Raw genomic sequence first — 57,015 nt, forward strand, 5'->3', positions numbered from 1 at the left:
TGTCGTAGATCGAGAAGCCGCCGTAGTTGCCGACGTAGGCGTAATCGCCCTGGAAGGCGAGGTCGGTGTTGATGGTGCCGGCGATCGGGGCGGGCTTGGGGACGTTCAGCACGTGAGTCACGTTCGGGCTGGTGACCACGGTGTCAGCCGGCGGGATGTCGGCGGAGAGCGCGGGGGTCGAGGTCAGGGCCAACGCGATGGCCGCCCCCAGTACGGCGAGGGTACGGCTCGGTTTCAACACTGAAAGGCCTCCTTGATCACGCATGTCCCAGATAAGGAAGACATAAGTGATCAAGTTTCAGCTGAAAAACACCTTTCTTACCAGATGTCATGTTGTCAAGAAATATCGTGACCTGACGGCTTGTAAGGAAGGTGTCAGGAAACGTACGATCCGGCGTCACGCCGATGCGGCGGGGATCGGAACCCCCGCCGCACGGCTCACATCACTGACCGCCGGGAGTGCCCTCGCCGTGCTCGGCGTAGGAACCCTGGGTCTGCGCGTTCAACAGGTCCATCTTGACGCTGTTGGCCTGGTTGGTACGCGGGTCGTTGATCTTCAGCACATCGAGGCCCAGGTTGAAGTCCGAGCCGTAGATGTAGCCGTTGTAGTAGTACGCGGACCAGAAGCCACCGCTGAGCGCGGGGGCGGTGTTGTCCGGACCACGCTCGAAGTAGGCGATCTCCTGCGGGTTGGCCGAGTCGGTGAAGTCCACCACCGAGATGCCACCCTGGTACCACGCCTGGACCATGATGTCCTTGTTCTTGACCGGGATCAGCGAGCCGTTGTGGGCCACGCAGTTCTCGGTGTCGGCCTGGTGCCGCGCGATCTTGAAGTAGCTCTTGAACGCGAGCTGACCGTCGACGATGTCGTAGTAGGCGTTGGCGCCCCTGTTGGGACCGATCGCCGCATTGCAGGTGGCGCGGGTGCCGCCGCCGAGCTCGTCGGTGAAGATGACCTTGGTGCCCTGGTTGTTGAACGTGGCGGAGTGCCAGAAGGCGAAGTTCACCTCGTCGCGCACGGTGGCCGTGACCTTCGGCTGCTCGGGGTCGGAGATGTCCATCAGGATGCCCTCACCCATGCAGGCGCCGGCCGCGATGTCCTTCTCCGGGTAGGCGGTGATGTCGTGGCAGCCGGTGGTGGCGGACTTGCCGTTCGGGTAGGAGCCCGGCACGCCGGGGAAACCACCGTCGGGGAACAGGTTGGGCGTCGCGATGACCTCGGCCGCCGTCGGGTTCTTCAGCGGCACCTTGATGATCGAGATCAGGTCGTGCGGCGGCTGGCAGTCGGGGAAGCTGGCGCTCGGCGAGTAGGACGAGACGTAGATGTAGACGTTCTCGCCCTTCTTGTCGGGCACGAGCGTGTTGGTGTGTGAGCCGCAGTTCGTCTCGACGGACTTGATGTAGGTCGGGTTGCTCTTGTCCGAGATGTCGAAGATGCGCATGCCCTCCCACGACGCCTCGTTCGTAGCCGACTGACCGGTGCTGTTGCACGAGTCGTCGTTACGGGAGGAGTCGACCGACCCGAACAGCAGGTTGCCGTAGACGGACATGTCCATCTGGCCGCCGGGGCAGACCACGGAGCTCACCAGCGACGTCTGCTTGGGGTGCTTGATGTCGTAGATGGAGAAGCCCGCGTAGTTGCCGACATAGGCGTAGTCGCCCTGGAAGGCCATGTCGGTGTGGATGTCGTTCAGCGCGTCGGGCTTGGGGACGTTGGTCACGTGCTGGATGTTGGAGCTCATGACGATCTCGCCGGGAGCTGGGATCTCCGACGCCTGGGCGGGCAACGCGCCGCCCACGAGAGCGACGGCAGCCCCGACCAGGACGAGGGTCCTGCGGAGAGTTAACACTAGGAAACCTCCTATAAACTACATAAAACAACCAAATCGTCACGGGTGGGCAGCGCTCCATACCAGAGTGCAATCTGTCAAATCTTGTACTTCATTGCAGTCTTTCGCCCGTGGTCGTTTTCGCCTAGAGTGCGCACTCTGGACCGACTTCACCCAGAGGAGACCTGGTGCGCACCGCGCTCATCGTCATCACGGGCACGGTGATTGCCCTCACGAGCTGCTCCAGCACACCGCCGCCCGTTCCCCGCGCCGACTCGACCGCCCCCGTGATCGCGCCCGGCCGGCCCGGCGAGGAGGCCAAGACCCTCTCTCCCGGCGAGGCCGTCACCGCCGTGCCCTCGGCCACCGCGAACGCCGCCGACATCACCTACGTCCAGGACATGATCATCCATCACCGCCAGGCGCTCGACATGGCGATCCTGGCGCCCAACAGGGCCGAGTCGACCAAGCTCAAGGGCCTGGCCTCCCGCATCAAGGACGCCCAGGGCCCGGAGATCCAATACATGACCACCTGGCTGCAGGAGCTCGGCCAGAAGGTCCCCGACCACCACGCGGGGCACGACGGAATGCCCGGCATGGCCACCCCCGAGCAGATGGAGGCTCTCAAGGCGGCCCAGGGCAAGGCGTTCGACGCCCTGTTCCTGCAGCTCATGATCACCCACCACGAGGGCGCCATCACGATGTCGGAGAAGGTGCTGACCAACGGCTCGCACATCCGGATCGAGGAGCTGGCCAACGACGTCAACGTCACCCAGACGGCCGAGATCCGCCGCATGCGGGAGATGCAGGCGGCGGCCTGACCCCCGGTCATCGGCTCCTGAACCGGCCCGATTCCGATCGGAAGCCGTCGCACCAGATGGCAGCCGGCGCGCCGCGCCCGATCAGGAGCCGACCCGCCAGGAGTGCAGGTAGTCCTCCTGGTCGCCGGTGAGCGTGTCGATGCCGATGCCCGCGGCGGCCAGCTTGAGCCGGGCCACCTCGTGGTCGATCTCCTCCGGCACGTCGTAGACGCCCGGCGCCAACCGGGCACGCTCTCCGGCCAGCCAGGCGACGGCGAGCGCGTGGGCGGAGAACGACATGTCCATGACCGCGGCCGGATGCCCCTCGGCGGCGGTCAGGTTCACCAGGCGGCCCTCGGCCAGCAGGAGCAGCCGCCGGCCGTCGGCCAGGACGTACTCGTCGGTGCTGGGCCGGACGCCGCGGTGCACCTCCACGGCCAGCTCGTCCAGCGCCCGCACGTCGATCTCCACGTCGAAATGCCCGGCGTTGGCCAGGATCGCGCCGTCCTTCATGGCGGCCAGGTGCTCGCCCCGGACCACGTCGCGGTTGCCCGTCACGGTGATGAACAGGTCGCCCAGCCCGGCCGCCTGCGCCATCGGCCGCACCTCGTAGCCCTGCAGGGTGGCGTCGAGCGCCTTGACCGCGTCGATCTCCGTCACCACCACCCGCGCGCCGAGCCCCTTCGCCCGCTCGGCCACACCCCTCCCGCAGTAGCCGAACCCGGCCACCACCACGGTCCGCCCCGCCAGCATGGTGTTGGTGGCCCGCATGATGCCGTCGAGCGTCGACTGTCCCGTGCCGTAGCGGTTGTCGAACATCCGCTTGGTCCGCGTGTCGTTCACCGCGACGACGGGAAAGCGCAGGGCGTTCTCGGCGGCCATCTGCCGCAGCCGGATGATCCCGGTCGTGGTCTCCTCGCACCCTCCGGACACGCCGTCCAGCAGGTCGGTCCGCTCGGTGTGCAGGATGTTGACCAGGTCGCACCCGTCGTCGAGCACGAGATCGGGCCCGAGGTCGAGCGCCTGGTGGATGTGCCGGTAGTAGGTGGCCCGATCGACCCCCGCCCGCGCGTGCACCGCGATCCCGTAGCCGCGCAGCGCCTCGGCCACGTCGTCCTGCGTGGACAGCGGATTGGACGCGGCCAGCGCGATCTCGGCGCCTCCGGCCCTGAGCGCCCCCATCAGCACCGCCGTCTCGGCCGTCACGTGCAGACACGCGGCGATCTTCAGCCCGGCGAGCGGCCGCTCGGCCGCGAACCGCTCGCCGATCGCGGTCAACACCGGCATCGACCGGGCGGCCCAGCTGATCTGCCGCTCGCCGCTCTCCGAAAGCTCCAACGCCCTTCCCCCCACGATCACCGAAGGCCACGGCCCACCGGGGATCCGTGACGGCGCTCAGCCCCGCTCACTGGAACCCGACGATCCGCGGGACCCGGCCACGCACGGCGGGCGGCGCCTGCCGTGCCTGGCCGTAAGAACTGATCGTCCGGCGGCTCCGCGGGAGCCGCCACGCACCCGACGTGCGCGCCCTCTGCCGAGCCCGGCCTCCGGAAAAGCCCCGCGGCACTCAGTAGCGATAGTGGTCGGACTTGTACGGGCCCTCGATGTGGACGCCGATGTATTCGGCCTGCTCCTTGGACAGCTCGGTGAGCTTGACGCCGAGGGCGTCGAGGTGCAGCCGGGCGACCTTCTCGTCGAGGTGCTTGGGCAGAGTGTAGACGCCGATCGGGTACTCGTCGGTCTTGGTGAACAGCTCGATCTGCGCGATCACCTGGTTGGTGAACGAGTTGGACATCACGAAGCTCGGGTGACCGGTCGCGCAGCCGAGGTTCATCAGGCGGCCCTCGGCGAGCACCAGGATCGAGTGGCCGTCGGCGAAGACCCACTCGTCGACCTGCGGCTTGATGTTGCGCTTCTCGATGCCGGGCAGCTTGGCCAGGCCGGCCATGTCGATCTCGTTGTCGAAGTGACCGATGTTGGAGACGATCGCCTGGTGCTTCATCCTCGCCATGTGCTCGGCGGTGATGATGTTGAAGTTGCCGGTCGCCGTGACGAAGATGTCGGCGATGCCGACCACCTCGTCGAGCGTGGTGACCTGGAAGCCGTCCATGGCCGCCTGGAGCGCGCAGATCGGGTCGATCTCGGTCACGATGACGCGGGCGCCCTGGCCGCGCAGCGCGTCGGCGCAGCCCTTGCCGACGTCGCCGTAGCCGCACACCACGGCCACCTTGCCGCCGATCAGCACGTCGGTGGCGCGGTTGAGGCCGTCGATGACGGAGTGGCGGCAGCCGTACTTGTTGTCGAACTTGGACTTGGTGACCGAGTCGTTGACGTTGATCGCCGGGAACAGCAGCTGGCCGTTCTTGTGCATCTCGTAGAGGCGGTGCACGCCGGTGGTCGTCTCCTCGGTGACGCCCTTGATGGCCTCGGCGATGCGGCTCCACCGCTTCTCGCCGGTGACCGTGCGGCTGAGCAGGTCGATGATGACGTGCCACTCCTCCGGGTCGTCGGCGGTGGCGGCGGGCACGGCCCCGGCCTTCTCGTATTCGGCGCCCTTGTGGACGAGCAGCGTGGCGTCGCCGCCGTCGTCGAGGATCATGTTGGGGGCGTCGCCGCCGGGCCAGGTGAGCGCCTGCTCGGTGCACCACCAGTATTCCTCGAGCGTCTCGCCCTTCCAGGCGAAGACCGGCACGCCGCGCGGGTCGTCGACGGTGCCGTCGGGGCCTACGACGACCGCCGCGGCGGCGTGGTCCTGGGTGGAGAAGATGTTGCAGCTGACCCAGCGCACCTCGGCGCCGAGCGCGACCAGCGTCTCGATGAGGACGGCGGTCTGGATCGTCATGTGCAGGGAGCCCATGATCTTCGCGCCGCGAAGGGGCTGCGCGGCCGCGTACTCCTTGCGAATCGCCATGAGGCCGGGCATCTCGTGCTCGGCGAGCCGGATCTCCTTGCGGCCGAAGTCGGCAAGTGAAAGGTCGGCGACCTTGAAGTCCATCTGTTACCCCTCGCGTGACGATGTGTGTCGCGGACGAGTTTAGGCGTCACCCGAACACACTCGCATCTCGCAGGGCCGGAATCTGACGTAAGAATGTAAGGATGCGCATCACCGAAGCCGCCCGGCGGCTGGGCATGTCCCCTCGAATGCTCCGATACCGCGAAGCCCTCGGCCTGCTGCCCCCCGTGCGTGAGCAGGGAGCGCACCGCCGCTTCGGCCCCGAGGAGCTGTCCGCGGTGGCGCAGGGAGTGGAGCTGGAGAAGCGGTTCGACGTGTCCCCCGCCGAGCTGGCCTTCGCCGTGCGGGTGCTGAGCGACCCCGTCGTGGCCGCCGCCGTGCGCGATCTCGGCGTACGGATCGGCCGCATCCAGGCGCCCCGCCGGGCCCTCGACTTCGAGAAGGAGAAAGCGCTGCGCCTGCTGCGAACCTCCGCTCCCCGCCAGGCGTCCAAACGGTCGTGAAAGAGCTGCTGATCGCCACCGTGCTCGCCGTCTCTCCGCCGCCCGCGGCCGAGGTGAAGGTCTATTTCTCCAAGGGGTTCGACATCCCCGGCAAGGTGGTCGCGGTGACCAGGAAGGCGCCCGACCGGGGCGTCGCCAGATTCGCCGTCGAGCAACTGATCGCCGGGCCGACCAGGGCCGAGCGGCGCAGGGGGCTGCACTCGGAGCTGACCGGCCGGCTGCGCGGCAGGTCCGACTGCGGCGGGGCCGACTTCACCGTCAAGATCAAGAGAGGCGTGGCCACGCTGCGCTTCTGCCGCACGGTCTGGGGCAACGGAGTGGGCTCCGACGCGCGGGTGCTGCACATGATCGACACCACGCTGAAGCAGTTCGGGACCGTACGGAAGGTCGTCACGCTGGACAAGGACGGCCGCTGCCTGTTCGACCAGACCGATGCCGGCACGTCCTGCCTGACCGGGCACGAATGACACGCGGCTCCGCACCGCGAACATGACACGCGGCTCCGCACCGCGGAACATGACACGCGGCTCTTTCGCCGCGACCGAGCCCGGCCGTCGTCAGGCGGCCGCGACCGTCAGGTCTTGGCGCGTGAACGGTCGAGGTCGGGCTCCAGGTAGATGACCCGGGCGATCGGCACGGCCTCGCGGATGCGGCGCTCGGCCTCGTCGATGCCCCGGGCGACCTCGGCCGCGGTGTCGTCGTGAGACACCGCGATCTTGGCGGCCACCAGCAGCTCCTCGGGCCCCAGGTGCAGCGTGCGCATGTGGATCACGCGCTCGACCTCGTCGGCCGCCTCGAGAGCGGCGCGGATGTCGGTCTCCATCTGCGGGGTGGCGCCCTCGCCCACCAGCAGCGACTTGGTCTCGATGGCCAGCACGACCGCGATCACCGCGAGCAGCACGCCGATCATCAGGGTGCCGATGCCGTCCCAGACGCCGTCGCCGGTCACGACCGCCATCGTCACGCCGAACAGCGCGAAGAACAGACCCAGCAGGGCTCCGAGGTCCTCCAGCAGGATGACCGGCAGCTCCGGCGACTTGGACCGGCGGATGAAGGAGGTCCACGACTGCGTGCCGCGCACCGCGTTGGACTCCTTGATCGCCGTGCGGAACGAGAACGACTCCGCGATGATCGCGAAGATCAGCACCGCGAAGGCCCAGATCGGCGCCTCCACCTGGTGCGGGTCGGCGATCTTGTGCACACCCTCGTAGAGCGAGAAGGCCGCGCCGATCGTGAACAGCACGACGGCCACCACGAAGGCGTAGAAGTAGCGCTCACGGCCGTAGCCGAACGGGTGCTCCCTGGTGCGCGCCCGCTGGGCCCGCTTGCCACCGATCAGCAGCAGCAACTGGTTGCCCGAGTCGGCGACGGAGTGGATGCCCTCGGCCAGCATCGACGATGACCCGGTGAAGAACGCCGCCACGAACTTCGCCACCGCGATGGACATGTTCGCGACCAGGGCCGCGATGATCGCTTTGGTACCGCCGCTCGCACTCACCGGCGCTCCCCACTCATCAGCATTAAAGGCATGAAAACGGATCCTATTGCGAAATCCTGGCCTTCAGTTCTGTGATCGTCGCCACCGGGGTCGGGTCGATCCCATAGCCGAGCGCCAGGTAGGTGCTCGCGTAGTCGCCGAGCCCGATCAACGTCGCCACGCGCCGCAACGGATGGGCGCCCTCGCCCGCGAGCTCGGTGACCGGCACGTCTCGGTCGCGCGCGAGGCGTACGGACACCTCGCGGCGCCGGGTCACCTGCGGGTGCTCGTCGACGTCGCGCAGCATCACCAGCCTGAGCGACTGGGCCGGAGTGTCGGCGAAGAGGTCGCGCTGGGCGAGCGGCCCGTCGAAGGCGACCACCTGGTTGTGGTTGGCCTCGGGCAGCTCGCCGAAGATCGCGGGATACTTGGCGTTCTCGCCGAGCTGGCAGGCCAGCCGGTAGCCGGCGGCCGAGGCGAGCGGCGAGCTGCCCCAGATCATCGGCACGCTTCCGGCCAGCTCCATGGCCAGCGTCTTGCCGGGGTTGACGAACGACTCGCTGGACGGTCGGCACTGGTGGGCGATGTCCTCGAGCGCCTTGGCGACGTCCTCGAACAGCGCGGCGTCGGCCTGCACCAGGCCGAGCGAGGCGGCGGCCACGATCAGCGGAACCGTCGCCAGCCAGAGGTTGGCCCTCGGCTGACCGCTGACGGGCAGGGGAACGTAGAGGGCCGAGGACTGCGTGGCCACCGCCTCCAGCGGCGAGCCCGCGCCGCCCACGGCCAGCAGCGAACAGCCGCGCCGCACCGCCTCGGCGGCCACGGAGAGCGTCTCCTCGGTGCGGCCCGAGCAGGAGACCGCGATGACCAGGTCGGTGGCGCCGACCCAGCCGGGCAGCTGGTAGGAGCGCAGGGTCACGATCGGCATCGGGGCGCCCCTGCCGCAGACCGCGGCCAGGATGTCGCCGCCGATCGCCGAACCGCCCATGCCGGCGACCACGATCGCCCGCGGGCGGCCCTGCGCCGCCAGGCGGTCGACGCCCGCCTCGAGCGCGATCCGGTGGCCGGTGCGTACCTGGGCCGCCGAGGTGGCGACCGCGAGCAGCATGCCGCCGGGGTCACCGTCGGCCAGGTGCTGCTGGTCGTCGAGCCGCTCGGGCTCCCAGATCACGGCTTCCTGGCCTCGTCGACCAGCAGGACGGGAATGTCATCCCTGACGGGATAGATCAGGCCGCACCCCGTGCAGGCCAGCTCGTCGGCCTCGCCCTCCGCACGCAGCGGCGACTTGCACGCCGGACAGGCCAGGATCTCCAGCAGCCAGTCGTCGATCTTCACACTGACACCTTTCTGACGATGGCGAGGACTTCGTCCCTGATCGCCGTCATCGTGGTCTGGTCGGCCGCCTCGGCGTTCAGCCGGAGCAGCGGCTCGGTGTTGGACGCGCGCAGGTTGAACCACCAGCCGGACCCGGTCACGGTCAGCCCGTCGAGCTCGTCGAGCCGGCCCCGGGACTCGAACGCCTCCCACACCTGCCGCAGCGCCTTGTCCTGGTCGTCGACCGTGCTGTTGATCTCGCCCGAGGCGTGGTAGCGGGAGTAGGCGCCCACCACCCGCGACAGCGGCAGGTCCTGCTCGCCGAGCGCGGCCAGCACGTGCATCGCGGCCAGCAGGCCCGAGTCGGCGAACCAGAAGTCACGGAAGTAGTAGTGGGCGGAGTGCTCGCCGCCGAAGACCGCGCCCGTGCGGGCCATCTCGGCCTTGATGAACGAGTGGCCGACCCGGGTGCGCACCGGCTCGCCGCCGTGCTCGCGGACGATCTCCGGGACCCCGAGCGAGGTGATGAGATTGTGGATGATCGTCGAACCCGGGTGTTTGGCCAGCTCGCGGACCGCCACCAGCGCGGTGACGGTCGACGGGGAGACCGACTGGCCGCGCTCGTCGACCACCCAGCAGCGGTCGGCGTCGCCGTCGAAGGCGAGGCCGAGGTCGGCGCGGGTCTCGAGGACGGCGCGCTGCAGGTCGCGCAGGTTGTCGGGCTCGATCGGGTTGGCCTCGTGGTTGGGGAAGGAGCCGTCGAGCTCGAAGTAGAGCGGGACCAGCTCGATCGGCAGCCCGTCGAAGACGGCGGGCACGGTGTGGCCGCCCATCCCGTTGCCCGCGTCGACGACCACCTTGAGCGGCCGGATGGCGGACAGGTCGACCAGAGTGCGCAGGTGATCGGCATAGCCCTGGAGCAGGTCTCGCTCGACCAGCGTGCCGGTGGGAGGCGCCGTGACGCCGATCAGCTCGGCGGCCCGGTCGCGGATCTCGATGAGGCCCGAGTCGCCGCCGATCGGCACCGCGCCCGCGCGGCACATCTTCATGCCGTTGTAGCGGGCGGGATTGTGGCTGGCCGTGAACATCACGCCGGGCAGGCCGAGGCTGCCGCTGGCGTAGTAGAGCAGGTCGGTGGAGCCGAGCCCGGCGTGCACGACGTCGGCTCCGCGCGAGCGGGCGCCGCGGATGAACGCGGCGGCCAGCGGCCCCGAGGACTCCCGCATGTCATGCGCGACCACGACCGCCTCGGCCCCGGTCACCTCCACGAAGGCCGCCCCCACGGCCTCGGCGGCCGGCTCGTCGAACTCGTCGGGCACCACACCGCGAACGTCGTAGGCCTTGAAGATCTTGGCGAGGTCGCCCACTCTCCAGCTCCGCCCCTAGGTCGGCTACGTCAGGACGAGCCTACCGGTCGCGATGTTGCTGGGCGGACCGAAGAACGCGCAGGTGACCCCGGCGGCCGACCTCGACCCCCTGCCCGACCGGCTCCGTGCCGCCTGCGGGGGTCGGCCTGGCGGCCTCTCTGACGGCGTTGGCCAGCGCCTCCAGGTCGTCGGAGCTCGGCGAGCCGCCGTCGGTGGGGAGGCGGACCACCTCCCAGCCGCGGGGAGCGGTCAGCCGCTCGGCGTGTTCGGCGCACAGGTCGTAGCAGTGTGGCTCGGCGTACGTCGCGAGAGGGCCTAGGACAGCGGTCGAGTCGGCGTATACGTACGTGAGCGTGAAGACGGCAGGCTGGCTGCAAGCGGTGCGGGAACAGCGGCGGACGGGGCTCACGGAGGGACCGTATCTGGTAAGAGTGCGGGACGCCACTACCTGAGCGCTCTTAACGAGCGTGTCGCCACAATTCGGACACCTGTCGCAGCCTTTCCACCCACATGCACCGATGCGGTCTCCCCTTAGACTTGGCAGGTGACTGAGAAGCGGGGGCCGAGGCGGCGTGACCGGCACGGCCGCGGCCTGCGGGGCCCGCTCGCGCCCTCCCATGTTCCGCTCGCCCGGTCGCGCAGCGAGCGGTTCGACGACCTGGTGCTCGACGCCGTCGACCGGCTCCGGCCCCAGTGGGGCAGGCAGTTGTCCGTGGTGGAGTTCGCGGTCGAGGAGGTGCCGCCGCTGAGCGAGTTGGGCGACGGGCCGCGGATCGGCGCCGACCCCATCCCGTTCGGCCGCGCCGTCGCGGCCCAGGGGGCCGAGCCCGCCTCGGTCGTGATCTACCGCCGCCCGCTCGAAGCCCGCGCCCGCGACCGTGACGCGTTGGGGGCCCTGGTCCACGACACCGTGGTCGAGCAGGTGGCCTCGCTGCTGGGCCTGTCACCCGAGACGGTCGACCCCGGCTACGACGACCGCCGCTAGGGCAGCACCAGCGCCGCCTGGGTCCACAGCCACGGCCCGTGCAGGGGGTCCTCGGGCTGGGCGGGCACCCGCCTGGGCGGCTCGGTCAGCCGCCACAGGCCGCCGGCGGCCGACAGGCTCATCCGCCGCGGCGACGGCTGTGAGTCCAGGGCCGCCGCCCGGCGCGCGACTCCAGGCTGATGATCAGGCGCGCCCACCGTACATGCGAAAAAGGGTCACGCGGCAGCCCGCGTGACCCTTTCGCAGATATCCCTAAACGGCCTGGCGCTTGATCCGTCTGCGCTCCCGTTCGGACAGCCCACCCCAGATGCCGAACCGCTCGTCGTGCTCGAGTGCGTATTCGAGACACTCTGCACGCACCTCGCACGATCGGCAGACCTTCTTGGCTTCTCGGGTAGAGCCGCCCTTCTCCGGGAAGAACGCTTCCGGATCAGTCTGCGCGCACAGGGCGCGCTCCTGCCATCCGAGTTCTTCAGCGTCAAGCTGATCTTGTGCGATGACCAGATCGGTCACTGCACACCTCCCTGCCGCCCGCCCGCAATGGAGCCCCCCATGGACGCCTTCCTTACTACCCACCCACAGGAAGGCGTAACAACATGGTTGTAATTACACGCGCGTGCCGTGCGCGGCGTCAAGCGGCATGCCGGTATCCGGGGAAAGGCCAACCCTCGCCCCGGTGTGCTTGGCATGTGATGTTCGCACCCGGCCTCAGCCCTGAATCTGGCATCGGCCTGGCGTGTTCATTCGCTGTCAGCGGTCGGAACCGTACCAGGGCGGTATAGACGCCCGCCCGTGGCCCACCTTCTCTCTAGCCGTGCTTTGCCGGTCTGTTACCTGCGTGGCTCGTTGGGGGTGTATATGGCTGTGGGGTCGATCGGGTCGTCTCCGTGCCTGGCCCGCTCGCCCAGCGCGTCGCCCAGCGGCTGGTCCAACCTGACCGTGGAGTCCGGAGCGGGGTCCCAGCCGCCCGACTGGTGCTGCGGCTTGTAGGCCGGCGGCTCGTACTGACTCGGCTGCGGCTCGTACTGTCCCTGCTGGGGATGGTGCTGCTGGGGCTGCTGCGGGTGTCCGAACGGATCGTCGTACGGCCTGGCCGGCTGGCCCGAGTAGTCCGGCACGCGCAGGTCGGGCGACGCGCCCGCCAGCGAGTGCTGGTACGTCTCGGCCTGCTGGTAGGCGTCCAGGAGCTGCTGGGAGCGCGGGTCCACCGGCGGGTCCGGCTCCTGGTAGGCCGGCGTCGCGTACTCCTGTCCCGAGTAGCCGGTGAAGGGCTGGCCGCCCTGCACGGGCCGGGACTCGAACTCGCCCGGCGGGTACGGCACGCTGGGGGCCGTCTCGGCGGCGGGATAGGCGGGGTCGGCTTGGGCGTTGAAGGCGTTCGGGTGGCCACCCGGCGTCCCGAACCCGCCGTTGTCCTGGGGCGACGCGTAGAGACCGCGGCCGTCGGCCGGCGCGTAGGAGTTCGGCTGGGAGTTCGGCTGGGGGTTCGGCTGGGGGTTCGCCTGTCCGTAGACACCGGGCTGCGAGTCCGTCGCGGGCGCGTAGGAGTGTGCCTGGGAGTCGGGCGCCGGGGCGTAGGAGTTCGCCTGGCCGTAGGCGTTGGGCTGGCTGTCCGCGGGGACATAGGGGGCCGGCTGGTAGCCGCTGTTGGGAAGGGTCTCCGACGGGGTGTACGCGTGGGCGGGATTGGTCTGCCCGGAGCCCTGCTGGTCACCCTGGCGCTGGTCACCCTGGCCGAACGAGGACGCCTGCGGGTCGCTCTGGCCGTAGGACGCCCCCTGCGGGCCGTAACCCTGACCCGGCGACGGGCCGGTCTGACCGTAGCCACGCTGATCCACCTGGCCGAACGAGGAATCCGGCTGGCCCGACGACGAGCCATGCTGACCGAACGAAGAGTCCGCCTGCCCCAACGACGAACCGGACTGACCGAGCGGGGATCCGGACTGGCCGTAACCCGGCTGATCCTGCTGACCCGACGAGGAGCCGTACTGACCCGAATCGGACTGGCCGTAGCCCTGCGCCGGATCCGACTGGCCGTAGCCCTGCGGCGCGGGCTGGCCCGAGGTCGTCCCCTGCGAGCCGTAACCCTGACCCAGCGACGGGTCGGTCTGACCGTAGCCACGCTGGTCGCCCTGGCCGGACGAGGAATCCGGCTGGCCCGACGACGAACCATGCTGACCGAACGAAGAGTCCACCTGCCCCAACGACGAACCAGGCTGACCGAGCGGGGATCCGGACTGGCCGTAACCCGGCTGATCCTGCTGACCCGACGAGGAGCCGTACTGGCCCGAATCGGACTGGCCGTAGCCCTGCGGCGTGGGGCCCGAGGTCGGGCCTTGCTGGCCGTAACCCTGACCCGGTGCCGGGTCGGTCTGACCGTGGCCCTGGGAGTCCGGCTGGTTGAAGGGGAGGTCCTGCGGGGGGTTGTGCCGGTCGGCGGGAGCGGCGGGCAACGCCGCCCTGGGCTGGGCGACGGGCGGAGACTGCTGGTAGGGCTCCTGCTGCCCGTAGGCGGCCGGGCCGGGCTGGGGGTAGGGCTGCTGGTCGGGCAGGGGGCCGTCGGGGTGGCCACCGAAGCTCGGCGGCTGCCGGCCGTAGCCGGGCTGCTGAGCGTACGGGACGGGACCCTGACCGGGAGGCTGCTGCTCGTAACCCGGCTGCTGTCCGTACGCCGGCGGCTGCTCGTAACCCGGCTGTTCGTAACCCGGCTGTTCGTGACCAGGCTGCTGCCCGTAGGGCAGTGGGCCCTGGCTCGGCGGCTGGTGCCCGTAACCGGACTGCGGGCCGTACGCGGGGGCGGCGTGAGGCGGCTGGCCGTGGCTCTGCGGGTAATCGTAGGAGGGCCGTTCGGGCAGGACCTGGGGCAGCAGGTAGACCAGGGCCACGGCGGTCAGCGCGAGGAGGGGCACCCCGGTGAGCAGGAACTCCACCAGCGACCGGGCACTGCCGCCGGAGAAGAGGCCGAGCAGGAGCGACAGGGCGCCGAACACCGTGGCGAGGCCGAGCGCCCCGGTCGCGACGTGGGTGATGGGCTTGGCCTTGGACGAGGGCGGGCCGACCTTGGTGACCAGCAGGACGGATCCGAGGAGGAGCGCGGTCGTGACGGGGCTGGTGAGGCTGCCGAAGCCGGCGGCGGCGCGGTCGGCGATGGACAGGTCGGCGCCGATCGTGCCCGACGAGCCGATCAGCACCCGGCCGACGGCCAGCAGCACGTTCAGTCCGCCGGCCGCGAGCATCAGCCAGGCGGCCGGCTCTCTCAGCCGGGCAACGTCAAATTTGCTCACAACTACCCCCATCAACCCTTTAGCCCGAAGGGAGTTTGCCACATCACCGACTTTCTCGGCGGAAGTCCCGTGAACCTCTTCAACCCCAAAAGCAGCAGTTCGACCGCTATGACGGGTTTTTTGGCGGTAAAGCTGACTCCCGAGACGGGCCTGTCGGAGGCCGATGGAAGACTGGGCCGCATGCACATCGTCTCCCTCGCAGGGGGCATCGGCGGCGCCCGCTTCCTGCGTGGCCTGCGCGCGACCGCACCCGACGCCCAGATCACCGTGATCGGCAACACAGGCGACGACATCACCCTGTTCGGCCTGCGCGTCTGCCCCGACCTCGACACGGTCATGTACACCCTCGGCCACGGCATCGACGAGGAGCAGGGCTGGGGCCGCGCCAAGGAGTCCCACGTCGTCAAGGAGGAGCTGGCGGCCTACGGGGTCGAGCCGCAGTGGTTCGGGCTGGGCGACCGCGACTTCGCCACCCACATCGTCCGCTCGCAGATGCTGGAGGCCGGCTACCCGCTGTCGCAGATCACGCAGGCGCTGTGCGCGCGCTGGCAGCCCGGTGTCCGGTTGCTGCCGATGTCCGACGACCGCTGCGAGACCCACGTGGTGATCAGCGACGAGCAGGGCCGCCGCGCCGTCCACTTCCAGGAATGGTGGGTGCGCCTGCGCGCCTCGGTCCCCGCCGAGTCGATCGCCCTGGTCGGCGTCGACACCGCCAGGCCCGCCCCCGGCGTGCTGGAGGCCATCGAGGAGGCCGACGTGGTGATCCTGCCGCCGTCCAACCCGGTGGTGAGCATCGGCACGATCCTGCAGGTCCCGGGCATCCGTGACGCCCTGCTGCCCAAGACCGTCGTGGGCGTCTCCCCCATCGTCGGCGGCGCCCCGGTGCGCGGCATGGCCGACGCCTGTCTCACGGCCATCGGCGTCGAGACCACGGCCCAGGCGGTGCTCGGCCTCTACGGCGCCGACCTGGTCGACGGCTGGCTGGTGGCGCCCGAAGACGCCGGAGTGGCCCTCGACGGCGTCCGCGTGGTCGCCAGGCCCATCATCATGCACGACACCGACGCGGCCGCCGACATCGCCCGCACGGCCCTCGACCTCGCCCAGGAGCTCGCCCGATGACCCCCGACGCCGTCCCCGCAGCCGCCACGCCGTCTCCCGGCGGGAGCGTCGAGGTGATACCCGTGCCCGGCATCGGCGAGGTGCGGCCCGGCGACGACGTGGCCGCCCTCCTGAAGGACGCCGGTCTGCGCGAGGGCGACATCGTCGTCGTCACCTCCAAGATCGTCAGCAAGGCCGAGGGCCGCGTCCGGCGGGCCCCCGACCGCGCAGCGGCGATCGAGGAGGAGACCGAGCGGGTGGTCGCCAGGCGCGGCGACACCGTGATCTCCCAGACCCGCCACGGCTTCGTGATGGCCGCGGCCGGGGTCGACGCCTCCAACACCGAGCCCGGCACCGTCCTGCTGCTTCCCGAGGACCCCGATGCCTCGGCCCGGCGCATCCGGGCGGGCCTGCCCGCGGGCGTCGGCGTGATCGTCTCCGACACGTTCGGCCGCCCGTGGCGCCATGGCCTGACCGACGTGGCCATCGGCGTGGCGGGGGTGACGCCGCTCGACGACCTCCGCGGCGCCACCGACACCCACGGCAACCCGCTCAGCGCCACCGTGACCGCGCTGGCCGACGAGATCGCCTCGGCCGCCGAGCTGGTCAAGGGCAAGCTCGCCGGCGTCCCGGTCGCGATCGTGCGGGGCCTCGCCCACCTGGTCACGGCCGGCGACGGCCCAGGCGTCAGGCCGCTGCTCCGGCCGGCCGACGAGGACATGTTCCGCTACGGCTCGCGCGACGTGGTGTTCGCCCGCCGTACGATCCGGGAGTTCTCCGCCGAGCCCGTCGACCCCGGCGCGGTGCGGCGGGCGGTGGCGGCGGGCATCGCGGCTCCGGCGCCCCACCACACGACCCCGTGGCGGTTCGTCCTGGTCGAGTCGGCCGCGACCCGGCTGAAGCTGGTCGACGCCATGCGCGACGCCTGGATCACCGACCTGCGCGGTGACGGCTTCACCGAGGAGTCGATCGTCAAGCGGGTCAGGCGCGGCGACGTGCTGCGCAACGCGCCCTACCTGGTGGTGCCCTGCCTGGTGATGGAGGGCTCCCACACCTACCGCGACGAGCGGCGCAACGCGGCGGAGCGCGAGATGTTCGTGGTGGCGACCGGTGCGGGAGTCGAGAACTTCCTCGTCCAGCTCGCGGTCGAGGGTCTCGGCTCGGCGTGGGTGTCGTCCACGATGTTCTGCCGCCCGGTGGTCCGCGAGGTGCTCGACCTGCCCGGGTCGTGGGATCCGATGGGCTGCGTCGCGGTGGGCCACGCCGCCGCCCCGCCCCGCGACCGGGCTCCCCGCGACCCCGGCGACTTCATCCTGACTCGTTGACACGGGAGTCGCGACGCGGTCAAGAGCCATTTACCGTTAGGAAACTTTCCTTTACATTAGGGTGATCCCCCCATGTAGAGGAGCATTCGCATGCGAAGAACGCTCACGTTACTCGCCGTGGCGGTGGTTGCCATGGCCACCACGGTGTTCGTCGCGCAGCCCGCGCTGGCCCATGGCTACGTCAACTCGCCGCCCAGCCGGCAGGCTCTCTGCGCGCAGGGCCGGGTGGCCGACTGCGGTGACATCATCTACGAGCCGCAGAGCGTGGAAGGCCCCAAGGGCCAGCGCAACTGCCACGGCGGCGTCGCCCGCTTCGCCCAGCTCAGCGACGAGAGCAAGCCCTGGCCCGCGACCTCGGTCGGCACCACGGTGACCTTCAACTGGACCCTCACGGCCCGCCACGCCACCAGCACGTGGGAGTACTACATCGGCGGCACCCGGGTGGCGTCGTTCGACGACGGAGGCCGGCAACCGGCCGCGACGGTCTCCCACACGGTGAACCTGTCCGGCTTCTCCGGCAGGCAGAAGGTCCTCGCGATCTGGAACATCGCCGACACGGTCAACGCCTTCTACGCCTGCGTCGACCTGCAGATCGGCGGCGGCGGGACACCGACCCCCACCCCGACACCGACGCCCACCCCGACTCCCACTCCCACGCCCACGCCCACCCCGACCTCCACCCCTGGAGGCACCTGGAAGGCCGGCACCGCCTACGCGGTCGGCTCCCAGGTGACCTACGGCGGCCTGACCTACCGGTGCATCCAGGCGCACACCGCCCTCACCGGCTGGGAGCCGCCGAACGTCCCGGCGCTCTGGCAACGCCTCTAGAACCAGCCTCTAGAACCAGCCTCTGGAACCGGTCACTGGAAGCCGGCTCCGGAAGCCGACCTCCGGAACCCACCGGCGACGTGAGGGGGCGTCGGCCCCCTCACGTCGTCGGCTTGCAGGTGGGGTGGCACAGGCGGCGCGCCAGTGCCGCGAGGAAGACGTCGATGATCTCGTCCGGCTCCTGGGCGACGTGCAGGGAGCCGTTGGTGGCGGTCGTGATCTTGGTCAGGCTGTCCCGGTCGACGCCGGCGCCGAACGCGATGACGACGATCTGGACGGGCCGGTCCGGGTCCCACTCGGCCTCCAGCCTGTCGAGCAGGGGCTGGAGCTTGACGCCGCGGCCGTCGTCCTTGCCCGCGGTGATCACCAGGAGTGTGTTGTTCATCTCCTCGCGGTATTCGCTGGAGACCTCGCGGAAACCGCTCAGGATCGAGTCGTAGAGCGAGCTGTCCAGGCGGGGATGCGCGGTGATCGTGGAGGTCAGCTGGTTGAGCACGCCCCGCCGGACGACCTGACCGGTCTCCGGGCGGTTGATCGGGCCGAGCCCCACCCACTGCCGGTAGTCCCTGATCCGGCCGACCCTCTCGGCGAACTCCCACAACCCCATGTGCGTGGACTCGGGGAAGAGCTGGAGGCCGATCTTGGCCGCCTCCAGCGCGACGCCCACCCGGGTGGTGCCCTTCATGGGCTCGGCCATGTGCTTGGAGGTGTCGGCCAGCACCAGGATGTTGGTCGGCGGCGCCAGCCTGCTCCAGGCGCGCAGCGCCTCGTCGATGTCCTCGGGAGAGACGGAGGAACGCGTCTTCGGCGTCTCGGCCGGGATCTGCGGCCCCGGCGAGATCGGGCCCTGCAGGCCGTCGCCCGACCTGAACCCGGCCCGCCGCACCATGTCCTGGGCCTCCGCCCCGCCCAGCCAGTCGGCGAAGATCGTCGACGCCTCGGCCACCACCGGGTCGCCGGCCGTCACCACGTACGGATAGTCGAGGTTGATCGTGCCCTCACGCGGATGCAGCGCCACGACCGGATCCGGCGAGGGCCGCTGGTTGTGCGCCCACACCGACTGCTCCGGCACGATCACGACCGGACGCCGCCAGAACGTGTGGTCGTCCACGGCGGTCAGCATGCTGCGATAGTCGGGCGCCGAGCCGGCCTGGGCCCAGCGCACGAACGCGGTCAGCGCCTTGTCCGCCTCCGGCCCGGTGCCCACGACGTCACGGGCGGCGGCGACCGTGGCGATGCCCGCGCCGGCCAGCGACGGGTCGGGCACGCGTACGACGTCAGGCTCGCTCTCGTTGGGCGTGAGCCGCCCCCGCACGGTCGACGGGAAGACCATCCGCCAGTTCATCTCCGTCTTGCCGACCGAGAAGCGCTGCGCCAGCGAGGCCCGGGTGGCGAACACCAGCGGCGAGGTGGCCACCACGCTCTCGCCCGCCGGCAGCGCGCTCGCGCCCTGCTTGCGAGCCAGCCGGATCCAGGCCGAGGAGTCGGCGATCCAGCCGTCCGGCCGCTCGCGCAGCACGCCCGCCCGGTCGCCGATCAGCGTGCGCAGCACCGTGGCCGGCGGCTGCTCGGTGACCTGGACGAGCACGCACCGGCCGCCGGTCGTGGCCTTGGTCTCGTTGAAGCGGGCGGCGGCCTCCATCGCCACCGGCGCCACGTCGACCGCGGCGGCCACACTGACCAGAACAGGCTCTCGCGTGGTGCACAGCGCGCCACCGCCGCCGAACACGACCACGAGCGTGCCCGCGACGACGGCCACGACGGTGAGCCCGGCCAGCATGCCTCGCTGGAGTGCCTTCCTTCGCCGCACCTCGGGACTTAAGGCGGCGCGGTGTCGACCCAACCGCACGGTGAACCTCTCTCCAGGGGAGTGACGATTCTTCCAGCGACTCCCGCACAGGGCGCAAGTGCAAGCTAGAACATGTTATATCTACGCCATCGGCAGGACCCTGCGCACGCTCTGGCAGACGCCGTCGCTCGCCTCGGAGGCGGCCAGGCGTTCCGCGCTCGGCCGGCCGTACCCGGTGGTGCGCTGCGTGACCGGCCGGCCGCTGAGCTCGACCATCTCACGGAGCTCGCTGATCGTCTTGTACGAGCCGTTCTCCGACCCGGCCATCCGGCTGATCGTCTCCTCCATGAGCGTGCCGCCCAGGTCGTTCACCCCGCCCTGGAGCACCTGGCGGCACAGGTCGTCGCCGAGCTTGACCCAGGAGCACTGGATGTTGGCGATCGCGCCGTGCAGCAGGATCCGGGCCAGGGCGTGCACCGCCCGGTTCTCCCGCGCCGTGGGGCCCGGCCGGGCGACGCCCGCCAGGTAGATCGGCGCGCTGGTGTGCACGAACGGCAGCAGCACGAACTCCGAGAACCCGCCGGTCTCCTCCTGTAGCCGTCTGATCAGCTTGATGTGCCTGACCCAGTGCAGGTGGGTGTCGACGTGGCCGTACATCATCGTGGACGTGGTCGGCAGGCCCAGCCGGTGGGCGGTGGTGATGACGTCGATCCACTCCTTGGTGGGCAGCTTGCCCTTGGTGAGCACCCACCGCACGTCGTCGTCCAGGATCTCCGCGGCCGTCCCCGGCAGGGAGTCGAGCCCGGCCTCCTTCGCGGCGAGCAGCCACTCCTCGATCGACAGGTCGGTACGGGTGGCGCCGTTGATGACCTCCATCGGGGAGAAGGCGTGCACGTGCATGTCGGGGGTCCTGGCCTTGACCGCCCTGGCGATGTCGAAGTAGGCGGTGCCGGGGAGGTCGGGGTGGATGCCGCCCTGCATGCACACCTCGGTCGCGCCCGCCCGCCAGGCCTCCTCGGCGCGGTCGGCCACCTGGTCGAGGCTCAGCGTGTAGGCGTCGGCGTCGGTGCGGCGCTGGGCGAACGCGCAGAACCGGCAGCCGGTGTAGCAGACGTTGGTGAAGTTGATGTTCCGGTTGACCACGTAGGTGACGTCGTCGCCGGCGGCCTGCCTGCGGTACTCGTCGGCGATGCCGGCCAGCTCCTCCAGCGCCTCACCCTCGGCCGACAGCAGCGCCACGGCCTCGGCGTCGGTGAGCCCGGCGGGGTCGCTCTCGGCCCTGCGCAGCGCCTGGCGCACCTCGGCGGGCGTGCTCGCGGTGGCGTTCCCGTGGGCGGCGGGGTCCAGGCGGTCGCGAAGGGCGTCCCAGTCGCCGTAGACGTGGTCGAAGTCGTCACGGCGGTCGGCGGTGCGCCCCGAGGTGTCGACCTCGACGTGCAGGTCCACCCGCCCGGAGGAGGTGAAGCCGCCGTCCGGCTCCTGCCACGGCCGCCCTTCGAGCACGGCGTCCTCCCGGGCCAGCCCGGTGGCGGGGTCGGCCAGGGCCCGGACGTGGCCGAACAGCCGGGGGTCCAGCCAGGGCTCGCCGGCCAGCACGTACTCGGGGTAGATGGTGAGCCGTTCGCGGAGCCGGAACCCGGCGGCGTCGGTCCGGGCGGCCAGGTCGTCGATCTGCGGCCAGGGGCGCTCGGGGTTGACGTGGTCGGGCGTCAGCGGCGACACCCCGCCCCAGTCGTCGATCCCGGCGCGGATCATCAGCTCGTACTCGGAGTCCACCAGGTTGGGCGGCGCCTGCAGGCGCGTCCGCGGCCCGAGCACCAGCCGGGCCACCGCGATCGTGGCGGCCAGCTCCTGCAGGTCGGCGTCGGGCAGGCCGCGCATGGCGGTGTCGGGCTTGGCGCGGAAGTTCTGGACGATGACCTCCTGGACGCCGTTGTACTCGCGCGCCACCCGCCTGATCGCGAAGATCGACTCGGCCCGGTCCTCGACGGTCTCGCCGATGCCGATCAGGATCCCGGTCGTGAACGGCACGTTGGAGCGCCCGGCGTCCTCCAGCACGCGCAGGCGCACCTCCGGGTCCTTGTCCGGCGAGCCGTAGTGCGGCTGTCCCTTCTCCTCGAACAGCCGCCGCGACGTGGTCTCCAGCATCATCCCCATCGACGGAGCCACGGGCTTCAGCCGCTGCAGGTCACGCCAGCCGAGCACACCCGGGTTGAGGTGCGGCAGCAGCCCGGTCTCCTCCAGCACCCTGATCGCCATCGCCCGGACATAGGAGAGCGTGTCGTCGTAGCCGTGCGCGTCGAGCCACTCCCGCGCCTGGTGCCAGCGGTCCTCCGGCCGGTCCCCCAGCGTGAACAACGCCTCCTTGCATCCCATCGCGGCGCCCTGGCGGGCGATCTCCAGCACCTCGTCGGGGCTCAGGAAGGGCGCCTCCAGCTTGTGCGGGGCGGTGGCGAACGTGCAGTAGCCGCACCGGTCGCGGCACAACCTGGTCAGCGGGATGAACACCTTGCGGCTGTAGGTGATCACGCCTTCCCGCCCGGCCGCCGCGAGGCCGGCGTCCCGCACCCGGGAGGCGTGGTCGAGAAGCGTGTCCAGGTGCGCGCCACGGGCGTGCAGCAGCACGGTCGCCTCGGTGACGTCGAGGGTCTTCCCGTCACGCGCGCGGGCGAGCGCGCGACGGAGCGCGGAATCACTGACGAGACTCATGTACGGAACACTACGTGTGTCTGAATTCGCCGCTCGCACTCAGGGGGCTGCCGTCAGAAGGCGCGGTAGTCTCGCGCGGGCATCCTGGGCCCGCGCGCGGGAGGCCGCAGCCCGGTGAGCGTGATGAGGATCGTGGCCCGGTGGCGGTGCCCCTGGTAGGGCTCCAGCAGCCGCAGCATCCCCGGGTCGTCGGTCTTCTCGCCCGTCAGCGCGTAGCCGACGATCGTGGCCAGGTGGAAGTCGCCCACGCTGACGGCGTCGGGGTCGCCGAGGGCGCGCTGCCGCACCTCGGCCGAGGTCCACACGCCGATCCCGGGCAGCGCCCGCAGCAGCCGGTCGAGCTCCTCGGTGGTGCCGGCCGCCTCCAGCTTGGCGGCGTGCCAGGCGGCGGTGGCGATGGTCCTGGCGCGTACGGCCTCGGCCCCCGCCCGGTGCCAGTGCCAGGAGGGGATCTGCCGCCACACGGCCGCCTCGGGGATCACCCGCATGCCCTCCGGGGCGGGACCGGGGGCGGGTTCGCCGTAGCGGTGCAGCAGCCACCGCCAGGCCCGCCACGCCTCGCGGCCGACGACCTTCTGCTCCAGCACGGCCGGCACCAGGGCCTCCATGACCCGCCCGGTCCTGCCGATCCGCAGCCCCGCGTGCTTTCTGGCCACATCGGCCAGCACCTCGTGCCTGACCCGGAACCCCGAAACGTCGTCGTCGGCCCCGAGCATCACCGGCAGCGTCTCCAGCAGCCAGCCGGCTCCCGGCCCCCACGCCTGCCCGTGCACGGCCCCGGCCGCCGCGCTCACCCTGAGAGTGCCCGGCCCGTCGGGAGTGCGGGAGGTGCGCCACACGGCCCCGTCGAGGGTCCTGCGCCAGGCGGGGTCACCGGAGCCGCGCCGGTGCGGGCTCAGCGCGAGCTCCACGTCCAGCGGCCCCTCGGGCACCCACCTGCGCTCCATCACGAGTCCAGTGTGCCCGGTCTCCGGGCCGGGATCAGACGTCGCTGGAGTAGCGGATGGCGCACTCGGGCAGCTCGACGCCCGGCCAGAGGCGCACCCCGGCCTGCAGCTCGTTGCCCGGCCCCACCACCGCGCCGTCGCCGATCACCGCGTCGCGCACCACGGCGCCCGAGCACACGCGCGCGCCGACGCCGACCACGGAGTCGGCCACGATGGCGCCGGCGTGGACCACGCTGCCGTCGCAGAGCACGCTGCCCGAGACCACGGCCCCGGCCTCGACCACGACCCCGGAGCCCACCGCCGAGCCGCCGTGCACCTTGGCCTCCGGCGAGACGGCCGCGCCGTCGAGCGCCAGGAACTCCCCCGGCGGGCCGGGCAGCGCCGGGGAGCCGAGGCGGCCCAGGACCAGGTCGCGGGAGCCGCGGACGAAGGCGGCCGGGGTGCCGACGTCGAGCCAGTAGGTGCGGTCGGCGTAGCCCAGGACCAGCTCGCCCGACTCGATGAGCCCCGGGAACGTCTCCCTCTCCACCGAGACGACCTCACCGCGCGGGATCCGGTCGATGACCGAGCGGGTGAAGACGTAGCAACCGGCGTTGATCCGGTTGGTCACCGGGTTGGGGGTCTTCTCCAGGAAGGCCGTCACCCGGCCGTCGTCGTCGGTGGGGACGCAGCCGAACCGGGAGGGGTCGTCGACCTCGGTGAGGTGCAGCGTGACCGCCGCGTCGCGGCTGAGGTGAGTGCGCACCTGGTCGCCGATGTCGTGACCGGACAGGATGTCGCCGTTGAGGATCAGCACGGGGTCGGACGGTGCCGAGGTGAGCGCCTCGGCGGCGTTGCGGATGGCGCCGCCCGTGCCGAGCGGCGTCTCTTCGGTCATGTACTCGAGGGAGAGCCCGAACGCCTCCCCGTCACCGAAGACGGGTTCGAACATCGAGGCTTTGTACGACGTCGCGAAGACGATCCGGCGCACCCCGAACGAGCGGGCACGGGCCAGTTGGTGTGCCAGGAACGGCACTCCGGCGGTCGGCAACAGGGGTTTGGGCGTGCCCAGTGTCAGCGGACGCAGGCGGGTGCCCTGCCCTCCGACCAGGAGGATCGCCTCGAGGGCCGGCAGTGAGCTCTCCATCATCCCGGTGAGGCTACCGAACTATTCGATGGCGCGTTGATAGGAGCTGAGATGTGCTTCGACCGACGCTTCCCAGGTGAACTCGCGGGCTCTGGCGAGGCCCGCCTCCTGCAGCCGGCGGCGCCTTTCGGGAGAGGCCAGCAGCTGCCCGAGCGCGGCCGCGATGCTGTCGGCGTCGGGCTCGGTGTAGGCCACGGCGTCGCCGCCCACCTCGGGCAGCGACGTGCGGTGGGTGGTCAGCACCGGTGCCCCGCAGGCCATGGCCTCCAGCACCGGCAGCCCGAACCCCTCGCCACGCGACGGGAACGCCACCACGACGGCGCCGCCGAGGAACCCGGCCAGGTCGGGCACCCCGAGGTAGCCGGGGCGCACCACCTTGACCGTGGCCTCCACCTCGCGGCAGGCGGCGTCGACGTCGTCCTCGTGCACGCCGCCGCCGAGCACCAGCGCGGGCGGCTCGTCGAGGTTCTTGACGGCGGCGGCGAAACCGCGGATCAGGTTGGGGACGTTCTTGCGCGGGTCGAGCGCACCGAGGAAGGCGACGTACGGCTGGCCGCGCAGGCCGCACCTCTCGGCCGAGCGCCGCTTCTCCAGCTCGGTGGGCGGGTGGAACAGCTTCTGGTCGACGCCGTGGTAGGCGACGTCGATGCGGGTCGGGTCGGCGGCGAGGACGCGCACCAGCTCTTCCCTGGTCGCCTTGGACGGCACGATGACCCGGTTGGCGTGACGGACCGCGGTGCGGGTGGCCGACCGGAAGAACGAGGCCTTGACCGCGCTGTGCTGCTCCGGCTCGGTGAACCAGGTGACGTCGTGCACGGTCACCACCGTGGGCAGGCCGGAGCGGAGCGGGATCGAGTAGTAGGGGGCATGGATGACCTGGGCGCCGGACTGGCGGGCGAGCAGTGGCACGCCGGTCTGCTCCCAGGCGAGCCGGGCGGCCCGGTTGGTGATCGCGACCGGTCCCGGCATGATGCGGGCCGAGGGCGCCAGCCGTCCGTATTTGCCGGCGTCGGCCCGCTGGCAGACCACCACGAGGTCGGCTCCCGCGCGGTCGAGCCCGGCGACCAGCCCGTCCACATATCTGATCAGTGCGCCACGGTCCGCGGGGACCGCCGCCGCGTCGACGAGCACTCGAGGCATTACGTAGATCTTCTCCCCTCAAGATCAACGTGGGATCCGACGTCCCCCTCCGGGTTCAGCCTACGACCAGCCTCCCCCAAATCGTGGCTCAAATCACCCATGACGGCGACGAGCCGCGATCCCGGCCAAACCAGCGCAGATCAGGTCACCGATGATGATGACGATGCGAGAGCAGAGGGCGATCGCGATCGCCGGGCCGCTGTTGAGCACGGGTGACAGCACGGCCACCATGGCCACCTCGCGCACCCCTGCTCCGGCGGGCACCACGAAGGTCATGATGCCCAGGCACCACGACAGCGCGAACGCCCCGATGGCGAAGATCAGGCCCCCCTGCGGGAAGACGAAGTAGAGGTGCAGCCCGTAGCAGACCCAACCGGCCAGCGCCCAGCCGAGCGCGGTCAGCATGCCGCGCCGGGTGAGCGGGCGCTCCAGCGGCTCGCGCTTGAGCCGGCGCAGGCCGAAGCCGATGAGGCCGTTGATCACCTTGGGTTCGAGCAGCACCAGCAGCACGGGGATGAGCAGCAGCAGCCAGCCGTAGCGGTCCCAGCCGAGCGTGACCAGCGTGACGAGCAGCCCGCTGGCCAGCTGGATCGGCATCATCAGGAAGAACGCCGCCGCGCTGCGAGATCGGGGCACGCCCAGGTCGCGGCCCATCTCCATCTGCGCGATCACCGGCCACACGGCTCCAGGGATGTATTTGCCGAGCTGGCCCACGAAGAACACCTTGGTCGCGGGACGGAACGGCAACGGCGAGCCGAGGTCGGCCAGCAGGGTGCGCCAGGTGAGCATGGCGCCGAGCAGCGCGGCGATGACGGCGCCGAGCGACGCGGCGAGCATCGGCGCGCTCAGCCGGGCGAACCCCGCCAGCACGGCGTCCCACTGCGACGCCACGGCCCACCCGCCGAACCCCAGCGCGACGGCGAGGAACCCGAGCCGCACCGCCGTGCGCACGAGAGACCGCTCACGCCCCGGCGACGGCACCGCTCCGGACACCGCGTCCTCCCCGCCGAAGGCCGCCTTCGACGCGCCACCGCCCGCCGTCTCGGCGCCCCCCGCCCGGCCGGGACCACCCGCCGTCTCGGCGTCCCTCGCCTGGCCGGGACCGCCCGGCGTGCCGGAGGCGTTCACAGTGGGCGGACCCGCTCGGGCGGCTGCGGGAGCGCGGCGCCCGCCGGAGCCCGCGGCGTCTTCGTCGCCACCCACAGGTAGGTGGGCACGAGCGGCAGCAGCAACCGCAGCACCGCGCGCGGAGTCCGGGCGAGCACGGTCCGCGCCAGGCGGCCGAGCGCGCCGGGGAACAGCTCGGAGCCGGCGAACCGGGTCGGCGTCGCGAGCACGGGGAACGTGTAGTCCCAGACGTGGAAGGCGCGCACCATCCGGCGCAGCCCCCGCCGGGTGCGAAAGCGCTCGTAGTAGTGGTCGGCACGACCGGAGGCGCGCACGTAGCGGTCGGCGAGCGCGGGCGGCAGGTAGGACAGGAACGGCAGCTTGTAGTGGGGCTCCATGACGCCGAGCCGGTTGCCCAGGCCCAGGTAGAGCACCCCGTGGTCCGACAGCACGCGGTGCATCTCGGCCACCACGCCGTCGGGGTCGACCACGTGCTCGTAGATGTGGTTGAACACCAGCACGTCGACCGAGCCGTCGGGGAACGGCAGCGCGGTGCCGTCGCCGCAGACGAACGCCACCCGCTCGCCGAACCGGTCGGCCGCCCTGCGCAGCCCCGGCACGTCGATGTCGATGCCGAGCGTGCGCCGGGCCCCGGCTCCGGCCAGCTCGTCGGCGATGAACCCGGCGGAGCAGCCCACGTCTCCGACGGTCAGCCCGGTGAGCGGGCCGTGGAAGTGCTCCAGCACCGCGATGATCTTCGCGGCCTTGCGCCGGCGTTTGTCCTCGTCGAGCATGGCCGACTGGAACTCGGAGTATTCGAGCTGCGCGACGCGTTCCTTACCCACGCCGCCCAACAGTACCTGCGCCGGGCGCTCCCAGCCGTCGAACCGGCGGCGGTCGCGCCCGGCGCACCCGGCCGTCAACGGGCGTCGGGCACGTCCGCGACGGCGGCCCGGATCCAGCAGGCCACCATCCGGCTCAGGAGCGAGCGGGGAGCCCCCGCCACGCCCTGGCCGAGGGTGACCGTACGTGTGACCTGGCCAGCGGCCACGCACGTGGTGGTGGCCGCGCCCAGGACGATCCAGAGGTCGTAACCGCGCGGGAGCAGCGTGACCACGTAGGTCACGTAGGTGAGCAGCACGCAGACGAACACGATCGCCCAGGAGGCGCGCGACCTCCTGGGCGACCGTCCGCGCGGCCTCCGGTCCCCGGCCGAGGTCTTCTTCCGGTCGCTACCGGACTTCCGGTCCCCGCCGAACTTCCGGTCGCTACCGAACTTCCGGCCCCCGCCGAACTTCCGGCGCCTGGCGAGCTTCTGGTCCCTGCCGCAGGCAGGCATGGTCGACGCGGTCATCGTGTTGTTCCTTTCCGCGAATACCGAAACGACGTTTGGTGGTGATGCGGTGAGTCCAGGTGGGCACCAGACACGGCACTGGTTATGGCCGTCGGCACTGGCCTGCGGAATCCCGTGGAACGCCTGTCGGCAAACAAGGGCGATTCGCGAGAGTTCCTTGTATGAGTGTGGCACCTTCGGCCCGCCTCGCGCCACATGACCGGACCGTCGAGGTTCCGCCGGTCCATGGGGAAAGCCGCGCGAATGTCAGCGGCCATTATTCGGGTGAACGCGATTTCGAGCCGGCGGACTTGACGCCGGAAAAACGAAGAGGCCCCCCGTTGCCGCGGGAGACCTCTTCTTTCCGATGCCCACCTGGACTCAACAGACAGTCGCCTCGGAATCGGGAAGGAACGGCGCCGTCTCTCACATCGAGCGACAACTCCGCCATGCCCCTGTCCGACCGCGGCCGCCGGATGACGGCCGCAAGTCGAATCGCTTTATCGTACATCTCCTTACGAGCGCGAAGGGCCCGGAACCTCTCGGACAGGTCAAAACCCCTGCTAGGAGTAGGTGTCCGCCTACGGAAGGCAGGCCGACCGGCATCCGGTTGACGGTTTATGCCCCGCTTTGATCAAGCAGCACGAGAACCCCATTCCCAATAAATCACAGCAAAACGTACTCAAACGTGACAGGACGACACGGAGCCAGGTCGGCAATCCACACGATCGCCACCCAGAGGACTCGAAACACGACAGGGAGTTTCGTCGATATTTCAATCAACAAGACGGTGTATCGATCATCCGGAGCACCGGCTCCGCCATCTCGTCCCTCTCTCCGGCACTCCCCGACAAACAGAATTCCGGCCATCCGGTCACCACTCCCGCACACAATTGATCCGGTCGCCCATTACGCTCTGACCTGGATTTGCATTTCGCCGGAAAAAAGCCACCGAGGACCATGGCGAGGTGTTCCGGGAGCGCCGGAGCGGGAAAGGTAAAGTTTCGCGGCCCGGCGTGTTGCCCGGCCCGGATCCCCGCACCGGGAGGTGGCCGCCGGAGTTGTTTCACTCTCCGTATTCGTAAAGCGACCATGCGTAAGTATGCGGGCCGCCGGAATTCCATCGCCTCCCCCCGAAGCGACCCGGCCGAGCGGACCCGTGAGCGCCCCGAGCGACCCGGCCGAGCGGGCCGCGAGCGCCCCCGAAGCGACCCGGCTGAGCGGGCCGCGAGCGCCCCCGGAGGCGGGCCCCTACCCGCCGATCGGCTCCGCGCGTACCCTGGGCGGATGTTTCGCCGCCTGCTGCGCGTGCTGCTCGCGCTGGTCGCCCTCGCCTTCCTCGGCTACGGCCTGGCGCGCAACTGGGACGAGACCACGGCCGCCGTCGGCAGGATGCCGCCCTGGGCGCTGCTCGGCGCGTTCGCCGCGGTGCTGGCGGGCCAGTTCTGCATGCTGGTCGCGTGGCGGCAGGTGCTGGCCGGGCTGGGGTCGCCACTGTCACTGAGAGTGACCGGCCGGATCATGTTCGTCGGCCAGCTGGGCAAGTACATCCCCGGCTCGGTGTGGGCCTACGCGGCGATGATGGAGCTCGGGCGCGACCACGGCAGCCCGCCCCGGCGCACGTTCGCGTGCATCTCGCTGGCCCTGGTGATCAACCTCGGCGTGGCGATCTCGATCGCGGCGGCGACGCTGGCCTCCCAGCAGGCCGTCCGGGAGGCCTGGTATCTCCTGCTGCTCCTGCCGTTGATCATCGTGGGCCTGCATCCCCGGGTGCTCACCTGGGGCCTCAACCTGGCCCTGCGGCTCGCGCGCAAGGAGCCGCTGGAGGGCGTGCTGCCCGGCCGCACGGTGCTGGTCGCCGCCGCCTGGACCGCCGCCGGCTGGTTCGTCTACGGCCTGCACACCTGGCTGCTCGCCGGCCGGTGGGACCTCTACGTGATCGCGACCGGGGCCTACGCGTTCGCCTGGGCCACCGGGCTGCTCTTCTTCGTGGTGCCCGCCGGGGTGGGAGTGCGTGAGGGGGCGCTGGTCCTGGTGTTCGCCCCGATCATCGGCACCCCGGCGGCGCTGGCGGTCGCCGTGGTGTCGCGGCTGGCCTTCACCCTGGCCGACGTCGTGGCGGCCGGCATCGCGTTCCTGCTGGGCCGTCAGGCGGCCAGCAGCGCGCCTGTGTACGCCGACCAGAAGGGCTCGGGATCGACCGCCTTGACGCCCGACCGCAACCTCTCGGGCTCGCCGGAGGCGTAGAAGCGCTTGATCGCCTGGCGGAGCGCCTCGACGTCGCCGGGCTCGACCAGCAGCCCGTCGACCCCGTCGGTGACGTGGTCGGCGAGCGCGCCGACGCGGGTGGCGATCACCGGCACGCCGTGCTCGTGGCCGAGCCAGACGTTCTGGCTGGCGGTGGCCTGCCGGTAGGGCAGCACCAGCGCGTCGGCCCGCGCGAACAGCTCCGGCACGTCCTCGGCGGCCACGTAGCCGGGCCGCAGCTCCACCCGGTCGGCGATGCCCAGCTCGTCGATCAGCGCCTTCGTGCCGTCGAGCCCGCCCCAGAACTCTCCGGCCACGGTCAGCCCGACTCCCTCGGGCAGGGCGCGCAGCAGCAGGTCGAGCCCCTTGTAGGGGCGGACGATGCCGAAGAACAGCAGCCGGTTGCGCACCCCGGCGGCGGGCGCCGCGTGGCTCGACGGCAGGTGCGGCGGCAGCCCCGCCACGCTCACCGGCCTGGAGGTCAGTGTCCGGGCCAGCCCGGCCTGCTGCCCGGAGTGGGCCAGCACGCCGTCGACCCGCTTGAGCAGGGCCTTCATCAGCGGCTCGTCGTACGGCTTGCGCTCGTGCGGCAGCACGTTGTGGCACAGGGCGATGGTCCGGGCTCGGCCGCGCAGGCCGGCCAGGATGCCCAGGTAGGCGGGCACCTGCACCGGGCTGAGCACGGCCAGCACCACCAGGTCGGCCGACCGGAGCCGCCGCCCGGCGGCGACCCACCCGTCGGGCCGGCGCCAGTCGAGCCGGCGCCGGGTGCCGGGGTAGGGCGTGCCCTCGGGCGCGGTGATCGTCTGCTGCCCGGGGTAGAGGAACGACGGATACTGCGCCCGCCACGACTCGATCACCACGTCGTGGCCCAGCGCGGCCAGCCGGTGCGCCAGCTCGGTGGTGTGCTGCGCCCCGCCCCCTTTGTACGGATAGGTGGGGCCGACGATGGCGATGCGCACGCTACTCTCCCCGCGACCGCACGATCAGGTCGGCCAGCAGGGCGACCGATCCGATCAGCATGCCGGACAGGAAGATCATCACGGTGTTGGCGGGAAAGTAGAACGGATGCTGGATCATGTCCCACACGCCCTTGACGATGCCGATCGCCACCAGCCAGAGCGCGGGCGGCATGAGCACCTTGAGCGGGTTGAAGTACATGATCATCCGCAGCACCTGCAGGATGTAGCGGTAGGCGTCGGAGACGAAGCTGAACTTCGACTTTCCGGCCCGCTTGGCGTACTCGATCGGCAGGTAGTGGATGTCGTGCTGGTTGGACAGGAACGACAGCGTGATCGTCGTGACACACGAGAACCCGGGCGGCAGCAGCCGCAGGTAGGGCCTGGCCACCGACTTGCGGAAGGCGCGCAGCCCCGAGTTGAGGTCGGGGATCTTCTGCCCGGCCAGCTTCTCGGCCACCTTGCGGATCACCCACTTGGCCGGGACCCGCAGCACCTTGTGCGAGCCCTCCTCGCTGGTGCGCGCGCCGACCACCTGGTCGATGGTCTGGTCCTTCTCCAGGATCTGCACCAGCTCGGGGATGCGCTCGTTGGGGTAGGTCATGTCGGCGTCGGTCCAGACGACGATCTCGCCCCTGGCCTCCTGGGTGCCGATCCGGCGCACGGTGCCGGAGCCGCCGTTGCGGTGGAAGGCGCGGATCCGCAGGCGCGGGAACCTCGACGCGGCCTCCTCCAGCCGGGCGAGCGTCTCGTCGGTCGAGCAGTCGTCGACCGCGACGAGCTCGTAGGTGTAGCCGCTCGAGTCCATCGCCTTGGTGATGCGCTCGACCTCGTCGATGACGTGGTCCTGCTCGTTGTAACAGGGCAGGACGATCGTGACGTATGGCGCTTCTTCCACGGTGATTCCACTCTGAGGGGTCTCGGGCGTGTTCACGTGCGTCGAGATTACTCTGCCCAGCCGGGGCCCGAGCCCACATCGTCGCCGCGACGGCGTCAGGCCACGGCCATCCAGACGTCCACCCGCAGCGACCACGTGCCGTCCGGCGAGCTGGTCAGCGAGCGCTCATCCTGACGCGTGACCAGGCCCATCACCTGCCGGGGCGGCCCGTACGCCGAGACCTGGCCCGCCTCGGCGCCCAGCACGACCGGCACCCGGCCGGCGGCCCTGACGCGGCGGATCAGGCGGTGCACCTCCGCGTCGGGCGCGGTGTCGTCGACGACGCGGCGCACCTGGGCCGACGGGACACCGCACATGCCGCGCACCACCTGGGTGAGGCGCTCGGCGGTGACCCGCTCGACGATCAGGACCGAGGCGCCGGCCGGGATCCGCTCGCACATCGCCTCCACGGCGGCCCGCTCGCCCCGCTCGATCGGGGTGAACGCGGTGCCGATCGAGGTCACGGCCGGCGGCACCAGGAGGAGCACGACGCCCACCGCGGCCACCCAGCGCCGGGGGTGTGCCCTGTCGCGCAGCCACCCCAGCCCCCACACGGCGAGCAGGATCAGCCCGGGGATGACGACGGGGACCAGGCGGCGGGAGGCCCACGGGTGGTCCGGGGTGATCTCGGGGCGCAGCAGCGTGGTGGCCGTGGTGAAGCCGATGATCGCCAGTGGCGGCAGCCAGGCGAACGGCCGGCCGTCGCGCAGCAGTCGGCGCACCAGGACGGCCGCCGCCAGCGTGGCGAGCACGATCACGGGCACGCCGACGTACCAGGACACCCAGTGCAGCGACTGCTCGAAGTAGAGACGGGTGCCGTCGGCGGCCAGGCCGTTGGCCCGCTGGACCTGCTCGATGAACATGCTGTTCAGCCGGTCTTCGGGCGTCGTCGGCGTGCGGCGTACGGTCTGGAACCACGGACGCGCGGCGAGGGCGGCCACGGCCAGGACGACCAGCACCGCGCCGATCTCCGGCAGCCGTCTCGGCAGCCGGATCCGGGCGAGCCACGGCGCCAGGGCGGCGCCGGTGAGGGCGAGCAGCACCACGGCGGCGCAGATGAGCAGCAGCGGCTCGATCGAGCGGGACAGATAGGTCAGATAGGGCCGAGCCAGCTCGTAGGCCGCGAACAACCCCAGCCCCGCCCCGGCCAGCAGCCCCGCCAGCAGCGGCGGCCCGATCACCCCCGGCGGCCGGCCGAGCCTGCGCATCGCGACCAGCAGCCCCGCGAACGCCAGGACCGGCAGCACGTCGCGCAGCCCGTCGATCCTGACCAGGACCGCGAGCCCGAACACCAGCCCGGCCAGCGCGCCCGCCGCCCGGCGCGGCACCGGCCCGGACAGCGCGTCGTGCAGCAGGGCGATGCCGCCGAACAGCAGGATCAGCGACGGGATCTCGCTGAACGTGGTGCGCGAGGTGTAGAGGATCGGCAGGCTCACCGCGAACGCGAGCGCGGCCGGCGCCGCCCACCGCCCGCCGGCCAGCCGTGCCGTCACCCCGGCCACCGTGAGCACGGCGAACCCGCCCAGCACGGGCGGTGTGAGCAGCAGCCCGCCGAGCCAGGCGCCGGCGGCGAACAGCAGGGGCGGGCCCGGCATGAACTGCGGCACCACCGAGCCGTCGACTCCGTAGAAGCCAACGCTCTCGAAGATCAACCACGGGTCCCGGCCGCCGAACGCCTCGGCCTGAGCCGGGATCGGCAGCGAGCCGTGCCCGGCGAGCCAGATGGCGTACTGGGCGTAGGTGCCCGGGTCGCGCCGGACGATCAGCTGCTCGGCGTGCATGACCAGGTTGAAGACCGTCGAGCCGGCGGCGACCGCGACGACCGCGACGACCTGCCGGGCGGTGGCCTCGACCACCTCCCCGAGGCCGCGCAGCGCGACCGCGCAGAGCAGGGCGACGACCGGCAGGCCGAGCGCCAGGGCGGGCAGCGGCCGGTAGTGGCCGAGCAGCAGCAGCGCCAGCCCCGCCGCCAGCCAGCCGGCCACCACGAGGGCGGGCAGCAGCGAGACCACGGCGAGCACCCGGCCCGCCGATGGCCGTCGCGCCTGGTCGAGCCGGTCGGATCCCATCGGTGATCGCGAGGGTATCCAACGCGGCGGCCCGCCGGGGTGACGCGGGGCGGCGCGAAACGCGGGTACCGTACCCGAGGTGCCGGAGAAGCGGGAGAGCGGGAGCGGGAGAGCGGGCGGGAGGACGCACGGGTGGTGACGGGAGAGCTCGAACCCGCCGGGGCCGGCTCGCCCGGCCCCGGGCATCGCCGGCGCCCGGCGGCGCGGCCACGCGCGTGGCTCTCGGCGCTCTCGGCGCTCCCTGGACTCCCGGAGCTCCGGCGGCACCGCTGGTTCGTCGCGGTCCTGGCGGCCGGCGCGGCGCTGCGCGTGCTGGCGATGCTGGGATACCGCCCGGCGCTGTGGTTCCCCGACTCCTACACCTACATCGTCACCGTGTTCCGGCCGCGCCCCGACCTGGTGCGTCCCGCTGGCTACTCGGCCTTCCTCAAGCTGCTGGAGCCCTTCCACTCCTTCGCCGTGGTGACCGCGGTCCAGCACCTGCTGGGACTGGCCACCGGGGTGCTGATCTACTGGGCCGCGCGCCGCGCGCCCAGGTGGGCGGCCACGCTCGCCACCGTGCCGGTGCTGCTCGACGCCTACCAGATCGAGATCGAGCACCTGCTCGTCTCCGACACGCTGTTCATGTTCCTGGTCGTCGCGGCCGTCGCGCTGAGCCTGGCGGGCAGGCGCTCGGCCGTGGCCATCGGGCTGCTGCTCGCGGCCGTCACGCTGACCCGCACCGTCGGGCAGCCGCTGATCGTGGTGGTGGCGGGCTGGTTCGTGCTGCGCGGGCGCATCAGGTTCGCCGGGGTGCTGCTGGCCGCGGCGCTGGTGCCGGTGATCGCCTACGGCGCCTGGTTCTACGCCACCTACCAGCGCGTCGGCCTGGTCGGGGCCAACGGCGCCTTCCTCTACGCCCGGACGATGTCCTTCGCCGACTGCGCGAAGATGGACCCGCCGCCGGACCTCCGGGTGCTGTGCGACCCGCGACCGGCCGACCGGCGGCCGCCCTCCCAGGAATACCTCTGGGCCAGAGATTCCCCGCTGGTCGAGCTGCCCGGCATCACGTTCACCGAGGAGACCGACGAGCTGGCGAGCCGGTTCGCGGCGCTGGCCATCCGCAGCCAGCCGCTCGACTACGCGGGCTCGGTGCTGTCGGAGCTGGCCCGCACGTTCGTCTGGGGCCGCCCCGTCTACCCCGACCAGGAGATCTACGGCTACTACGAGTTCCCCGTGACGTCGCCGCCCCCGCCGGGGCGCTGGGCCGCGCAGCTGGGCGTGGAGATGGGCCGGCGCTACGAGCGGGGCCCGATCGGCACCGAGGTGGCCGAGCCCTACGCCGGCTGGCTGCGGGCCTACCAGGGCGTCGCGCGCCTGCCCGGCACCGCGCTGCTGGCGCTCCTGCTCGTCCCGCCCGTGGTCGCGGTCGGCCGCAGGCAGCCCGTCGCGGGGGCGCTCACCTGGCTGCTGCCCTGGTCGACGGCCGTCGTCCTGCTGGTCGTGCCTCCGGCCGTCGCGGAGTTCGACTACCGGTACGTGCTGCCGGCGGTGCCTCTGGCGTGCCTGGCCGCGGCGCTTTGCAGTCGTCGTGAGCTGGGCGAATGGTAAAGAATTTGGCAATGATATTCCACGAAATGTCCGGCTCTGAGTATGATCTGGCGTTGAACATCACGCCCGGGTCACAGGCTGATCTGTCAGTCCTGGCCGCGGGTACGCCGTACGTGACCTAGTCTCGTGGCGCAAGAAGACCGAGCCGACGCGCGACGGACGGGCGAGGGGGCGTATGAACGACTACAGGAGCGTGTCCGTGGAGGACCGCAGGGTCGCCCCGAAAGAGCCCGGCTACCGAAGCGCCCGACGGGCGGCGTCCACTCCTCCCGGCGACCTCCCGCCGCGCAGCCATCGCAGCGGCGGTGGCGACGGCAACGGCAAGATGCGCATCCTGGCCTGGGTGAGCATCGGGGCCACCACGCTGATGGTCGCCGGCTCCCTGACCGGCTACACGCTCTACCGCGACGCCGTCGGCGAGATCAACAAGAAGCCCCTCACGACCGAAATCATCAACCCGCGGCCCCCCGACACCGGCGCGCTCAACGTGCTGCTGGTCGGCTCCGACACCCGGGCGGGCGACGGCAACGCCAAATACGGTCAGCAGCTGGCCCGCACGGCCGACGCCGGCGGCAAGCGCACCGACACCATGATCCTCATGCACATCTCGCCCAACCGCGACGAGGCGAAGCTGGTCAGCTTCCCGCGCGACTCGATGGTGGAGATCCCGAGGTGCAAGAACGAGTCCACCAAGCAGGAGATGCCGCCCCGCCGCGACATGATCAACGCCGCCTACAACTCGGGCGGCATCGCGTGCACGGTCTCCACGCTGGAGACCCTCACCGGCATCCGCATCAACCACTTCGTCGAGGTCGACTTCAGCGGCTTCAAGAACATCGTCGACTCGCTCGGCGGCATCGAGATCTGCCTCAAGTCCGGCGTCAACGACAAGGCCTCCAAGCTCACGCTCCCCCCGGGCAAGAGCCTCCTCGACGGCGAGCAGGCGCTCGGCTTCGTGCGGCTGCGCAAGTACGGCGACGGCAGCGACATCCAGCGCATCCGGCGCCAGCAGCTCTTCCTCACCAAGGTGGTGCAGAAGGCCACCAGCAGTGACCTGCTCACCGACCCGCTCAAACTCACCGGCTTCATCAAGGCCGCCGCCAAGTCGGTGACCATGGACCCCGATCTGGCCGACGACACCGAGCAACTCATCCAGATCGCGCAGAGCGCCCAGAAGATGACCGCGGGCGGGGTCAAGTTCATCACGATCCCGTGGGCGCCCGACCCCGAGGACGCCAACCGGGTGGTCTGGAAGGAGCCCGACGCCAGCGAGCTGTTCAACGCCATCAAGAGCGACACCGAGGTCGCCGCCCCCGAGGCGTCGGCGAGCGCCGGCACCAAGCCGAAGGTCACCATCAAACCCGAGCAGGTGCAGGTTCAGGTGCTCAACGGCACGACCACGTTCGGCAAGGCCCGCGAGGTCGCCGACATGCTGAGCAAGCAGGGCTTCAAGGTCACCCAGGTCGGCAATTACCAGGCCGCCGACGGCAAGAGCCAGCCGACCACCCAGATCCGCTACGCCAAGCGGACCCCGACCGGTGCCGACTACGCCGGCGTGCTCGCCGGCATGGTCACGCCGAAGCCCGCGCCCGCCGCCGGCAAGATCACCCCGACCAGCGCGGAGGCCTACACCTCCCCGGTGCCCCTGCCCTCCGCGGGAGCGAAGGCCAAGGGCACGCCCGTGATCCAGCTGATCGTCGGCGCCGATTTCGAGGCGGTGAAGGTGACGAAACTGCCCGACAGCGTCAACAACAGCACGATCAGCGCGGACCAGAAGAACGTCTGCACCTGACCTCCGAGTTACCTGTGTAAGCGGGGCGTAACGACCGCGTCGAGAGACAGGACCCTTCCAGCCGGGATAATGTGGTGCGGGTCGGCGACATCCCTCGCCCGCGTCGTCAAGGGTTTTCGTCAGGCGTGGCGGTGTCGCGTTCCCCCGGCCCCGAGCGAAGCTGAGCGACTCCGTAGTGTCTGAGACCAAGCACTCCCCACCGGTCACGACTCCCGCAGGCCCGGAGGCTCCCGGCGAGAGCTCCGGCCCCGCCGGCACGGGAGCCGGTTGGCCGTTACCCGAACAGGCCTTCTGGAGCGACCAGACCGATCCGCACGGCGTGCGGCCGGGCGAGCGGGAGCAGGAGCGGCTCGCCCCAGAGCCAGAGCCGGAGCCTGAGCCGGAGCCGCCCAAACGCAAGCGCGATCCCTACCTCGACAACGTCAAGTTCATCCTGATCGCGCTGGTCGTGATCGGTCACTCGCTGGTGCCCACGCTCAGCGCCGACTCCGCCAAGACCCTCTACATCTTCGTCTACACCTTCCACATGCCGCTGTTCGTGCTCATCAGCGGCTACCTGTCCCGAAATTTCTGGAACTCCAACGCGAAGACCAACAAGCTGGTCGACACGTTCCTCGTGCCGTATGTGATCGTCGAGGTCGGCTACGCCGCGCTCCGCTTCGCGCTGGGCCAGAAGTGGTCTCTCACGATCATCGATCCGGCCTGGCTCAACTGGTATCTGCTGGCGCTGCTCTTCTGGCGGCTGTCCACACCGGTGTGGAAGCGGATGAAATATCCGATCCCGGTGGCGATCGCGATCTACCTGTTCGCCGGGTTCTCGCAGATCTCCGGCGACTTCAGCATGGACCGGTTCTTCGGCCTGATGCCGTTCTTCGTCATCGGGCTCGTGATGCAGCCCGAGCACTTCGAGATGCTCAACCGCCGCTGGATCAAGATCGTCTCGACGGTCGTCCTGCTGGCCGCCGCCGCCGTGGCCGTCTTCATCGCGCCCAAGGCGAGCCTGAAGCCCTTCTACTACAAGAACAGCTACCAGGACATGGACCTGTCGTGGTGGATGGGGCTCGGCGTGCGCACCGGGCTGCTGGTCTGCGCGCTGGCCATGTGCTTCGCGGTCCTGGCGCTCGTCCCCCGCAAGGAGACCTGGTACTCCGACCTCGGCACCCGCACCCTCTACTGCTACCTGCTGCACGGCGTGCCCGTGCTCATCGCCAAGGAGCAGGGCTGGCTGGGGCTGCCGTGGCTGCACGGCCCGCTCGGCGTGCTGGCGATCAGCGCGAGCTGCTTCGCGCTCGCCATCGTGCTGTGCCTGCCCGAGACGCGCACGGTGTTCAAGTGGGTCCTCGAGCCTCGCCTGACGTGGCTGTACCGCCGCCCCTCCGGGGAAGTTAAGCGGTAGTTCGGCCCGCATTCACGCCCTTGACCTGGTAGCCGCTCAGCATCGACGTATGCGGGTATGCGTCGCCACCACCGTCCACCACCCCGAGGACGCCCGGATCATGCACCGGCAGATCCGGGGGCTGCTCGACGCGGGCCACGAGGTGACCTACGTCGCGCCGTTCACCTTCTTCAACGTCACGCCCGCGATGGGGCTCACCGCGATCGACGTGCCCCGCAAGCCGGGGTACGGCCGGGCGAGCGCGGCGCTCCGGCGCGGGGCCAAGGGCGCCGACCTGATCCTGGTGCACGAGCACGCGCTGCTGCGGGCCCTGCCCTTCCACCGCCCGCCCGTCGTCTGGGACGTCCGCGAGAACACCGGCGCCAGACGGCTCGCGCGGGCCGGTCGGCGTCACCACCTGTGCACCCCCTCCCTGGTGCCGGAGACCACCCTGGTGGCGGCGAGCCCGCCCCCGCCCGGCGACACCAGGGTGGTCCACATCGGACGCCTGTCCACCGAGCGCGGCGTGGCCGAGCTGATCGAGCTGGCCGGGCGGCTCGTCCCGCACGGCATCCGGATGGACCTGATCGGGCCCGCCGACCACGAGGTGCGCCCCCTGCTGCGGGACGCCCAGCGGGTCGGGCTGCTCGACTGGTTCGGCTACGTGCCCAACCGGCACGCGCTGCGCATGGCCGAGGGCGCGCTCGCCGGGCTGTCGCTGGCCGCCCGCACCGTGTCCGGGGTGCCGGTCAAGGTGCTCGACTACATGGGCCGGGGCCTGCCGGTGATCACCACCCCGCAGGCCGCCCCACTGGTCGAACGGACCGGCTGCGGAGTGGTGGTGCCCCTGGAGGTGGAAGCCGCCGTACAGGCCGTGCTCGACCTCAAGGAGGATCCCGTACGGCGGGCCACGCTCGGCGCCCGCGGCCACGCCGAGGCCCGCCTGCGCCACCACTGGCCCGACCAGGCCGCGGCCTTCGTCGCCCTGATGGAGACCTGGGCCGGGCTCAGCACCCCGGTCCAGCCGCTGACCGTCTAGGGCCGTTCGACGTCGTAGGTCACGTCGGCCACCCGGACCGTGCGGACCCGCGGATCGTCGATGAGCCGGCGCAGCTTCCCGATCGTGACCAGGTTGTCCACGTACGCGTAGGCCAGCCCGGCGTCGGCCGCCTTGCGCAGCCGGTCCAGGGTCAGGTCGAAGTGGCGCAGGTTGGCGTCGTCATGGTCGCGCAACAGTCCGGTCCAGGCCCGGAGGTTCTTCACGAAGTCCCGGGACGTCTCGTAGCACGGGCCGCTGCTCGGCAACGGAGCTCTCTCCCAGGTGGTCGTGCCCCAGGTGATGGGGATCGCCCTGGGCCGCTGCTCGTAGACGACCTTCTCCGGGCAGGCGCCGTGGTCGCGGCCGAAGCGCACGAGCTCGTCGGGCGTGAGAGGCCGGTCGAACTCGACGACCGCCAGCGCGTTGAGCCCTTCGGGCAGTCTGGCCAGCACCTTCCGGCTGCTCTCCGCCGGCTGGTTACCGGTGCGGACGTTGGCCAGCGCGGTGCTCAGCGTGGTGTTGGCCGAGTTGCCGAGCGGCAGCCTGCCGACCCGGCCGAAGAAGTCCTGCGTGATGGTGTGGCTGGAGCCGCCGTAGCCGGTGAAGCCTCCCGCGGCGCGGATCGGGCTGCCGCTCACCGTGAACGACAGCGACAGCGGCGTGGCGTCGCAGCAGTGCTCCGTGTTCAGGTTGTAGGCCGGATTGTAGATCTTGAACGCGGTGCCGAGCACGTCGGTCATCCGTTGCTGCCGGTCGCCGCGTTTCTGCACCAGGGCCGAGCCGAGCGTCGCCACCAGCGCGACCACGGTCAAGGCCGCCAGCACCATGGAGGTGGTCCGCACCAGGCCCCTGCGGACCGCCCGGCGGGTCCTGCGGGGGTCGAAGTCCGGCATGAGCGGCAGATCGTCTTCGGTCATCGGGCGGCTCCGTAGCTGTCGGCGAACGCGGCTCTGGCCCGCCACACCGCGGTCTTGATCGTCGAGTGGTTTTCGCCGGTCATCGCGGCCACCTCCACCATCGAGAAACCCTCGAGGTAGACCAGCGTGAGCAGCCTGCGGTGCCGCTCGGGCAGCCGGTCCAGGACGTCGCGCACGTCCAGGGCCTCGACGTGCAGCGGTGGCACGCCGAGCTCGTCCGGATCGGGCAGCGCCGGCTCGCGGCGGCTGCGCCGGACATGGTCGATGAGGACGTTGCGGGCGATGGCCAGCAGCCAGGCGGCCGCGTTCTCGCCCCGCCAGCCGAGCAGCGCCCGGGTCGCCTTGACGAAGGTCTCCTGCGCCAGGTCCTCGGCCAGGTGGGGGTCGCGGGTCCGGCGCAGGAGGAACCCGCACACGAGCGGCCAGTGCTCGCGGTACAGCTCCTCGATGATGTCGCCCTCCGCGTTCTCGTGATGGTCACAACAGACCAGACGCGAACCAGGAAGTAATGGTCACAGGTCTTCCCGGTTGGTGTACTGGACGCATGGCATCGCATCTGATCCAGGGACGAACGGTCAGCATGCCTGTCCGGGTGAGAGACGCCAGTGTCTGCAGCGCGATGTATGCCGTGCGCGCCGACGCCGCCAGGGCGGTGATCGCCTACTCGGGGCTGGACGTGGCCGAGGTCTTCCCCGGCAAGGCCGTCTGCGCGCTGACGTTCGTCGACTACCGCGACGGCGACCTCGACGCCTACCACGAGTTCGGCGTGGCGTTCCTGATCCGGCCGCCCGGCCGGGCGAGCTCCGTCGGCCTGGGCGACCTGCGGCAGGCCGGGGTGTTCATCCACTGGCTCCCGGTCGACCAGCGGTTCACGCTGGAGGCGGGGCGCACCATCTGGGGCTTTCCGAAGGAGCTGGCCGACATCGAGTTGCGGCTCGGCTCGCCGTACAAACGGTGCATCGTCCGCAAGGACGGCCGGCTGGTGCTCGACCTGCTGCTCAGGCCCGGCGTGCCCGTGCTCGGACCGGGGGCGATGGTCCCGCTCGACGCCTTCACCCACCGGGAGGGTGTGACGCGCCGGGTGCCGTGGTCGGTCCAGGCGCGCGGGGTGCGGGTGCGGCCGGGCGGCGCGCTGATCAGGCTCGGCAACCACCCGGTCGCCAAGGAGCTGAGCGAGCTCGGCCTGCCGAAACGCGCTCTGTTCAGCTCGACGGTGGCGCAGGCCACGATGACGTTCGGCGGCGCGGAGCCGCTGTAGGGGTCAGACGATCGGCGGGCGGCCGAGCTTCACCATGCGCCAGGCGGTGCGCCAGGCCATCGGACGGCGCTCTCCGGCGGAGGTGCGGAGCCCCTCGAAGAAGCCGGTGAACCAGGCTTTGAGGGCGACACCGGAGCCACGCTCGCGAATGAGGGTGAGCACGATCCAGTCGAGCAGGTAGAGGGCCGCCAGCGGCCACGGCAGATTGCGGCGGGCCAGCCACACGCGGTTGCGGGCGTTGAGCCGGTAGAACTCCGCGTGGCGCGTCGGCGGGACCTGCGGGTGATACATGACCGTCTCGGCGTCGTACTCGATCCGGTAGCCCTCGCCCAGCAGCCGCCAGGCCAGGTCGGTCTCCTCGTGCGCGTAGAAGAAGCGCTCGGGGAGGCCGCCCACCTGGAGGAAGGCCGAGCGTCGGATGGCCGAGGCGCCGCCCAGGAAGGTGGTGACCGGCGAGGACCGCTGCGGGTCGCCCGCGCGCAGGCGGGGGACGTGGCGGCGCTGGCCGATGCCGCCCTCGGGATCCATCACCCGGAAGGAGATCACCGCGAGGTCGGGCTCGGTGGCGAAACGGTCTCGGACGTGGGAGACGACCTTCTGGTTGGCGTACCAGCCGTCGTCGTCGAGGAACAGCACGACGTCGCCCGAGCACTCCTCGACACCGCGGTTGCGGCCGGCCGGGATGCCGGTGTTACGGTCGAGCCGGATCGTTTTCACGGTCGCGGCCGAGCCTTCGGGTGGCGTCGCCGACACCGCGGGCACGTCGGCGCCGTTGCCCACGATCACCACCTCGACGTCGCCGTCGACCTGGTTGAGCGCGGATTCGACCGCCCGGTTCAGCTCCGCGACCCGGTTGCCCATGGTGAGGATGACGCACGAGATCTTCAACGAATCATCGTCCTGACGCGTTGAGAGCACGAGCGGAGCATTCTTTCATGATCACCGAGTCTGCTGGTCTGTCGTTGATATTGGTGGAGCTAAGCGTATCGGAACCGCTAGTGAACCCCCACCGAACAGCGGACGTCCGATCAATACGACGGACGGGGGCCGCTGACGGTTCCGACAGGAGATCACGCCAGCCGCCTGGACGCCAGGATGCTCACCAGATGCAGCACCGTCTGCAGCGCCGCCGCCGCGAAACAGACCACCAGCAACACCCTCGTGGCCAGCAGGTCACCGGTGAAGACGTCGACCACGGCGGCCACCACCACGAGGATCGACAGCTCGACCGCCTGCACGAGACGGTGGAACTTGGTCGCCCCCACGATCCGGCGGCCGAGCGCCAGCAGGCCCGACCTCATCTGGCCCGAGGCGGCCTCCGTGGCGGCCGGCATGCCCGCGCGGGCCCGGGCCACGTCGACGAGATCGGTCTCGGCCTTGATCAGGATGGCGCCGAGCGCGGTGGCCAGGCCCAGCACGGTGTACCAGTCGGGCAGCACCTCCGAGGCGCGGAAGCCGAGCCCGACCAGCAGCGCTGCCTCGCACAGGTAGTGGCCCACCCGGTCGAGGTAGACGCCGGTGATCGAGGTGCGTCCCGTCCAGCGGGCCAGCTCGCCATCGGAGCAGTCGAGCAGCAGGTAGAGCTGGATGAGCAGGGCCGCGAGCACGGCCGCCCACAGCCCCGGCAGCGCCACCACCACCGCGGCGACCAGGCCGCTCAGGATCATCAGCCAGGTCGCCTGGTTGGGCGAGATCGGCGTCTTGGCGAGCAGCCAGGTCAGGTAGGGCGACACCTTGCGCATGTAGAGGGAGCCCGCCCAGTGCTCGCCGCTCTCACGGTCCATGGTGCCGGCGGGCTGTGCGACCCGCCGCAGCTCAGCGACCGACGGCCCGGACATAGTCCTCCACCCGATCGCGAATCTCGGTGTCGCCCATGTCGAGGTGCTCCAGGATCGTGTAACGGCCGGGACGGGTGGACGGCGCCAGCATCACGGCCTCGGCGAACTGCGCGTTGGTCAGCCCGATGTCGGCCGGGACGACCGGCAGCTCGTGGCGCCGCAGGCAGCCGGCCACCTGCGCCAGCCTGGTGGTGTCCTGCCTGAGGAAGAAGCAGAAGGCGGTGCCGATGCCGGCGAGCTCGCCGTGGTTGGAGGTGCCGGGAAAGAGCTGATCCACGGCATGCAGGATCTCATGGTCTCCGCCACTCGCGGGCCGGGACGAGCCCGCGATCACCATCGACATCCCCGACAGGATCAGGGCTTCGGCCAGAACGATGAGGAAGGCGTCGGACTCGATGGAGTCGGTGCGGCCGATCAGCGCCTCGGCGGCGGTGCGCGCCATCGAGCAGGCCAGCCCGTCGATGGGCTCGCCGTGCTCGACGTTGCCGAGCTGCCAGTCCTCGATGGCCGACAGGTTGCTGACCACGTCGCCGACGCCCGATCTGACCAGGACCGGCGGCGCGGAGTGCACGAAGTCGAGGTCGACCAGGATCGCCAGCGGCATCGGCACGCCGAACGTGCCCTTGCCGCCCTCGTACACCAGTGAGGCGGTGGGCGAGCAGATCCCGTCGTGGGACAGGTTGGTGGCCACGGCGACCATCGGGATGCCGGCCAGTGACGCGGCGTACTTGGTCGCGTCGATGGTGCGGCCACCGCCGACGCCCACGACCACCTCGTAGGCGCCCTTACGCAGGTCGGCGCCGAGCGAGACGGCCGCGTCGACCGACCCGTCGGCCACCCTGAACACCTCGGCCTCGCCCAGCGTGGGCGCGATCAGACCCTCTATGTGATCACCCTGACCGGGGCCGACGGCGACCGCGACCCTGCCGGAGGTCGCGACCCGGCTGTCGGCCAGCAGCGCACCGAGCTGCGCCACCGCGCCGCGCCTGACCGACATGGTCAGGGGCGCGGGCAACATTCGCGCTAGAAGCGGCATTCCGCCTCCTCAGTAGCGGACGGCTATGGTGCGAGCCTTCGCCAGGTCATCGTGGTTGTCCACCTCGACCCAGTCGACCTCTCCGATCGGCGCCACATGGATCCGCGCGCCCCGTTGGACCATCTCCTGGTAGCCGTCCTCGTAGTAGAGCTGGGGGTCGCGCTCGAACGTCGCCCGCAGCGCGTCGGCCAGGCCCTCGGCGGCGCCCGGCCGGATCAGGGTGGCGCCGATGTACTCGCCATAGGCCTCGGCGGGGTCCATCAGCTTGGTGATCCTCTTGAGCGCGCCGCCGTCGAGGGTGACCTTCATCTCCTCCTCGGCCAGCTTCTTGACGTCGTCGACCGCCAGCAGGATGTCGCTGGTCTCGGGGGCCGACAGCAGCGTCTTCTCGACCGAGACGGGGTGCACGGTGTCGCCGTTGACGAGCAGCGCGCCCTGGGCGAAGTAGTCGCGGGCGCACCAGAGGGAGTAGGCGTTGTTCCACTCCTCGGCCTTGTCGTTGTGCACGAGAGTGAGCTTGACGCCGTGACGCCTCTCCAGCTCCTCCTTGCGCTCGTGTACGGCCTGCGCCGCGTAGCCGACCACGACCACGACCTCGCGCAGGTCCACCTCGGCGAAGTTGCGCAGCGAGATGTCCATGATCGTGGTCTCACCGTCGACCGGCACGAGCGCCTTGGGCAGCGTGTCGGTGTAGGGCCGCAGACGTCTTCCGGCTCCAGCGGCCAGCACCATTCCCAGCAACGTGCACTCCTCAGTCGAGCATGACTACGTAGGCCCAAAGGTTAGTTGTCTTTGGCCCCTCCCGGGGTAATCAAACCCCTAGTCTGGCGCGACCGAGTCGGTGGCTTCCATTCCGGAGCGGGGCGCGGCGAGCCAGCAGGTGAGGCTCTCCCAGCCGAACAACGCCCACAGGTAGATCGCGAGCAGCACGAACCCGCCGGTCATGAGGCCTGCGACGGCGGCCAGCGAGATCACCAGCATCCGGCCGTCCCAGCCCAGCGCGAGCGTCGAAAGCCAGGGCGGCGGGTAGACGTGCTGGCGCAAACGGTAGACCAGATCGTAGTGATGGAAGGCCAGCGCGCCGAGGAGCAGGAAGATCAGCGCCGGATGCACGTCGTGGGCGAATCCGCAGGCCGCGATGAACGAATATTCGATCATCCGGAGGATCGGCGGCACCAGCCAGTCGAACCTGCCGTCATGCGGGTGCGAGCTGCCGGGCCCGGCCAGCAGGATCGTCACGAGCGGCGCGAAGAACGCGATGCCGTCGGATCCGGCCACGCCGAGCAGGAGCAGCACGCCGGTGACGAACGTTGCGGCGATCATCGGCGGGAGCGGTGGCAGCTGGCCCGCCACGAGCAGCCCCATGCCGCGCGAGAGCGGCCCGTCGTCGCGGTAGGTGACGACCTTGCTGGTGGGAACCGGTGTCATGTGCACCGAGATCATCGGGCCGACCTCGCAATCCGGCCGGCGAGCTGGTAAGCCGCCGCCACCCCGCCCCACCCGAGCAGGGCCACGAACGTCACGCGGGCGTTGAACACCGCCGCGGTGACCGCGATCAGCGCCATCCGCTCCCCGATCGGCAACACGATGATCCGCTTGACCCAGCGGGTGATCGACTCGCGTTCCATCCGCTGGGCCAGCCCGAGCACGCCCTGCCTCGGCGCGCTGTAACGGGCGGCGTCGGCCGGCTCCAGCAGCGAGCGCGCCGGTTTGGCCCACAGCGCGCCGACCCGCCTCGCGTCGGACACCGCCCCGCCGTACGAGAAGTCGACGGAGTGACGTACGACCTGGAGGATCATCGCGGCGGCGGCGAGGTACCAGATGCCGTCGGGCCCGCCCGCGCCGGACGGGACGCCGGCCGCGTAGCCGAAGGCGAGACCGGCGTAGACGACGTACTCCTTCAACCGGTCGGCCATGCCGTCGGCCCACGCGCCGAGCGGCGAGAAGGTGCGGGTGTAGCGGGCCAGCTGGCCGTCGAGGCAGTCGAGCACGAACGACAGGTAGAGGAGCACGGCCCCGAGCACCTGCGCGGCGCGGTCGCCCGCCGAGAACCAGACCGCCGACAGGACGGCCAGCGCGATGGAGATGCCGGTGACGGAGTTGGGCGTGAGCTTGAGCCGGGCGGCGGGCCGCACCAGGTGGCGGGACCAGGACGAGACGAAGTAGGTGGCGAAGAAGCCGTCGCGGCTCTTGATCGCGCCGTCGAGCCGGACCTGGGCCTCGTCCACGTCGGCCAGCCGGGCGATCGCCGCCTCGGCGGAGGTCTGGCCGGTGACGCGGTCGGCGTGCAGGGGCCCGAGCCGGACGGCGCGCACCCGCACGCCGGACCTGACCAGGCCGACCAGCAGCAGGTCGATCGCCTCGACCGCGGTGACGGGCCCCAGCTTGCCCGTCTCGGCGAGATCGGCCAGCTCCTCGGCCATGTCGGCGAGCGTGGCGAGATCGGCCTCGCTCACCTGGAGCACGCCCCGGAACGTGGCGTTGGCCTCGGGAACCGTGTGGAAGGAGCTCCCTGCGGCGCCGATCACGCCGCCGTCGTCGCGGACGGGCGGCCGCAGCGGCCCGTCGACGGCGTCGTGGGAGACCAGCGCCATCGTGGCGTGAGCGGGATCCTCCACCAGCGACGCGAGAGCCTCGGTGTGCACGACCAGGTCGGCCGGCAGCACGACGACGGTGCCCGTGGCGACCCTCGCGATCTTGGCGACGCCGCGCAGGTCGGCGCCGAGCCCGCCGCCCGGCGACACCACCTGGATGTCACGGACGGGAAGCAGGGCGAGCTGGTCGTGGATCCGGTCGAGCAGTGTGGTGTCGTCGCAGTGAAGCCGGCAGGCGGGTGTCGTGGCGAGCAGCACCACCGAGGTGGTCGCGCTGGCACGCGTCATGGAATCTGTCAAAGCGCAGGTCTCCTCCCGGTCGCGAGGGAGTGCGTGGACACAGCGTAGCGACAGGGCGACGCGATAACACGGAGCCGGGCCGTTACGCTCGCCGTATGAATTCCCGGTTGCCCACTGTTGGCGTGGTTCTGGCGGGTGGTGTCGGCCAGCGTGTCGGGCTCGGCACGCCCAAGCAGCTCATCCCGGTCGCCGGAAGATCGATCCTGGAGCACACCCTGGCCCTGTTCGACGGCTCGCCGGACATCGACGAGATCGTGGTGCTGATGACGCCGGGCTACGCCGAAGAGGTCAGGGAGATCGTCGAGCGCCGCGGCTTCGGCAAGGTCGGCGAGATCGTCGACGGGGGCGCGAGCCGCACGGAGAGCACCTGGCGGGCGCTGCGGGCGCTCGGCTCGCGGGAGTGCGACGTGCTCCTGCACGACGCCGTACGCCCCCTCCTGGAGCCCCGGATCATCACCGAGTGTGTCCGGGCCCTCCAGACCCACACGGCCGTGGACGTGGCGATCCCGAGCTCCGACACGATCCTGGTCGCCGCTCCGGCGCCGGACGGCGAGGTCATCGGCGACGTCCTTGACAGGGCGCTGTTGAGGCGCGCCCAGACCCCGCAGTGCTTCCGGCTGTCGGTCATCCGCGAGGCCTACGAGCGGGCCCTCGCCGACCCCGGCTTCGACCGGCGTCCCGCCACCGACGACTGCGGCGTGGTGCTGCGCTACCTGCCGGACGTGCCGATCTACATCGTGCCCGGCAGCGAGCGCAACATGAAGGTCACCCACCCCGACGACCTGCACATCGCCGAGCGGCTCTTCCAGCTGGCCGACGCCGGAGTGCCCGCGCCGGGTCCGGCGGGCCGGCGGGCGGCGCTGGACGGCACGACCGTGGTCGTCTTCGGCCCCGGGAACGACCTGGCCCGCCTGGCCGGGCAGCAGGGGGCGCGGGTGCGGGTGTTCGGCGGGGAGGTGCGCGTCGAGGACCACGACGCGGTCGCCAAGGCGCTGGCCACGGTGGGACGGATCGACCACGTGGTCTACGCCGCGGACATCCCCCACCTGGGCGGGCTCGCCGAGGTCGCCGACGAGACCCTGCGCACCGGCTATCTGGGCCCGGTCAACGTGGCCCGCGCCGCCCACCCGCACCTGCGCGAGACCCGCGGCGGGCTGCTGCTCGGCACCCACGGCCACACCGGGGGCGGAGCCGGCCACAGCCTCTGCTCCTCGGCCCGGGCCGCGGTCGTCGACCTCACCCGGGCCCTCGCCGGCGAATGGGCCGCCGAGGGCGTCAGGGTCAACTGCGTGGATCCCGGCGCGCCGGCTCAGACCTGGCTCGACCTGCTGGTCTCCGGCCTCACCGGGCGGGTGACGGGCGGCGCCTGACGGTCGCCGCCCGGCCTCACGATCCCGGTGGGCGGGCGAGCCTGCGCGGGCTCGTCAGGAAGCCCCAGCCCCAGGAGACGTGCATGGTGGCGTACACGACGGGCAGCCTGATCTTGACCGCGGCCGGATAGCCGCTGCTGGTCAGGAGCGAGCCCACGAGGATGGCCAGCGCGTAGCCGCCGGGGACGATCAGCGCGAGCGGGAAGAACGGCGAGACGACCAGGCCGAGCGCCATCGCCAGCACCGCCGCCGGCGGCGCGAGGTAGCGCAGGTTGATCGTGCCCTCGTGGGTGCGTGAGACCACGTGGCGCCAGCGACCGTAGTGGAAGTACTGCTTGGCCAGTGCCTTCACGTTGGGTCTGGGCCGGTAGGAGACCCGCATCCGCGGCTGGAACCACACCAGCCCGCCGGTCTGGCGGATGCGGTGGTTCATCTCCCAGTCCTGGGCCCGCTGGAAGTGCTCGTCGTAGCCGCCGACCCGGTCGAGGGCCGTGCGGCGGAACACCCCCAGGTAGACCGTGTCGGCCGGGCCGGCCGTGCCGCCCACGTGGAAGGCCGCCGCGCCGACGCCGATCTTGGACGTCATGGCGAGGGCGACGGCCTTCTCGAAGGCGGTGACGCCCTCGGCGGCCATCACGCCGCCCACGTTGTCGGCGCCGGTCTCCTCCAGCGTCTCGACCGCGACGCGCAGGTAGTCGGAGGGCAGCATGGCGTGCCCGTCGACCCTGGCGATGATGCCGTTGCGGGAGGCGGCGATCGCGGCGTTGAGCGCGTTGGGGGTGCGGCCCGTCGGGTTGGGAACCACGACGACCCTCGGGTCGGCCTCGGCGATGGCCTCGGCGACCTCTTGGGTGCGGTCTTGTGAGGGACCCACGGCGAGGACGACCTCGATCTCGCCGGGGTAGCTCTGGGCGAGGACCTGGGCTACGGCCTCGCGTAGGTGCCGCTCCTCGTTGAGGACCGGCATGACGACGGAGATGGGCGGCCAGCTACGCGTCTCCGCTGGCGCGTGCGGCGAGTCGGGGAACTGCTTCATGGCGGGGCTCACGCTACTGTACGAGCAGGGGAGGAGGGCAATCGAAAGCCCGATCCTCCGGCAGCACAAAGGGGGACGGGATGCGCGACCCGGGCGAGGAGGACGCTGGGGTGCACGTGGGCGGCGACGCCTACGGCGGCGTCAGGCTCGCGGGCGGTCGCAGGCGAAGGCGCGGCAGGAGCGCCAGGGCCCGCCGCCGAAACGTGATCATCTCCGGCCTGCTCTCCGCGGGGGTGCTGGTCGGCACCGGAGTGGTGTGGGCGACTCCCCGGCAGATCGGCTCGGTCGACGCGGGCGTGGCCGAGTCGGCGCCGCGCGGCGCGATGAACATCCTGCTCGTCGGCGTCGACAAGCGCGACGACCTCACCCGCAAGCAGCAGAACCAACTCAAACTCGGCCGCGAGTCGGGCCAGCGCACCGACACGATGATGGTCATCCACCTGTCCGAGGACCACACCCGCGTCACCGTGGTGAGCCTGCCCCGCGACACCTGGACGACCATCCCCGGCCAGGGCGAGCACAAGATCAACTCAGCCTACCAGTTCGGCGGGCCCAAGCTCGCGGTCCAGACCGTGCAGCACGTCACCGGGCTGCGGATCAACCGCTACATCGAGGTCAACGTCCTCGGCTTCATCGACGTCGTCGACTCGCTCGGCGGTGTGACGGTGTGCACCCCGGTGCCGATCAACGACCCCAAGACGGGTCTCACCCTGGCCGCCGGCACCCACGAGCTGCGCGGCGCGCAGGCCCTCGGCTACGCCCGCACCCGCGCCACCGCCCGCTCCGACCTCGACCGCATCGACCGGCAGCAGCAGGTCATCTCCGCGATGCTCGACCGTGCCGCGAGCGCGGGCACGCTGGCCAACCCGGCCCGGCTGGCCTCGTTCGTCAACTCCACGCTGCGCACCGTCAAGGTCGACCCCGACGACGGGCTGATCGGGCTCGCCACCCAGCTCAGAGACGTCTCTCTGGACGACGTGAAGTTCGCCGACGTCCCGCTGTCCAACGTCGACTTCAAGACCCCGACCGGCGAGTCGGCGGTGCTGTGGGACAAGGCCGCGGCGCGTGACATGTTCGCCCGGATCGCCGCCGACGAGGACCTGGCCCAGCCCAGCCCGTCGCCCAGCGCCTCGGCCTCGGCCTCCGCCAAGCCGACCGCCGTCACGATCCCGCCGGAGCGCATCTCGCTCGAGGTCAAGAACGGCACGCTCATCACCGGGCTCGGCGCCCGCACCAAGTCGGCCCTGGTCGCGGCGGGATTCGTGGTGCCCGGCCAGCCGGGCAACACCACGCGTAAGGACCACAAGAAGACGATCATCCGCTACGCGGCCGGCCGCGAAGACTCCGCCCGTACGGTCGCCGCCGCCATCCCCGGGGCCGAGCTGCGCGAGGCCGACGTCAAGGGCATCGAGGTGATCGTCGGCAGCGACCAGCCGAAGGTCAAGAAACTTCCGTCGACGTCCACGCCCACCGCCAAGCCGACCTCCAGCGCTACACCGGAGACCAAGACGGCAACCCAGAACATCTGTAAAAAATAGGCATAATGATCCCGCATCCGGGCACGTGATTTTCATGGTGGTCAGCTGCTGGCGAGAGGATCCCTGTACGGTGCTCCGCGTGGTCGGAGATCTCGACGCGGCGGGCGCGCCCCGCCTGCGGGCGGAGCTCGATCAGGCCCTCACCACCGCCTATCCCCTCCACGTGGTCCTCGACCTGACCGAGGTGCCGTTCTGCGACTCCGTGGGGCTCGGCGTGCTGGTGGCCGGGTTCAACCACGTCCAGCGCCGGCAGGGCCGGATGATCCTGGTGCTGGCGCCCGGCATGATCAGCCACCTGCTGACGATCACCAACCTCGACCGTCACTTCGAGACGAGCTCGTCGATGGACGACGCGCGCACGGCGCTCGGCGAGGCGGCCTAGTAGTACTTTGTTAGGTCGGCGTGTCGTGGGGTCGCACGCTCGCCGAGCATGGGTTACGACCGCCCGTGCTGGCCGCGGACGCCGGCTACGGCCACAGCAGCCAGTTCCGCGGTGCGCTGGACGAACGCCAGATCGGCTACGTCGTGCAGGTCAAAGGCGACGCCCTGGCCCATGCGCCGGATGTTCGGCCGGTGCCGCGGGTGTGGTCCGGGCGAGGCAGGTCGCCGAAACGAACCGACCTGCGCTACCCCGGCACCGCCATGAGCCTGGCAGCGCACATTCATGCCGCCGGCCGGACCGCCGCGGTGCCGTGGAGGTGCCGCTCGACTCGCTCTCGGTGGACGTCGAGGCCGAGTACGACCCGCGGGCCCAGGCCAGCGACGACCCGTCGATCCCGAAGAACCCGTACAACTTCCGGTACGAGGTGCAGCTCTCCTCGCCCGCCTCCGACGAGGAGCTCGCGCGGCTCCAGGCCGAGGTCGAGCGGGTGTGCCCGATCCTCAACCTGATCCGCAACCCGGTGGAGATCAAGGGCTCGATCGTCCGCGCCGCCTGAGCCTCACTCGGGACGGTTGGGGGTCGCCTTGCCGCTGACGAACGGGGTGGTGACGCCCTCAGAGCTCAGGTGCGTCATCATCTCGGTCAGCCGCCCGAACCCGGCCCTCGACAGCCCCACAGATACCAATGCGCGTGAAGCGCGCAGACAACGCTTCGGCCCCTTCTTATATCGGGTTCGATCCCCATCTCGGTGACATGGACCTAACGATAGAGTGTTCGATATGAAGCTGGTGGTGCAGGTCAAGCTCCTGCCGACGCCTGAGCAGGCGGCGGCGCTGGAGGCGACTCTACGCGCGGCCAACGACGCGGCCACCTGGATCTCGACGCTCGCCCACACCCAAACGCCGCCGCAAAGAAACGCGCTTCGCCGCCGACACCAACCACACCATCGCCAAACGCATCGTGACCGAGGCGACACGCACCGGGCAAGGCATCGCCCTGGAAGATCTCCAGGGCATCCGCGACCGGGTACGGCTCCGCAAGCCCCAGCAGGTCACGTTGCATTCGTGGAGCTTCCACCAGCTCGGCCGGTTCATCGCCTACAAGGCGGCCCGTGCCGGTGTCGCTCTGGTGTACGTGGACCCGGCCTACACCTCGCAAGGCTGCTCGGCCTGCGGGCACGTGGACAAGAAGAACCGGCCCGACCAGGCCGGCTTCACCTGCACGTCGTGCGGCTTCGCTGAGCACGCCGACGTCAACGCAGCTCGTAACATCGCCTCACGCGGTGTCACAAGCTGGGCAGTGAGTCACGCTGCCTAACGCGGACCAAACCGTCGAAGCCACCGACGGCGAGGAGCTGCAAGCTCAGTCCTTCAGGGCTGAGAAGCTGATGTGTGGAGGCTTTCACGTTGTTCGATCAGTTCCCCGAGCCCGCCCGATCCCAGCTGGTCGCCGCCTACGAAGAGGGCAGGACCCGGCCGGAATGGTGCTTCGCGGAGGGTCAGGCGCGGCTCGCGTTCTGGGCCCCCTTCCGCGACGCGGACCCGGTGATCACCTGGCAGTTCGACCCCGGCCCCGATCCGGAGGCGGCCGCCCGGCTGCTGCGGGGCAGCCTCAGGGCGATGCGACTCAACAAGATCATCCATGACATCTCCCTCCAGCCGGGGCTGATCCCCACCGTCGACCGGGCCGTCGAGCACGAGGCCCTGACGGCGGCCGGGTTCGCGATGGAGGTCGAGCGGCTGATGCTCGAATGGCGGGCGGGCAGCGACCTGCCCGAGGACCCGGGCAGGCTGCGTTACGTCGCCGCCCGGCGGCTCGACCCGGCCGAGGTGCTCGACGTGCTGGTGCGCATCTCGGAGGGCTCCCTCGACTACGACACGCGGGTGGAGGTCGCGACCGCGGGGGCCGAGCACGAGGCCCGATGGATGTACGACGACCTGGTCAACCGCAAGGCCAAGCCCGACTGGTTCGTCATCGGCTATCTCGGCGACTCCCCCGTGGGCCTGGTGGCGCCCGACGACCACTCCATCGCCTACATCGGCGTCGTGCCCGAGCACCGCGGCCACGGCTACGTCGACGACCTGCTGGCCAGGGGCACCCGCGCGCTCGCCGAGGCGGGCCTGGAACGCATCGTCGCAGCCACCGACGTGGCCAACACCCCGACCGCCGCGGCCTTCCTGCGGGCCGGCTACTCCGAGGTCGGCCGCGTGTTCCGCTACTACTGGAGGAAGTCGTGAGGGACGAGCACGGGCTGTTGAACTCGTACGGTCCGGCACGGAGACCCACGTAGTGTAAACCGAGTTGCGCTAATAGCAGTAAGTAGATTCACGCTTAGAAGCGCAACTCTGATTACGCCTATCGGGGTCGATCTGGACCGCCTGTACGGCCGCCGGGACGGGTGACCCGGACTCGGAGGACGCACCCGTACGGCGGGCAGGAGCGGCCGAACGGCGGAGGCGGGTCGGCCGGATGGCCGATGGCGGCCCGCCCGCGCCGGACCAGGATCGATGGCATGAGGCGAATCATGGCGAGCGCGGTTCTGGTCGCGCTGGGGATGGCGGGCGGGTGCGGGCTGGACACCGAGGAGGTGCACGCCGGCCGGACCTTTCAGTATTCCGGCGACCGGCTCACCATCGTGTCCTCATTGGGCGGGCTGCGCGTCATGCCGGGCACCGGTGCGGAGGTGCGGGTGGACCGGTGGGTCAAGGGCAAGGCGGCCCGCGAGGGCAATACGTCCTGGTCGCTCAAGGACGGCACGCTGCGGCTGAGCGCCGACTGCACCATGATCTTCGGTGACTGCGGCGCCCGCTACCACGTCAGGGTGCCGCCTGGAACCCGGCTGGTGGTGGAGGGCGGCGACGACGGCGTGATCCTCGACGACCTGACCCAGGACGTGGACGTGTCGGCCTCCGGGCCGATCAGGGCGTACGGCACGTCGGGCAGGTTGCGCCTGCAGGGCGACGACAGTGTGATCGCGGGCGACCGGCTCAGGTCGCCGAGCGTCCGGGCGCGGACCGGCGGCGGAGCGATCAACCTCACGTTCGCCGTAGGGCCGTCCGAGGTGGACGCGGTGTCCCACGATGGACGGGTCACCACGACGGTCCCGAACGGCGCCTACCGGGTCACGGCCGAGAGCACGCATGGCAGGGTGTGGTCGCAGCTCAAGAACAGCAAGGGCGACCACACCGTCATCGCGAAAAGCACCTCCGGCGATGTCCGGATAATCGCGAAATGACCTGATATCGCGACACGAATGCCGCACTCCCCGTTTCCATCGGCAATAGCCGCTACGCGGAGCGACAAAGCGCGCTTCACCCTGAATGCGCTAACGAAGAGGGGCAGTTTGCTCCACCGGCATCGCCTTCGCGAGGAGTAAAGCGATGTCGTCGCGTTTGTCGGCCGGACGCTGGGCCTTGACGATCAAATCGCAGATCCGCTCGATCTCCCGGGGCGGACCGGTCAGCAGTGAGCACAGGTCGGCGATGCCGTCACCGATGCTCCGGTCGCGACTTTCCACCAGCCCGTCGGTGTAGAGGGCGAGCATGCCGCCGGCGGGCATGGTGGCCTCGCAGATCTCCAGGCGCTCGCCGCCGACTCCGAGGGGCGGGCCCGGCACGACCGGCACGGTCTCGGCCAGGCCGCTCGGCTCGACCAGCACCGGCGGCACGTGCCCGGCGCTGGCGATCGCGAGGGCACCGGTCGCCTGGTCGTACGTCGCGTAGACGCAGGTCGCGAGCTGGTCGGAGTCGAGATGCTGGGCGACGCGGTTCAGCCGGAACAGCAGCTCGCCCGGGTCCAGATCGAGGCTGGCCAGGGTCTGCGTGGCGGTCCGCAGCTGGCCCATCGTCGCCGCGGCCCGGATGCCGTGCCCCATGACATCGCCGACGACGAGCGCCGTACGGTCGTCCGAGAGCGGGATCACGTCGAACCAGTCGCCGCCCACGTGCGCCAGATCGCCGGCGGGCAGGTAGCGGTAGCCGATCTCCAGGCCAGGAGACTTCTGCAGGCCGGTCGGGAGCAGGGCGCTCTGCAAGGTGAGCGCCGTGCGCCGCTCACGGCCGTAGAGCCGGGCGTTGTCGATGCAGATCGCGGTGCGCGCCGCGAGCTCCTCCGCGAGCGCGATGTCGCCGTCCTGGAACGGCTCGCTGGTCGCCCGCCGCACCAGCACGAAGAACCCGAGCACGTTGCCGCGGGCGACCAGCGGCGTGACGAGGAAGGAACACCCGGGCAGCAGCCGGGCGATGATCGGGCGGCCGAACGCCTGCGCGTTCTCGTCGCCGACGACCTGTTCCAGCCTCGGCACCAGCACGGTCTTGGCGGTGGCCATGGCCTGCCCCTGCGGCAGCAACGGCGGGTAGACCGCGACCTCGCCGACGGGGAACGCGGTGTTCCAGTCCCACGGATTGTCGACCGCCACCGCGGTGGCCACGCGCCGGACCAGGGCGGAGCCGTCCTTGGGGCGGACGGGGAACTCCCCCTCGGTGATGAGCCGTTCCTGGACCATGATCCCGCCGGTGTCGGCGAACCTCGGCACGGCGACGTCCAGGACCTCACGGCAGGTCTGGGCCAGGTCAAGAGTGCTGCCGATGCGCGTGCTCGCGTCATTGAGGAACGCGAGCCGCTCCTGCGAGGAGGCGGCGGCACTCATCCGTAACTCGATACGACTGCGAGGGTCCTTGATCAGGAAACCAGGATTCACCGGACGTCGTCCTCCCGTTGGCTACAAACACCGCTCATCGAGCCACAAGAAGACTCGCGATAAGGTGAAATTACCGCTCCATCGCTTATATCCATAGCGAAATCGGAGCCGCCCACCGGTGCCGC

Annotated in this window: 53 protein-coding genes and 1 pseudogene (1 of these 54 cut by a window edge); 21 read left to right on the top strand and 33 right to left on the bottom strand. The window is 70.7% G+C overall.

What is annotated here, in order from left to right; translation table 11 throughout:
• Positions 1-241, bottom strand: the 5' portion of a protein-coding gene (locus tag AB0C16_RS18300) for a hypothetical protein (protein ID WP_357684264.1). It extends 1,151 nt beyond the left edge of the window; only the first 241 of its 1,392 coding nucleotides appear in the window; it begins with the start codon at positions 239-241; its stop codon lies off the left edge, out of view.
• Between the two features lie 202 nt (positions 242-443).
• Positions 444-1,850, bottom strand: a complete 1,407-nt coding sequence (locus tag AB0C16_RS18305; protein WP_357684266.1) for a hypothetical protein — start codon at positions 1,848-1,850, stop codon at positions 444-446.
• A 167-nt stretch (positions 1,851-2,017) separates the two neighbouring features.
• Here AB0C16_RS18305 and AB0C16_RS18310 point away from each other — a divergent pair, with 167 nt between their 5' ends.
• The gene (locus tag AB0C16_RS18310; RefSeq protein WP_357684267.1) at positions 2,018-2,650 is read left to right on the top strand and encodes a DUF305 domain-containing protein; all 633 of its coding nucleotides are present in this window, start codon (positions 2,018-2,020) and stop codon (positions 2,648-2,650) included.
• An 81-nt stretch (positions 2,651-2,731) separates the two neighbouring features.
• On the opposite strand, the gene AB0C16_RS18315 is transcribed toward AB0C16_RS18310, so the two are convergent.
• Together AB0C16_RS18315 and ahcY are read right to left on the bottom strand one after the other, a co-directional pair.
• The gene (locus tag AB0C16_RS18315; RefSeq protein ID WP_357684268.1) at positions 2,732-3,967 is read right to left on the bottom strand and encodes an adenosylhomocysteinase; all 1,236 of its coding nucleotides are present in this window, start codon (positions 3,965-3,967) and stop codon (positions 2,732-2,734) included.
• Between the two features lie 229 nt (positions 3,968-4,196).
• Positions 4,197-5,624 carry an adenosylhomocysteinase gene (gene ahcY / locus AB0C16_RS18320; protein ID WP_357684269.1) on the bottom strand — a complete coding sequence of 476 codons (1,428 nt, stop codon included), beginning with the start codon at positions 5,622-5,624 and terminating at the stop codon, positions 4,197-4,199.
• A gap of 101 nt (positions 5,625-5,725) precedes the next feature.
• On the opposite strand from ahcY, the gene AB0C16_RS18325 reads away from it, so the two are divergent.
• The gene (locus AB0C16_RS18325; RefSeq protein ID WP_357684270.1) at positions 5,726-6,085 is read left to right on the top strand and encodes a MerR family DNA-binding transcriptional regulator; all 360 of its coding nucleotides are present in this window, start codon (positions 5,726-5,728) and stop codon (positions 6,083-6,085) included.
• The gene (locus AB0C16_RS18330; protein WP_357684271.1) at positions 6,082-6,552 is read left to right on the top strand and encodes a hypothetical protein; all 471 of its coding nucleotides are present in this window, start codon (positions 6,082-6,084) and stop codon (positions 6,550-6,552) included. Before AB0C16_RS18325 ends, AB0C16_RS18330 begins: the two co-directional genes overlap by 4 nt.
• Positions 6,553-6,659: 107 nt before the next feature.
• Here AB0C16_RS18330 and AB0C16_RS18335 read toward each other — a convergent pair whose 3' ends face one another.
• Genes AB0C16_RS18335 through AB0C16_RS18355 form a run of 5 tightly spaced genes read right to left on the bottom strand, consistent with a single transcriptional unit; the run spans position 6,660 to position 10,652 of the window.
• Positions 6,660-7,583 carry a cation diffusion facilitator family transporter gene (locus AB0C16_RS18335; protein WP_357684272.1) on the bottom strand — a complete coding sequence of 308 codons (924 nt, stop codon included), beginning with the start codon at positions 7,581-7,583 and terminating at the stop codon, positions 6,660-6,662.
• Between the two features lie 43 nt (positions 7,584-7,626).
• On the bottom strand, positions 7,627-8,733 hold the full coding sequence (locus AB0C16_RS18340; RefSeq protein ID WP_357684273.1) for a bifunctional phosphoglucose/phosphomannose isomerase: 1,107 nt from the start codon (positions 8,731-8,733) through the stop codon (positions 7,627-7,629).
• A complete protein-coding gene (locus tag AB0C16_RS18345; protein ID WP_357684274.1) occupies positions 8,730-8,897 on the bottom strand; it encodes a Trm112 family protein in 168 nt (55 codons plus the stop codon). Before AB0C16_RS18345 ends, AB0C16_RS18340 begins: the two co-directional genes overlap by 4 nt.
• Positions 8,894-10,243 carry a phosphomannomutase/phosphoglucomutase gene (locus AB0C16_RS18350; RefSeq protein ID WP_357684276.1) on the bottom strand — a complete coding sequence of 450 codons (1,350 nt, stop codon included), beginning with the start codon at positions 10,241-10,243 and terminating at the stop codon, positions 8,894-8,896. The genes AB0C16_RS18345 and AB0C16_RS18350 overlap by 4 nt, the downstream gene beginning before the upstream one ends.
• Before the next feature lie 40 nt (positions 10,244-10,283).
• Complete coding sequence (locus AB0C16_RS18355) at positions 10,284-10,652, bottom strand: DUF3499 domain-containing protein (RefSeq protein ID WP_357684278.1); 369 nt, start codon at positions 10,650-10,652, stop codon at positions 10,284-10,286.
• Between the two features lie 135 nt (positions 10,653-10,787).
• Here AB0C16_RS18355 and AB0C16_RS18360 point away from each other — a divergent pair, with 135 nt between their 5' ends.
• A complete protein-coding gene (locus AB0C16_RS18360) occupies positions 10,788-11,228 on the top strand; it encodes a metallopeptidase family protein (RefSeq protein WP_357684280.1) in 441 nt (146 codons plus the stop codon).
• Here the strand turns inward: AB0C16_RS18360 and AB0C16_RS18365 are convergent.
• From AB0C16_RS18365 to AB0C16_RS18375, 3 genes are all read right to left on the bottom strand, one after another.
• Positions 11,225-11,350 (bottom strand): hypothetical protein, encoded by a 126-nt coding sequence (locus AB0C16_RS18365; RefSeq protein WP_357684282.1) that lies wholly within the window; start codon positions 11,348-11,350, stop codon positions 11,225-11,227. The two genes, AB0C16_RS18360 and AB0C16_RS18365, sit on opposite strands and share 4 nt — an antisense overlap.
• Before the next feature lie 130 nt (positions 11,351-11,480).
• The gene (locus AB0C16_RS18370; RefSeq protein WP_049564653.1) at positions 11,481-11,741 is read right to left on the bottom strand and encodes a WhiB family transcriptional regulator; all 261 of its coding nucleotides are present in this window, start codon (positions 11,739-11,741) and stop codon (positions 11,481-11,483) included.
• A gap of 317 nt (positions 11,742-12,058) precedes the next feature.
• Entirely contained in the window at positions 12,059-14,512 is a 2,454-nt protein-coding gene (locus tag AB0C16_RS18375) for a hypothetical protein (RefSeq protein ID WP_357684284.1), read from the bottom strand.
• 180 nt (positions 14,513-14,692) lie between these two features.
• Here AB0C16_RS18375 and cofD point away from each other — a divergent pair, with 180 nt between their 5' ends.
• The 3 genes from cofD (at position 14,693) to AB0C16_RS18390 (ending at position 17,763) form a co-directional block, all read left to right on the top strand.
• Positions 14,693-15,631, top strand: a complete 939-nt coding sequence (cofD, locus tag AB0C16_RS18380; RefSeq protein WP_357684286.1) for a 2-phospho-L-lactate transferase — start codon at positions 14,693-14,695, stop codon at positions 15,629-15,631.
• Complete coding sequence (locus AB0C16_RS18385) at positions 15,628-16,935, top strand: coenzyme F420-0:L-glutamate ligase (RefSeq protein ID WP_357684288.1); 1,308 nt, start codon at positions 15,628-15,630, stop codon at positions 16,933-16,935. The genes cofD and AB0C16_RS18385 overlap by 4 nt, the downstream gene beginning before the upstream one ends.
• 90 nt (positions 16,936-17,025) lie before the next feature.
• Positions 17,026-17,763 (top strand): lytic polysaccharide monooxygenase, encoded by a 738-nt coding sequence (locus AB0C16_RS18390; RefSeq protein ID WP_357684290.1) that lies wholly within the window; start codon positions 17,026-17,028, stop codon positions 17,761-17,763.
• Positions 17,764-17,863: 100 nt separating this feature from the next.
• Here the strand turns inward: AB0C16_RS18390 and AB0C16_RS18395 are convergent, their stop codons facing one another.
• The 8 genes from AB0C16_RS18395 to AB0C16_RS18430 all read right to left on the bottom strand — a co-directional run bounded on the left by AB0C16_RS18395 (position 17,864) and on the right by AB0C16_RS18430 (position 27,935).
• On the bottom strand, positions 17,864-19,573 hold the full coding sequence (locus tag AB0C16_RS18395) for a substrate-binding and VWA domain-containing protein (RefSeq protein WP_357684292.1): 1,710 nt from the start codon (positions 19,571-19,573) through the stop codon (positions 17,864-17,866).
• Between the two features lie 120 nt (positions 19,574-19,693).
• Entirely contained in the window at positions 19,694-22,261 is a 2,568-nt protein-coding gene (locus AB0C16_RS18400) for a bifunctional FO biosynthesis protein CofGH (protein WP_357684294.1), read from the bottom strand.
• 53 nt (positions 22,262-22,314) lie between these two features.
• A complete protein-coding gene (locus tag AB0C16_RS18405; RefSeq protein ID WP_357684445.1) occupies positions 22,315-23,208 on the bottom strand; it encodes a DNA-3-methyladenine glycosylase 2 family protein in 894 nt (297 codons plus the stop codon).
• A gap of 34 nt (positions 23,209-23,242) precedes the next feature.
• Positions 23,243-24,337 (bottom strand): NDP-sugar synthase, encoded by a 1,095-nt coding sequence (locus tag AB0C16_RS18410; RefSeq protein WP_357684296.1) that lies wholly within the window; start codon positions 24,335-24,337, stop codon positions 23,243-23,245.
• A gap of 18 nt (positions 24,338-24,355) precedes the next feature.
• On the bottom strand, positions 24,356-25,474 hold the full coding sequence (locus tag AB0C16_RS18415; protein ID WP_357684298.1) for a glycosyltransferase family 1 protein: 1,119 nt from the start codon (positions 25,472-25,474) through the stop codon (positions 24,356-24,358).
• Between the two features lie 93 nt (positions 25,475-25,567).
• Complete coding sequence (locus tag AB0C16_RS18420; protein ID WP_357684300.1) at positions 25,568-26,602, bottom strand: lysylphosphatidylglycerol synthase transmembrane domain-containing protein; 1,035 nt, start codon at positions 26,600-26,602, stop codon at positions 25,568-25,570.
• Positions 26,599-27,426, bottom strand: a complete 828-nt coding sequence (locus AB0C16_RS18425; protein ID WP_357684302.1) for a class I SAM-dependent methyltransferase — start codon at positions 27,424-27,426, stop codon at positions 26,599-26,601. The genes AB0C16_RS18420 and AB0C16_RS18425 overlap by 4 nt, the downstream gene beginning before the upstream one ends.
• A 74-nt stretch (positions 27,427-27,500) precedes the next feature.
• The gene (locus AB0C16_RS18430) at positions 27,501-27,935 is read right to left on the bottom strand and encodes a hypothetical protein (RefSeq protein ID WP_357684304.1); all 435 of its coding nucleotides are present in this window, start codon (positions 27,933-27,935) and stop codon (positions 27,501-27,503) included.
• A gap of 1,266 nt (positions 27,936-29,201) precedes the next feature.
• Here AB0C16_RS18430 and AB0C16_RS18435 point away from each other — a divergent pair.
• The gene (locus tag AB0C16_RS18435) at positions 29,202-30,161 is read left to right on the top strand and encodes a YbhN family protein (protein ID WP_357684306.1); all 960 of its coding nucleotides are present in this window, start codon (positions 29,202-29,204) and stop codon (positions 30,159-30,161) included.
• Here the strand turns inward: AB0C16_RS18435 and AB0C16_RS18440 are convergent.
• From AB0C16_RS18440 to AB0C16_RS18450, 3 genes are all read right to left on the bottom strand, one after another.
• Positions 30,062-31,123 (bottom strand): glycosyltransferase family 4 protein, encoded by a 1,062-nt coding sequence (locus tag AB0C16_RS18440; protein WP_357684307.1) that lies wholly within the window; start codon positions 31,121-31,123, stop codon positions 30,062-30,064. The two genes, AB0C16_RS18435 and AB0C16_RS18440, sit on opposite strands and share 100 nt — an antisense overlap.
• 1 nt (position 31,124) lies before the next feature.
• Positions 31,125-32,018 (bottom strand): glycosyltransferase family 2 protein, encoded by an 894-nt coding sequence (locus AB0C16_RS18445; protein WP_357684309.1) that lies wholly within the window; start codon positions 32,016-32,018, stop codon positions 31,125-31,127.
• A 95-nt stretch (positions 32,019-32,113) separates the two neighbouring features.
• Positions 32,114-34,126, bottom strand: a complete 2,013-nt coding sequence (locus AB0C16_RS18450) for a hypothetical protein (RefSeq protein WP_357684311.1) — start codon at positions 34,124-34,126, stop codon at positions 32,114-32,116.
• A 132-nt stretch (positions 34,127-34,258) separates the two neighbouring features.
• Between AB0C16_RS18450 and AB0C16_RS18455 the strand changes: the two genes are divergently transcribed.
• The 4 genes from AB0C16_RS18455 (at position 34,259) to AB0C16_RS18470 (ending at position 39,922) form a co-directional block, all read left to right on the top strand.
• The gene (locus AB0C16_RS18455) at positions 34,259-35,716 is read left to right on the top strand and encodes a hypothetical protein (RefSeq protein WP_357684313.1); all 1,458 of its coding nucleotides are present in this window, start codon (positions 34,259-34,261) and stop codon (positions 35,714-35,716) included.
• A gap of 175 nt (positions 35,717-35,891) precedes the next feature.
• On the top strand, positions 35,892-37,508 hold the full coding sequence (locus AB0C16_RS18460; RefSeq protein ID WP_357684315.1) for an LCP family protein: 1,617 nt from the start codon (positions 35,892-35,894) through the stop codon (positions 37,506-37,508).
• A 175-nt stretch (positions 37,509-37,683) separates the two neighbouring features.
• Positions 37,684-38,904: an acyltransferase family protein gene (locus AB0C16_RS18465; RefSeq protein ID WP_357684317.1), complete on the top strand. Its 1,221-nt coding sequence runs from the start codon at positions 37,684-37,686 to the stop codon at positions 38,902-38,904.
• Positions 38,905-38,953: 49 nt separating this feature from the next.
• Positions 38,954-39,922: a glycosyltransferase gene (locus AB0C16_RS18470; RefSeq protein ID WP_357684319.1), complete on the top strand. Its 969-nt coding sequence runs from the start codon at positions 38,954-38,956 to the stop codon at positions 39,920-39,922.
• Here the strand turns inward: AB0C16_RS18470 and AB0C16_RS18475 are convergent.
• Together AB0C16_RS18475 and AB0C16_RS18480 are read right to left on the bottom strand one after the other, a co-directional pair.
• A complete protein-coding gene (locus AB0C16_RS18475; RefSeq protein WP_357684321.1) occupies positions 39,919-40,839 on the bottom strand; it encodes a hypothetical protein in 921 nt (306 codons plus the stop codon). The genes AB0C16_RS18470 and AB0C16_RS18475 overlap by 4 nt on opposite strands.
• Positions 40,836-41,330 (bottom strand): RNA polymerase sigma factor, encoded by a 495-nt coding sequence (locus AB0C16_RS18480; RefSeq protein WP_357684447.1) that lies wholly within the window; start codon positions 41,328-41,330, stop codon positions 40,836-40,838. Before AB0C16_RS18480 ends, AB0C16_RS18475 begins: the two co-directional genes overlap by 4 nt.
• 101 nt (positions 41,331-41,431) lie before the next feature.
• On the opposite strand from AB0C16_RS18480, the gene AB0C16_RS18485 reads away from it, so the two are divergent.
• Complete coding sequence (locus tag AB0C16_RS18485) at positions 41,432-42,097, top strand: acetoacetate decarboxylase family protein (RefSeq protein ID WP_357684323.1); 666 nt, start codon at positions 41,432-41,434, stop codon at positions 42,095-42,097.
• A gap of 3 nt (positions 42,098-42,100) precedes the next feature.
• Here the strand turns inward: AB0C16_RS18485 and AB0C16_RS18490 are convergent, their stop codons facing one another.
• The 6 genes from AB0C16_RS18490 to AB0C16_RS18515 form a co-directional block, all read right to left on the bottom strand.
• Entirely contained in the window at positions 42,101-42,985 is an 885-nt protein-coding gene (locus tag AB0C16_RS18490; RefSeq protein ID WP_357684325.1) for a glycosyltransferase, read from the bottom strand.
• Between the two features lie 182 nt (positions 42,986-43,167).
• Positions 43,168-43,935 carry a CDP-alcohol phosphatidyltransferase family protein gene (locus AB0C16_RS18495; protein ID WP_357684327.1) on the bottom strand — a complete coding sequence of 256 codons (768 nt, stop codon included), beginning with the start codon at positions 43,933-43,935 and terminating at the stop codon, positions 43,168-43,170.
• Complete coding sequence (locus tag AB0C16_RS18500) at positions 43,913-44,953, bottom strand: iron-containing alcohol dehydrogenase family protein (RefSeq protein WP_357684449.1); 1,041 nt, start codon at positions 44,951-44,953, stop codon at positions 43,913-43,915. The genes AB0C16_RS18495 and AB0C16_RS18500 overlap by 23 nt, the downstream gene beginning before the upstream one ends.
• A 27-nt stretch (positions 44,954-44,980) precedes the next feature.
• On the bottom strand, positions 44,981-45,712 hold the full coding sequence (locus tag AB0C16_RS18505) for a phosphocholine cytidylyltransferase family protein (RefSeq protein ID WP_357684329.1): 732 nt from the start codon (positions 45,710-45,712) through the stop codon (positions 44,981-44,983).
• Between the two features lie 78 nt (positions 45,713-45,790).
• Positions 45,791-46,399, bottom strand: a complete 609-nt coding sequence (locus AB0C16_RS18510) for a DUF5941 domain-containing protein (protein WP_357684331.1) — start codon at positions 46,397-46,399, stop codon at positions 45,791-45,793.
• Positions 46,400-46,410: 11 nt separating this feature from the next.
• The gene (locus tag AB0C16_RS18515; protein ID WP_357684333.1) at positions 46,411-47,853 is read right to left on the bottom strand and encodes a CDP-alcohol phosphatidyltransferase family protein; all 1,443 of its coding nucleotides are present in this window, start codon (positions 47,851-47,853) and stop codon (positions 46,411-46,413) included.
• Between the two features lie 107 nt (positions 47,854-47,960).
• On the opposite strand from AB0C16_RS18515, the gene AB0C16_RS18520 reads away from it, so the two are divergent.
• Complete coding sequence (locus tag AB0C16_RS18520; protein ID WP_357684335.1) at positions 47,961-49,235, top strand: bifunctional cytidylyltransferase/SDR family oxidoreductase; 1,275 nt, start codon at positions 47,961-47,963, stop codon at positions 49,233-49,235.
• A 16-nt stretch (positions 49,236-49,251) separates the two neighbouring features.
• Here the strand turns inward: AB0C16_RS18520 and AB0C16_RS18525 are convergent, their stop codons facing one another.
• Positions 49,252-50,271, bottom strand: coding sequence for a glycosyltransferase family 2 protein (locus AB0C16_RS18525; RefSeq protein WP_357684337.1), 1,020 nt, complete (start codon positions 50,269-50,271; stop codon positions 49,252-49,254).
• 80 nt (positions 50,272-50,351) lie between these two features.
• Here AB0C16_RS18525 and AB0C16_RS18530 point away from each other — a divergent pair, with 80 nt between their 5' ends.
• The 7 genes and pseudogenes from AB0C16_RS18530 (at position 50,352) to AB0C16_RS18560 (ending at position 55,426) form a co-directional block, all read left to right on the top strand.
• Positions 50,352-51,809, top strand: coding sequence for an LCP family protein (locus AB0C16_RS18530; protein ID WP_357684339.1), 1,458 nt, complete (start codon positions 50,352-50,354; stop codon positions 51,807-51,809).
• A gap of 34 nt (positions 51,810-51,843) precedes the next feature.
• On the top strand, positions 51,844-52,191 hold the full coding sequence (locus AB0C16_RS18535; RefSeq protein WP_357684341.1) for an STAS domain-containing protein: 348 nt from the start codon (positions 51,844-51,846) through the stop codon (positions 52,189-52,191).
• 65 nt (positions 52,192-52,256) lie between these two features.
• Positions 52,257-52,457: pseudogene (locus tag AB0C16_RS18540) on the top strand (transposase); the annotation flags it as partial.
• A 44-nt stretch (positions 52,458-52,501) separates the two neighbouring features.
• The gene (locus tag AB0C16_RS18545) at positions 52,502-52,747 is read left to right on the top strand and encodes an OsmC family protein (protein ID WP_357684343.1); all 246 of its coding nucleotides are present in this window, start codon (positions 52,502-52,504) and stop codon (positions 52,745-52,747) included.
• Between the two features lie 260 nt (positions 52,748-53,007).
• Positions 53,008-53,508: a transposase gene (locus AB0C16_RS18550; protein ID WP_357684451.1), complete on the top strand. Its 501-nt coding sequence runs from the start codon at positions 53,008-53,010 to the stop codon at positions 53,506-53,508.
• A gap of 74 nt (positions 53,509-53,582) precedes the next feature.
• Complete coding sequence (locus AB0C16_RS18555; RefSeq protein ID WP_357684345.1) at positions 53,583-54,428, top strand: GNAT family N-acetyltransferase; 846 nt, start codon at positions 53,583-53,585, stop codon at positions 54,426-54,428.
• Positions 54,429-54,703: 275 nt separating this feature from the next.
• Entirely contained in the window at positions 54,704-55,426 is a 723-nt protein-coding gene (locus AB0C16_RS18560) for a hypothetical protein (RefSeq protein ID WP_357684347.1), read from the top strand.
• Between the two features lie 90 nt (positions 55,427-55,516).
• On the opposite strand, the gene AB0C16_RS18565 is transcribed toward AB0C16_RS18560, so the two are convergent.
• Positions 55,517-56,839 (bottom strand): GAF domain-containing SpoIIE family protein phosphatase, encoded by a 1,323-nt coding sequence (locus AB0C16_RS18565; RefSeq protein WP_357684349.1) that lies wholly within the window; start codon positions 56,837-56,839, stop codon positions 55,517-55,519.
• Between the last annotated feature and the right edge of the window lie 176 nt (positions 56,840-57,015).

The sequence above is a fragment of the Nonomuraea sp. NPDC048916 genome, from assembly GCF_040649575.1.
In the GTDB taxonomy this organism is placed as follows: Bacteria; Actinomycetota; Actinomycetes; order Streptosporangiales; family Streptosporangiaceae; genus Nonomuraea.

Excerpts from the sequence above, each read along its gene's own strand:
- ahcY (WP_357684269.1), bottom strand. The coding sequence starts at position 5,624 with ATGGACTTCAAGGTCGCCGACCTTTCACTTGCCGACTTCGGCCGCAAG.
- AB0C16_RS18325 (WP_357684270.1), top strand. The coding sequence starts at position 5,726 with ATGCGCATCACCGAAGCCGCCCGGCGGCTGGGCATGTCCCCTCGAATG.
- AB0C16_RS18365 (WP_357684282.1), bottom strand. The coding sequence starts at position 11,350 with ATGAGCCTGTCGGCCGCCGGCGGCCTGTGGCGGCTGACCGAGCCGCCC.
- cofD (WP_357684286.1), top strand. The coding sequence starts at position 14,693 with ATGCACATCGTCTCCCTCGCAGGGGGCATCGGCGGCGCCCGCTTCCTG.
- AB0C16_RS18385 (WP_357684288.1), top strand. The coding sequence starts at position 15,628 with ATGACCCCCGACGCCGTCCCCGCAGCCGCCACGCCGTCTCCCGGCGGG.
- AB0C16_RS18390 (WP_357684290.1), top strand. The coding sequence starts at position 17,026 with ATGCGAAGAACGCTCACGTTACTCGCCGTGGCGGTGGTTGCCATGGCC.
- AB0C16_RS18400 (WP_357684294.1), bottom strand. The coding sequence starts at position 22,261 with ATGAGTCTCGTCAGTGATTCCGCGCTCCGTCGCGCGCTCGCCCGCGCG.
- AB0C16_RS18405 (WP_357684445.1), bottom strand. The coding sequence starts at position 23,208 with ATGGAGCGCAGGTGGGTGCCCGAGGGGCCGCTGGACGTGGAGCTCGCG.
- AB0C16_RS18410 (WP_357684296.1), bottom strand. The coding sequence starts at position 24,337 with ATGATGGAGAGCTCACTGCCGGCCCTCGAGGCGATCCTCCTGGTCGGA.
- AB0C16_RS18415 (WP_357684298.1), bottom strand. The coding sequence starts at position 25,474 with ATGCCTCGAGTGCTCGTCGACGCGGCGGCGGTCCCCGCGGACCGTGGC.
- AB0C16_RS18430 (WP_357684304.1), bottom strand. The coding sequence starts at position 27,935 with ATGACCGCGTCGACCATGCCTGCCTGCGGCAGGGACCAGAAGCTCGCC.
- AB0C16_RS18435 (WP_357684306.1), top strand. The coding sequence starts at position 29,202 with ATGTTTCGCCGCCTGCTGCGCGTGCTGCTCGCGCTGGTCGCCCTCGCC.
- AB0C16_RS18450 (WP_357684311.1), bottom strand. The coding sequence starts at position 34,126 with ATGGGATCCGACCGGCTCGACCAGGCGCGACGGCCATCGGCGGGCCGG.
- AB0C16_RS18460 (WP_357684315.1), top strand. The coding sequence starts at position 35,892 with ATGAACGACTACAGGAGCGTGTCCGTGGAGGACCGCAGGGTCGCCCCG.
- AB0C16_RS18470 (WP_357684319.1), top strand. The coding sequence starts at position 38,954 with ATGCGGGTATGCGTCGCCACCACCGTCCACCACCCCGAGGACGCCCGG.
- AB0C16_RS18475 (WP_357684321.1), bottom strand. The coding sequence starts at position 40,839 with ATGACCGAAGACGATCTGCCGCTCATGCCGGACTTCGACCCCCGCAGG.
- AB0C16_RS18495 (WP_357684327.1), bottom strand. The coding sequence starts at position 43,935 with ATGTCCGGGCCGTCGGTCGCTGAGCTGCGGCGGGTCGCACAGCCCGCC.
- AB0C16_RS18500 (WP_357684449.1), bottom strand. The coding sequence starts at position 44,953 with ATGTTGCCCGCGCCCCTGACCATGTCGGTCAGGCGCGGCGCGGTGGCG.
- AB0C16_RS18510 (WP_357684331.1), bottom strand. The coding sequence starts at position 46,399 with ATGACACCGGTTCCCACCAGCAAGGTCGTCACCTACCGCGACGACGGG.
- AB0C16_RS18515 (WP_357684333.1), bottom strand. The coding sequence starts at position 47,853 with ATGACGCGTGCCAGCGCGACCACCTCGGTGGTGCTGCTCGCCACGACA.
- AB0C16_RS18520 (WP_357684335.1), top strand. The coding sequence starts at position 47,961 with ATGAATTCCCGGTTGCCCACTGTTGGCGTGGTTCTGGCGGGTGGTGTC.
- AB0C16_RS18525 (WP_357684337.1), bottom strand. The coding sequence starts at position 50,271 with ATGAAGCAGTTCCCCGACTCGCCGCACGCGCCAGCGGAGACGCGTAGC.
- AB0C16_RS18530 (WP_357684339.1), top strand. The coding sequence starts at position 50,352 with ATGCGCGACCCGGGCGAGGAGGACGCTGGGGTGCACGTGGGCGGCGAC.
- AB0C16_RS18535 (WP_357684341.1), top strand. The coding sequence starts at position 51,844 with ATGGTGGTCAGCTGCTGGCGAGAGGATCCCTGTACGGTGCTCCGCGTG.
- AB0C16_RS18560 (WP_357684347.1), top strand. The coding sequence starts at position 54,704 with ATGAGGCGAATCATGGCGAGCGCGGTTCTGGTCGCGCTGGGGATGGCG.
- AB0C16_RS18565 (WP_357684349.1), bottom strand. The coding sequence starts at position 56,839 with ATGAGTGCCGCCGCCTCCTCGCAGGAGCGGCTCGCGTTCCTCAATGAC.